The sequence below is a fragment of the Pseudomonas sp. LSJ-87 genome, assembly GCF_032971465.1.
GTDB lineage: Bacteria > Pseudomonadota > Gammaproteobacteria > Pseudomonadales > Pseudomonadaceae > Aquipseudomonas > Aquipseudomonas putida_Z.
On record NZ_JAWJYQ010000007.1, the window covers coordinates 1 to 56,486 of the forward strand.

The following is a 56,486-nucleotide window of genomic DNA, read 5'->3' on the forward strand; positions in this document are numbered from 1 at the left end:
TCGCGACACAAGGCCGCTCCCACAGAGGATCGCACCAGCCTGATCAGATCTGCCCGGGGCAGACGCAGGTCGAACGTGCCGCGTGCACAATTGTGGCCATGCCAAATCATCCGGCCGGTTCAAGACAGCCATCGCGCCCGATGTGATAGCGCTGCAGGTCCTGCGCCAGGGTCAGCTGCCCGCTGTAGTGGGCGAGGGCTTCGTCGCGCACGTTGTCGATGCTCGGGCTGCGCCGTGGGTCGTTCTGGTAGCGGGCGCTGAAATGCGTCAGCACCAGGTTGCGCACGCCCGCAGTTTCGGCAAAGCGCGCCACCGCAGCCGCGGTGCTGTGGCCGAAGGTTACCCCCGTGCGCTCTACCACCGCCTGGGTGAACGTGGCTTCGTGCACCAGCACGTCCGCGCCCTTGGCGACGTCGGCCAACAGCTCGGGGTTGTCGTTGTCGCCGCACACGATCACCCGCCGTGGCGGGCGCGAAGGGCGCAAGTAGTCATTGCCGTGCAGCAGCCGACCGCCATGCTGCACCGTCAAACCCTTGGCCAGCTCGCCCCACAGCGGGCCGCGGGGGATGCCGTCGGCTTCCAGGCGCGGGATGTCCAGGCGCGGTTCGGGGTTGAGCTCGGTGAACACGAAGCCGACGCTCGGCACCCGGTGCGAAAGCTGCACGCTGGTCACTTGCAGGGCGTCACTGCGCCATTCCACCAGATCTTCCACGGCCAGCAGGCGCAGTTCGAACGGCAGGAAAGTATCGCTGGCCACCAGCCCCTGGCGCACCCAGTCGTGCAGGGCGGCGGGCAGGACAAGATCCAGCGGCTGCGTGCGCCCGCTCATGCCGGCGCTGGCCAGCAGGCCCGGCAGGCCGAAGCAATGGTCGCCGTGCACGTGGGTGATGAAGATGGCGCGCAGGTCGCGGATCGACAGCGGCGTATGCAGCAGCCGGTGCTGGGTGCCTTCGCCGCAGTCGACCAGATACCAGTGGCTGCCACTGGCTTCGATCACTGCGGTGGCGCTGACGTTGCGTGCCTTGGTCGGCACGCCGGCGGAGGTGCCCAGGAACAGCAAATCCATGGTCTGGCTCCTTGTTTCAGTCCAGCAGTGACGTCAGCACCAGCGGGCGGATGGGGGTCGGACGGATACGGGGTGCAGGTAGCGGCGTGGTACTCAACGGGCTCGTTCCTTCGAGGTGGTAAGGGCGCACACCTTAGCCGGATTGCCGCATGTCGTCGATGGCCCGCCAGGTGTTGCCTACTCGGCCTGCCGCCAGATCAGCTTGCTGGTGTCATAGCCTTGCTCCCGGGCGATCGTCAGCAGTTGTTCGCGCAGCTGGTCGGTGACCGCGGGCGTGCGCGAGAGCAGCCACAGGTATTCGCGGTTCGGGTGGCCGACCAAGGCTACGCGGTAGTCCTGGTCGTGGTACAGCACCCAGTACTCGCCCTTGGTCAGGCCGGGCGCGAGGCGGCTGAACCAGTTGTCGAAGCGCACCCAGAGCTTGTCGGTGCTGCCCGGTTGCTGGGCTTCGGCGATGCCCTTGGCCTGGTTCCACTGGCCGTCCTTTTCCTGGCAGCGGTTGGTCACGTCGAGGCGGCCGTCCTCTCGCAGGCCATAGTGCGCTTCGGACTGCACGCAGTTGCGCTGGAAGAACATCGGCAGCCGCGCGAGTTCGTACCAGGTGCCCTGGTAACGTTGCAGGTCGACCTGCTGGGTGCGCGGCGGCGCCGGGTGATCGTTGCCGGCGCAGCCGAGCAGGGCCAGGGGCATGCAGCAAAACAGCAGCGTGGTGCGTAGCGCCATGGTGAACCTCCTTGATACGGACGGGGCTTACCTGTGTTTCGATGCGAGCGAGAGGCAAAAGTTGTACGCAATCGTGCTTTTCAGAACGAACCGGTCTGCACTTCGCCGGCACGCACGTAACGGGCGATGACCACGCCCTTGGGCGAAACCTGCGAGTGCTGCAGGGTGAAGGCCGCCGCTGCCGCATCGTCGCCGAACAGGCGCTTGCCGTGGCCGAGCAGCAACGGGTGGATCAGCAGTTGCAGTTCATCGACCAGGCCCGCCGCCAGCAGTTGCTGCACCAGATCGCTGCTGCCCTGGGTTAGCAGGTTGGCGCCGTCCTGTTGTTTCAGCGCGCGGACCGCTGCGGTGATGTCCACGCCAAGGGCATGGCTGTTGTGCCAGTCGAGGGTTGCGGGGGTGTGGGTGGCCACGTGCTTGGGCACGCTGTTGAACAGGTTGGCGATGGAGAAGTCTTCCGAGCTGCCTTCTACCTTTGGCCAGTAGCCGGCGAAGATGTCGTAGGTGCGCCGGCCCAGCAGCAACTCGAAGGGCTGGCTGAACAGGGCCTGCATGGCCTGGCCGAAGACTTCCTCGGCGTAGGGCACAATCCAGCCGCCGTAGGTGAAGCCGCCGCTGGTGTCTTCCTGCGGGCCGCCGGGGGCTTGCATGACACCGTCGAGGCTGATGAAGGCGGCTACGATGAGTTTGCGCATGGGGACTCTCCTGTTGGCAGCCGGGGTGGCTGGGGGCATGGTATAGTCGAATGGCAGGCAGCAGAATCGACAGGGCTGTTTGAGTGGTCTGCACTGGCCCTTTCGCGGGTAAACCCGCTCCCACATGATCACCACAGTTTCGAAGGCTGTGCAGTACCTGTGGGAGCGGGTTCACCCGCGAAGAGGCCGGCGCAGACTACCTCAAAGCCAGTAGGTCACCGCCCACCACCCCAGCCCACCCATCACTACGGTATAGGGCAAGGCCATCCAAACCATTCGCCCATACGACAGCCGGATCAGCGGCGCGATTGCCGAAGTCAACAGGAACAGGAACGCCGCCTGCCCATTCGGCGTCGCCACGCTCGGCAGGTTGGTGCCGGTGTTGATCGCCACCGCCAGCGTCTCGAAATGCTCGCGGCTCATGCTGCCATTGAGGAACGCCTGCTTCACCTCGGTGATGTAGATGGTGGCAACGAACACGTTGTCGCTGATCGCCGACAGCAGGCCGTTGGCCAGGTACAGCATGCCCGGTTGCTGCTCGGCCGGCAGCGCCAGCACCCAGGCAATCAACGGGCTGAACAGTTGCTGCTGATGGATCACCGCCACCACGGCGAAGAACACCACCAGCAAAGCGGTGAACGGCATGGCGTCCTGGAAGGCACGGCCCAGGCGGTGTTCGTCGGTAATGCCGGTGAATGCCGTGATCAGCACGATCACCATCAGGCCGATCAGGCCGACCTCGGCAACGTGCAGCCCCAGGCAGACGATCAGGATCAGTGCGGCGAACCCTTGCACCCACAGCGCGATGCGCTGGGCAGTGGTGCGTGCTGCATCGTCCTCGGCGGCGTAGGCGGCCAGCACCTGGCGCACCGGCTCGGGCATCAACGTGCCGTAGCCGAACAGGCGCAGCTTCTCCAGCAGCACGCAGGTCAGCAGGCCGGCGCCCAGCACCGGCAGCGACACCGGTGCCACCTTCAGGAAGAAATCGGCGAAGTGCCAGCCCATCTCATGGCCGATCAGCAGGTTCTGCGGCTCGCCCACCAGCGTGCACACGCCGCCCAGGGCGGTACCCACCGCGCCATGCATCAGCAGGCTGCGCAGGAAGGCGCGGAACTGGTCGAGGTCTTCACGATGCAACTGTGCGACCTGCTGGTCGCTGTCCAGCGCACTGTCTTCGCGCGGGTTGGCCCCGGAGGCGACGCGGTGGTACACCGCATAGAAACCGACCGCGGCGCTGATGATCACGGCGGTCACGGTCAGCGCATCGAGAAACGCCGAGAGGAATGCCGACAGCACGCAGAACAGCAACGCCAGGATCGCCTTCGAACGCACCCCCAGCAGGATGCGCGAAAACAGGAACAGCAGCAGTTCCTTCATGAAGTGGATGCCCGCGACCATGAACATCAGCAGCAGGATCACCGGGAAGTTGTGCTGCAGCTCTTCGTACAGGGCTTGCGGGGTGGTCATCTGCAACAGCAGGGCTTCGACCAGCAGCAGGCCGCCAGGCATCAGCGGGTAGCACTTCAGGGCCATGCCCAGGGTGAAGATGAATTCGAGCACCAGTGCCCAGCCGGCAGCGACCGGGCCGACGGTCACCAGCAGCAGCGGGTTGAGCACCAGGAACAGGCAGATGACTGCCTTGTACCAAAGCGGCGACTGGCCCAGAAAGCTGTGGGCGAGGGCGCCGGTCAGGGAGCGCGACATGAATTTGTATCCTTATGATTCGGCGATGGCGCACGGTGCCGGATCAGCGCGTCTTAGGCAAGGCGTAAAGTCCCGTTTTTGGCACAAGTGCGGTCATCGGGGTGGGTTACCATCCGTGCCATGAACCCTTCACCCGCAGGAGTGCCGCCCGTGACCGAGTACAGCGCATTCAAGGTCGAACTGACCAACAGCATCGCCCACGTTCAGATCAACCGCCCGGACAAGCGCAATGCGATGAACGCGGCCTTCTGGGAGGAGATCATCGACATCTTCCAGTGGGTCGATGACACCGACGCGGTGCGGGCGGTTGTGATCAGCGGTGCCGGCAAGCATTTTTCCGCCGGTATCGACCTGATGATGCTGGCTTCGCTGGCCGGGCAGATGGGCAAGGACGTGGGGCGTAACGCGCGCTTCCTGCGCAGCACCATCCTGCGCCTGCAGGCGTCGTTCAATGCCGTGGACAAATGCCGCAAGCCGGTGCTGGCCGCGGTGCAGGGTTACTGCATTGGCGGCGCCATCGATCTGATCTCGGCCTGCGACATGCGCTACTGCAGCAGCGACGCGCAGTTCTCGATCAAGGAAATCGACATGGGCATGGCCGCCGATGTCGGCACACTGCAACGTTTGCCTCGTATCATCGGTGACGGCATGATGCGTGAGCTGGCTTTCACCGGGCGCAATGTCGAGGCCGAAGAGGCGCTGCGCATCGGCTTGGTCAACCGGGTCTATGATGATCAGGCCGCGCTGATGGACGGGGTCTTTGCCATCGCCGGCGAGATTGCCGCAAAATCGCCGATCGCCGTGGCCGGCACCAAGGAAATGCTCAGCTACATGCGTGACCATCGCATCGACGATGGCCTGGAGTACATCGCCACCTGGAACGCCGCGATGCTGCAGTCCGAAGACCTGCGCGTGGCGGTGGCGGCGCACATGAGCAAACAGAAACCGACGTTCGCCGACTGATCAGGCCGGGGGACGCGCAGTAAGGGAACCCCCGACATGTCAGCACGCTGGACTACCGCAGTACTCGACCCGCAGATCACCGGGGGGCTGGCCGTGGCCCGCAGCCCGGAAGGGTTCCTGGTGGACGACAACGGCGCGCTGTTCCCTCGCGACTGGCTCAAGCGCCAGGACCTCGACGTGCTGTGCGAGCACGGCATCGGCCACTTCGACGGCCAGCCGGTGTTCCTGCTGGAGCTGCGCAGCGCCACCGACGTGCCCGGCTGCGCCTGGCGCGGCCTGCGCGCGTTCATGCTCGAGGGTGACTTCGACACCTACAAAGTGCTGGGCTATGCCGCGCAGATCGGCACCTGGGCCCGCGAGCACCGTTTCTGCGGCAGCTGCGGCCAGGCAATGACGCAGATCCGCTGGGAGCGGGCGATGTACTGCCAGCCTTGCGACCTGCGCAGCTACCCGCGCATTTCGCCGAGCATGATCGTGCTGGTGACCCGTGGTGATGAAATCCTGCTGGCGCGTTCGCCACGCTTCGTCACCGGGGTGTACAGCACCCTGGCAGGCTTCGCCGAGCCGGGCGAGTCGGCCGAAGACTGCCTGGTGCGCGAAGTGCGTGAAGAGGTAGCGGTGGAAGTAAGGAACATCCAGTACGTCGGCAGCCAGTGCTGGCCGTTCCCGCATTCGATGATGCTGGGCTTCCATGCCGAGTATGCCGGCGGCGATATCGTCATGCAGCCGGACGAGATCGAGGATGCCAAGTGGTTCAGCGTCCACGACCTGCCGCCGCTACCGGCCGGGCGGTCGATTGCCCGCTACCTGATCGATCTGTACGTTGCACGGCGGCTGGGCTGTGATATCCCTGCTTTCCCGTCCTAGCTGCAGTGAGAAATGTTCTCCGACTAGGCGCAGGGCGCAGGCAATGGTCATTCCATTGCCAAGTCCTGCAACGACGGCGGAGGACATTTCTCGCGCAGATAGGGCGGGAAAGCAGGGGTATCACAGCCCATCAGGCTTGGCCGAACCAGTGCTGCCACGCTAGGCGCACGGTCAATGCCAGCACCACGGTGATGAACACCGGGCGGATGAACTTGCTGCCGCCACTGATCGCCGTGCGTGCGCCGAAGAACGCGCCGACCATCACCGACAGGCCCATGCACAGGCCGACGATGTAGTCCACCTGCCCGGAAATGATGAACACCGTCAGCGCTGCGATGTTGCTGACGAAGTTCATGCTGCGCGCCACGCCGCTGGCACGGACCAGGTCGATGGGGTAGAGCAGCAGGGTGCTGACCGTCCAGAACGCCCCGGTACCCGGGCCGGCCACGCCGTCATAGAAGCCCAGGGTGAAGCCTTGCGGTACTTGCCACTTTTTCCTGATCGGCGCATCGGCATCCAGCGGCGCCTTGGGCGTGCCGCCGAACAGCAGGTAGACGCCACAGGCGAAGACGATCACGGGCAACATCTTGTTCAGCCATTCGGCCGGCATGTAGTGGGCGATCACTGCACCGAGCAAAGCACCGACCAAGGTGGCGAACAATGCCGGGCGCCATTGCGCCGGGTGGAACAGCTTGCGCCTGTAGTAGGTGAAGCCGGCGGTGGCCGAGCCGAAGGTAGAGCTGAGCTTGTTGGTGCCCAGTACCAGGTGTGGCGGCATGCCGGCGGTGAGTAGCGCCGGAGTGGTGAGCAGGCCGCCACCGCCGGCGATGGCATCGATGAAGCCGGCGACGAAGGCGACCAGGGCCAGGATCAGCAGGGTGAGGGGTTCTACGGTGAGTTCGAAGGGCATGGGGTTTTGGCAGGCAGGGAGGCAGGGGGCGGCAAAGGGCCGCACTAGAAGGGTGACATGGTAATCCTGGGGGAGGTGTGTTGCCAGTGCCGGCCCTTTCGCGGGCATGCGCGCTCCCACAGGTTACCTGCACATTTCAAGACCTGTGCAGTACCTGTGGGAGCGGGCGCGCCCGCGAAAGGGGCGGTACAGGTCATCACATCAGCTACGGATAAACGCCAGCAAATCCGCATTGATCACATCGGCATGGGTGGTCGGCATGCCATGCGGGTAGCCTTTGTAGGTCTTGAGTGTGCCGTTAGGCAGTAGCTTCGCCGACAGCACCCCGGAATTTTCATACGGTACGATCTGGTCATCGTCGCCGTGCATCACCAGCACTGGCTGGGTGATGCCCTTCAGGTCTTCGGTGAAGTCGGTCTGGGAAAACGCCACGATGCCATCGTAATGGGCCTTGGCACTGCCAATCATGCCTTGGCGCCACCAGTTGCCGATGATGCCTTCGCTGGCTTCTGCACCGGGGCGGTTGTAGCCGTAGAACGGCCCGGCCGGCACATCCCGGTAGAACTGCGCACGGTTGCTGGCGACCTGGGCCTGGAAACCGTCGAACACCGATTTGGGCAGGCCACCGGGATTAGCGGGCGTCTGCACCATCAGTGGCGGTACGGCGGCGATCAGCACGGCCTTGGCCACCTTGTCTTCAGGGTGCCGGGCCATGTAGCGCACCACTTCACCGCCACCGGTCGAGTGGCCGACATGCACGGCGCCCTGGATGCCCAGGTGAGCGACCACCGCCGCCACATCGTCGGCGTAGTGGTCCATGTCGTGGCCGTCCCATACCTGGCTGGAACGGCCATGGCCGCGACGGTCGTGGGCGACCACGCGGTAACCGTGGGCAAGGAAGAACAGCAACTGGGCATCCCAGTCGTCGGCGCTGAGCGGCCAGCCGTGGTGGAAGTGGATGACCGGCGCGTCACGCGGGCCCCAGTCCTTGTAGAAGATCTGTACGCCGTCCTTCGTGGTTACATAGCTCATGGTCGGGTCTCCTGTGTGCAGGAAGCGAAGGGAGCTATTGAGAATAGGAGGTATTTTGCCTCGTACTGGAATTTGTGATTTTGCACCGGAGCTTCAGACCTACGCAGCCTTTTGTGGGAGCGGCCTTGTGTCGCGAAAGGGCTGCAAAGCAGCCCCAGCAATTTGTGTGTCAGTACTGAATTTCTTGGGGCCGCTTTGCAGCCCTTTCGCGACACAAGGCCGCTCCTACAACGGGCCGTGTCAACCGATCAGACGCGGTCGCGCATCCGGTACCAGGCCTTGGCCGCAGCTTCCAGCGGTGCTGCCAGCAGGTCTCCGCCGGGGAAGCGGCCGTTGTCGATGCCTTGGTACAGCGTCAGCAGGTCGTCGTCGCCAAGAATGGCATCGCTGACCGCCCGCGCCGCTGCCAGCGTAGGTAGCACGCCATGGCCAGAGAAACCCTGCAGCCAGTAGCGCTGGCCCTCGCGACCGACATCCGGGGTGCGCTGGATGCTGCAGTCGATATGGCCGCCCCAGGCATAGTCGATGGCCACCCCGGCCAGCTGCGGGAATACTCGCTCCAGGTAGGGGCGGGTGGCGCTGGCGACATCTTTGGGAATACCGCCCAGGTAGGTGCAGCCGCCGCCGAACAGCAGGCGATGGTCCGGGGTGAGGCGGAAATAGTCGGGCACGAACTGGTTGTCGATCACGCAACTGTTGCGCGGCAGTAGCGATTGGGCGAAGTCGGCATTCAGCGGTGCGGTGGCTACCTGATAGGAGCCAACCGGCAACAGGCGGCGCGACAGGGTGCGGTCGAGGCGGTCGATGTAGGCGTTGCAGGCCAGCACCAGCACCTGGCAGCGTACTTCGCCGCGGTCGGTACGGGCCACATAGCCGTCGCCGACTTTCTGGTAGTCGAGCACCTGGCTCTGTTCGTAGATCCGCCCGCCAGCCGCCTCGATGGTGCTGGCCAGGCCCTGAGCCAGCTTCAGCGGGTTGAGGTGGGCGCCCTTGGCGTCGTATAGCGCGGCCTGGTAGCGCGGGCTGTCGATCCATTGCGGCAGCTCGTCGCGGCCGATCAGGCGCAGGGCGTCGTAGCCCCATTTGTGTTCGGCCTCGTGCAGGGCTTCTTCCAGCATCTTCACCCGGCGCGGCAGCACGGCGGTCCACAGGCTGCCCAGCCGGTAGTCGATGTCGAAGCCATGGCGCTCGGGCAGTTCGCGCATTTCATCGGCGGCCCAGCACATGCTGGCCCATAGGCGTCGGGTGCGTTGGACGCCCAGGGCCTTTTCCAGCGGCGGCATGTCGCACGACCAGCCGAGCAGTGCCTGGCCGCCGTTGCGGCCGGACGCGGCCCAGGCCACGCGGCTGGCTTCCAGCAGCGTTACACGCTTGCCGGCCTGGGTCAGGCGCAAGGCGGTGTGCAGGCCGCTGAAGCCGGCGCCAATGATCAGGACTTCGGTGTCGTGGCTGCCTTGCAGGGTAGGGTGCAGGGGAATGCTGGCGGGGTAGGTCTGGGCGTAGTAGCTGGCGACGTGCTGGGCGGATTGTTTGAACATGCAGGGGTCTCATGAAAATTATTGTGTTTATTTTCATGAAAATTTAGCAGGTAAATTTCATGTCGCCAATGCATTGGCCGGGTTTGTGGTTTACCTCGAGTTGTTGTGTTGCCTGTCCTGGCCCTTTCGCGGGTAAACCCGCTCCCACAGAGTCATCACCGGTCTCGAGGTCGGCGCTGTAAATGTGGGAGCGGGTTCACCCGCGAAGGGGCCTGACCTGAAAGTGCAAAATCTTCAGGTTGTCGCCTTTTTTCGAGGCTGTCTTGGCTTGCCTGCGGCCGCTTTGCCCTTCCCGCCACCCCGACGCTTCTTCTTCCACGGCGGCGCAGCCCCGGCTGCCGGCCCGCTGATGGTCATGCGCATGCCGCTGCACCGTTCGACCAGCTTGCCCATCCATGCCGACTGCCGGGCGACGAACTCCTCCAGCGTCATCTCGCCACTCTGCACCATGTCCAGCGCCTGCTCCCAGATAGCCGTGGTGCCTGGGTCGGCAATGGCGCGTGGCACGGCGTCGATCAGGCTGAAGGCCGCAGGGGTGGCGGACAGCGCCTTGCCGTTCTTCACCAGGTAGCCGCGGTCAAGCAGGCCCTGGATGATGCTGGCGCGGGTGGCTTCGGTGCCGATACCGGTGGTTTCCTTGAGCTTCTGCTTCAACCGCGGGTCGTCCACCAGCTTGGCCACGTTCTTCATTGCCTTGATCAGGTCGCCTTCGGTAAACGGCTTGGGCGGCTGGGTCCACAGGTCTTTCAGTTGCAAGCCCTGCACTGTGCAGTCTTGGCCTTCGCGCAGCGCCGGCAGCACCTGGGCCGGTGGTGCCTCGCGGCCCTTGGCCGGGGTCAGCGCCTCGGGCAGCGCACGGCGCCAGCCTGGTTCGACGATCTGCTTGCCTACGGCACGCAGGGCATGGCCGGCGCAGTCGAAGTCGGCCTGGGTGCGGTCGTATTCATGGTTGGGCAGGAACTGCGCCAGGTAGCGGGCGCGGATCAGGGTGTACACCGCCTTGTGCTTGGCCGGCAGGCGCGACGGGTCGCTGGCGGCGGCAGTGGGGATGATGCCGTGGTGGGCGCTGACCTTGGCGTCGTTCCACGCCCGTGAACAGCGTTGCGGCTCCAGGTAGGGCTGCAGCGGCGCCAGGCTGGCATCGGAACGTTGCAGGGCGGCGAGGATGGCTGGCGCTTCGGCGTGCTGGCTTTGCGGCAGGTAGCCGCAGTCGCTGCGCGGGTAGGTGATCAGCTTGTGGGTTTCGTACAGGGCCTGGGCGATGTCGAGGGTTTCCTGGGCGCCGAGGCCGAACTTTTTCGAGCACAGCTCCTGCAGGGTGCCAAGGTCGAAGGGCAGGGGTGCCGCTTCACGCACGCGCTCGGTGGTCACCTTCACAGCCCGGGCAGTACCCGCATTGCCGATATCGGCGGTAGCCTGCTGCGCCAGGGCCTGGTTCAGGCAGCGGCCCTGGTCGTCGCAGGCGTCCTCGGGGGCGCGCCACTGGGCGTTGAAGCCAAAGCCTGCGTGTTCGAGCTGCACGTCGATGGCCCAGAACGGTACCGGCACGAAGTCGGCGATGCTGCGGTCGCGGTCGACCACCAGGCGCAAGGTGGGCGTTTGCACCCGGCCCACCGGCAGCACGCCCTGATAGCCCGACTGGCGGCCCAGCAGGGTGAACAGCCGGCTCATGTTCATGCCGATCAGCCAGTCTGCGCGCGAACGGCCCAGCGCCGAGTGGTACAGGTTGAAGGTTTCGTGGCCCGGCAGCAGCCGCGCCAGGGCCTTGCGAATGGACGCGTCATCCAGTGCCGACAGCCACAGGCGCTGCACCGGGCCGCGGTAGCGGCAATGCTCGACCAGTTCGCGGGCGATCATTTCGCCTTCGCGGTCGGCGTCGGTGGCGATCACCAGTTCGCGCGCTTCGCCGAACAGGCGCTTGACCGCCTTGAACTGGCTGGCGGTCTTGGCCTTGACCAGCATCTTCCACTTTTCCGGGATGATCGGCAGATCGGCCAGGTTCCAGCGCTTGTAGCGTTCGTCGTAGCTGTCGGGCGGGGCGGTTTCCAGCAGGTGGCCGATGCACCAGGTCACGCAGACGTCGGTGCCTTGCCAGCAGCCATCGCCCTTGCGGTTGGCGCCGAGCACTTTGGCGATGTCTTTTGCCTGGGAGGGTTTTTCGCAGAGGAACAGGCGCATGGCCGGGGACGCTTCATCGGGGTGATGGGCGATAGGATGCGCAAGAGAGGGCGCGGAGGCAAGTTTTATCTGGATGGATGTACAGGTTTTGTCAGGGAAGATGTATTTTGCTGTGCCGGCCTCTTCGCGGGCTTGCCCGCTCCCACAGGTACTGCACAGCATTCAATATCTGTGGGGTCCTTGTGGGAGCGGGCAAGCCCGCGAAGAGGCCGGTACAGGGATCAGGCGCGCGAGTCGCGCACCATGTCCACGTGCGGGATGCCGGCTTCGAGGAACTCTTCGCTGACTACGCGAAAGCCCAGCCGCTCGTAGAACGGCGTGGCGTGCACCTGGGCGCTGAGCATCTGCTGCTTCAGGTCGCGGTTCTGTGCTTCGACAATCACCGCGTTCATCAGCGCGTCACCCACCTTCAGCCCGCGCCAGTCCTTCAGTACCGAGACCCGGCCGATGGTGCCGTCAGGCAGCAGGCGCGCGGTGCCGATCGGGTAGTCGCCTTCCAGGGCCAGGAAGTGCGCGGCGGTCGGGTCATCCGAGTCCCACTCCAGCTCCGGCGGCACGTGCTGTTCGGCAATGAACACCGCTTCGCGGATGCGGCGGATGTCGGCGTTGTCCTTGTGCCAGTCGGCGAGGCGCACACGAATCTTATTCATTGGCGAATCCCAGGCTTCCTTGTTTGACCAGCTGCTGTACCAGCATAAGGCCATCTTCATCCTGCAGCCATTCGCCCAGGTTGTCGATGTGCAGGGCGTCGGCCGCGCAAACCAGCTTCAGTAGCTCGCGCAGTTTGCCCGGCAGCGGGCAGCTGCGGCCGCTGGCGAACAGCAGCAGGTCTTCTTCGAACTCCGACCAGGCCAGGCGGGCGCTCGGGTTGCGGATCAGGATGGCGCCTTGTTCCAGGGCATCGATCAGCTCTTCCTCGGACAGCTCTTCACCGACGATCTGCTCGGGGTAGCGTGGCTCGGTCATGAACTGGCCGAACCAGGTCAGCAGCAGGTCTTTGTCGCCCATGTGCTTGTCGAGCAGCGCCTTGAGGCGGTCGAGGGCGTCGTGCTGGATCTGGTGCGGGTCGCTGACCGGCTGGGCATCGGCGTCGCTGTAGCGTTCTTCGTCGGGCAGGAACTGGCCGAGGAAATCGGTGAAGTGGGTCAGCACTTCAGCGGCGCTTGGCGCGCGGAAGCCTACCGAATAGGTCAGGCAGTCGTCCACGGCCACGCCGTAGTGGGCCAGGCGTGGTGGCAGGTAAAGCATGTCGCCCGGCTCCAGGGTCCACTCATCGCTCTGCTCGAAGTCGGCGAGGATGCGCAGGTCGGCGTGCTCCAGCAGCGAGCTGTCGCTGCTGCACATCTGGCCGATTTTCCAGTTGCGCTGGCCGTGGCCCTGCAGCAGGAACACGTCGTAGTTGTCGAAGTGCGGGCCGACGCTGCCACCGGGGGCGGCGAAGCTGATCATCACGTCATCGATGCGCCAGCTGGGCAGGAAGCGGAAGTTTTCCAGCAGTTCGGCTACTTCCGGGACGAACTGGTCCACGGCCTGCACCAGCAGGGTCCAGTCCTTTTCCGGCAGCTCGGCAAAGGTATCTTCGGTGAACGGGCCGCGGCGCAGCTCCCACGGGTGCGCGCCGTGCTCGAGTACGATACGCGACTCTACTTCCTCTTCCAGGGCCAGGCCGGCCAGCTCGTCGGGGTCGATCGGGCTGATGAAGTCCGGGAAGGCCTGGCGCACCAGCAGCGGCTTCTTCTGCCAGTAGTCGCGCATGAATTCGCGGGCCGAGATGCCGCCCAGCAGCTGCAGTGGAGTATCAGGATTCATGTTCAACCTATTGAAAAAATGTAATTTTCGTTCGGGAATAAAAACGCCCGGCCAGGCCGGGCGTTGAACGCGACGGTCAGCTTAGATGCGTTTGGCCTGTGCTGCCGCGTTGCCGATGTAAGTAGCAGGGGTCAGCTGCTTGAGCTCGGCCTTGGCTTCGGCTGGCATATCCAGGCCGTCGATGAAGGTCAGCAGCGCTTCCGGGGTGATGCCCTTGCCACGGGTCAGCTCTTTGAGCTTCTCGTAGGGGTTTTCGATGTTGAAGCGGCGCATCACGGTCTGGATCGGCTCGGCCAGCACTTCCCAGCAGGCGTCCAGGTCGGCGGCGATGCGGGCTTCGTTGACTTCCAGCTTGCCGATGCCTTTCAGGCTGGCTTCGTAGGCGATGACGCTGTGGGCAAAGCCCACGCCCAGGTTGCGCAGCACGGTGGAGTCGGTCAGGTCACGCTGCCAGCGCGAGATCGGCAGCTTGCTGGCCAGGTGCTGGAACAGCGCGTTGGCGATACCCAGGTTGCCTTCGGAGTTTTCGAAGTCGATCGGGTTGACCTTGTGCGGCATGGTCGACGAGCCGATTTCACCGGCAACGGTCTTCTGCTTGAAGTAGCCCAGCGAAATGTAGCCCCACACATCGCGATCGAAGTCGATCAGGATGGTGTTGAAGCGGGCGATGGCGTCGAACAGCTCGGCGATGTAGTCGTGCGGCTCGATCTGGGTGGTGTACGGGTTGAACTGCAGGCCCAGCTCGTCTTCGATGAAGGCGCGGGCGTTCTGCTCCCAGTCGATCTGCGAGTAGGCCGACAGGTGGGCGTTGTAGTTGCCCACGGCACCGTTGATCTTGCCCAGCAGCGGTACGGCAGCAACCTGGGCGATCTGGCGCTCCAGGCGGTACACGACGTTGGCCAGTTCCTTGCCCAGGGTGGTCGGCGAAGCCGGCTGGCCGTGGGTGCGCGACAGCATCGGCACATCGGCGTGGGCGTGGGCCAGGGCGCGGATGGCGTCGGCGATCTGGCGCATCAGCGGCAGCAGCACTTCGTCACGGCCGGCGCGCAGCATCAGGGCGTGGGACAGGTTGTTGATGTCCTCGCTGGTGCAGGCGAAGTGGATGAACTCGCTGACCTTGGCCAGCTCAGGCAGCTTGGCGGCCTGCTCCTTGAGGAGGTATTCGATCGCCTTGACGTCGTGGTTGGTGGTGCGCTCGATTTCCTTGACGCGTTCGGCGTGCTCGAGCTTGAAGTCGGTGGCCAGGCTGTCCAGCAGGGCGTTGGCTTCGGCGGAGAACGCCGGCACTTCGCCGATCTGCGGGTGGGCGGCCAGGCGCTGCAGCCAGCGCACTTCGACCAGGGCGCGGAAACGGATCAGGCCGAATTCGCTGAAAATGGGGCGCAAGGCCTGGGTTTTGCCGGCATAACGGCCGTCTACAGGGGAAACCGCAGTGAGCGAAGAAAGCTGCATGGGGTGTTCTCGGACAGTCAGGCTTTTGGAAGGGCGCATATCATACATGAAAAATGCGCTCAGGTCGGGTGGCTGACCAAAGGTCGGGCCATAAATCAGCTGTGCATTGTGCTTGCCTGTTCTGGCCCTATCGCCGGCAAGCCAGCTCCCACAGGTATTGCACCGGTCTTGAGCACAGTGCATATCCTGTGGGAGCTGGCTTGCCGGCGATGAGGCCGGAACTGTCAGCCCCTGTCAGGAGGGGCTGCGCATCATGTCGTACAGTTCGTTCAACAGCTTGCGCCGGCTGAATACCAGCTGCCAGCGGTGCCCGCCCAGCTGGCGCCACAGGCGTGCGGCGCGGATGCCGGCCAGCAGCAGGGCGCGGATCTTCGAGGCGTTGCTGGCCTGCTGCAGGAAGCGCATGTCGCCATGTACCTGGATGCGCTGGCGCAAGGTGCTCAGGGTGTCCTGGTACAAGGCTCCACTGGAAGCGATGACGTTTTCATGAACCAGGCCAAAATGCTCGGCCTGGGACTGGATTTGCGGCAGGCGGTTGCCGATGGTGTCGAGCAGGTCGCCGCGCTTGTTCAGCTGGCGCTCCAGGCCCAGCATCGACAGGGCGTAGCGCAGCGGCTCGCGCTGCAGGCTGCTGGGGTCGCGCTCCAGCGCGCCGACCAGCGCGCGATAGCCGTCGCGCAGGTTCAGGTCGTCACCGCCGAACACCTCCAGGGTGTCCTTGGGGTCGCGGACCAGCAGGCTGCCGAGCATGCAGCCGATGTTGGCCTCGCTGGCCTGGCCGGTGCGGGCAATGCGGTCGACCAGTACGGCGGCCTGGAACACACCGCCCAACGCAATCAGCTGCTCCTGCAGGTTGCTCATGCGCGCGGGCTCCACGGCTCGGCGGCTTCGATCACGCCGCCGCCCAGGCACACTTCGCCGTCGTAGAACACCACCGACTGGCCTGGGGTAACGGCGCGTTGCGGTTCGTCGAACACTGCGCGGTAACCGCTTTCGGTCAGTTCCAGGGTGCACTGCTGGTCGCTCTGGCGGTAGCGCACCTTGGCGGTAAGCTGGCGCGGGCTGCCGAGGTCGACCGGGTTGACCCAGAAGATTTCCGAAGCGAGCAGGGCGCGGGAGAACAACCACGGGTGTTCATTGCCCTGGCCGACCACCAGCACGTTGCGGGTCAGGTCCTTGTGCAGCACGTACCACGGCTCGTCACCGGCGTCCTTCAGGCCGCCAATGCCCAGGCCCTGGCGCTGGCCGATGGTGTGGTACATCAGGCCGTGGTGGCGGCCGATCACTTCACCGTCGGTGGTCTCGATGTTGCCCGGCTGGGCCGGCAGGTATTGCTTGAGGAAGTCGCTGAAGCGGCGCTCGCCGATGAAGCAGATGCCGGTGGAGTCCTTCTTCTTGGCGGTGGCCAGGCCGTGCTTTTCGGCAATGGCGCGTACTTCGGGCTTTTCCAGCTCGCCAACCGGGAACAGGGTGCGGGCGATTTCCTTGCCGCCGACGGCGTGCAGGAAGTAGCTCTGGTCCTTGTTCGGGTCCAGGCCCTTGAGCAGTTCGGTGAGCTCGCCGGTGTCGCGGCGGCGCACGTAGTGGCCGGTGGCGATCAGGTCGGCACCCAGCGACAGGGCGTAGTCAAGGAACGCCTTGAACTTGATTTCGCGGTTGCAGAGGATGTCCGGGTTGGGCGTGCGGCCGGCCTTGTACTCTTCGAGGAAGTGCTCGAACACGTTGTCCCAGTATTCGGCGGCGAAGTTGGCGGTGTGCAGCTTGATGCCGATGCGGTCGCACACGGCCTGGGCGTCGGCCAGGTCTTCACGGGCGGTGCAGTATTCGGTGCCGTCGTCTTCTTCCCAGTTCTTCATGAACAGCCCTTCCACCTGGTAGCCCTGCTCCATGAGCAGAAGGGCGGAGACGGAAGAGTCCACGCCGCCGGACATGCCGACGATAACGCGGGTCTTGGCGGGGTCTTTGAGTGCTGGGCTGGTCATGGTTACCGGTGTGTATCAAGGGGGAAAAACGCCGATTCTATCAAACCTGCGGCGGCGCGTCAGTCGCGCAGCAGGTCGAGGCTGTGCAAGGGGCCTTTCAGGTAGTCATCGAGGCAGCGTGGCACCAGCTCGCTGCGCCAGCGGGCGGAGTCGGCCAGCAGTTCGTCGCGGGTCAGCCACACGGCGCGGACGATGTCGCTGTCCAGTGCCAGGTCGGCGTGATGGCGCACGGGGCGGGCGGCGAAGCAGATGCGCTGGTAGGTCACGCCGTTGCTTGGGGCGGTGTACAGGTAGATGCCGACGACGCCGGTGAGCTCGACTTCCCAGGCGGTTTCTTCGAGGGTTTCGCGCAGGGCGGCCTGGGGCAGGGTCTCGTTGGGTTCGAGGTGGCCGGCGGGCTGGTTGAAGACGTGCTGGTTGGCTTTGAATTCTTCGACGAAGAGGAACTTGCCTTCGTGTTCGACGATGGTGGCGACGGTGATGTGGGGTTGCCAGGTCATTTGTATGTCCCTTCAGATTGGTGGGGCCGCTTTGCGGCCCATCGCCGGCAAGCCAGCTCCCACAGGTGCAGTGCAAGCTTGAGGCATTCACAATACTTGTGGGAGCTGGCTTGCCGGCGATGGGTTGCAGAGCAACCCCATTTCCCAGAAAGCACAAACCCCGGTGCGTGGCCGGGGTTTGTGCTGTTACTTCAAGCGAACCTTACAGGGCGGCAATGGCGCTGTTCAGGGTCTGGCTTGGGCGCATCACCTTGGCGGTCAGCTCGGCATCCGGGGCGTAGTAGCCACCGATGTCGGCCGGCTTGCCCTGGACGGCGTTGAGCTCGGCGACGATGGTCTCCTCGTTCTCGGTCAGGGTCTTGGCCAGTGGTGCGAAGCGTGCCTGCAGGGCAGCGTCGTCGTTCTGCGCAGCCAGGGCCTGGGCCCAGTACAGGGTCAGGTAGAAGTGGCTGCCGCGGTTGTCGATACCACCGACTTTGCGCGAAGGCGACTTGTTGGTGTCGAGGAACTTGCCGGTGGCCTGGTCCAGGGTGTTGGCCAGCACTTTGGCGCGCGGGTTGTCGTAGGTGTTGCCCAGGTGCTCCAGGGAAGCGGCCAGGGCCAGGAATTCACCCAGCGAGTCCCAACGCAGGAAGTTCTCTTCCACCAGCTGCTGCACGTGCTTCGGTGCCGAACCGCCGGCGCCGGTTTCGAACAGGCCGCCACCGCTCATCAGCGGCACGATCGACAGCATCTTGGCGCTGGTGCCCAGTTCCATGATCGGGAACAGGTCGGTCAGGTAGTCACGCAGCACGTTGCCGGTCACCGAGATGGTGTCCTTGCCTTCGCGGATGCGGGCCAGGGAGAACTTGATGGCGTCGACCGGTGCCAGGATACGGATGTCCAGGCCGGAGGTGTCGTGATCCTTCAGGTACTTCTGCACCTTCTCGATCATCACGCCGTCGTGGGCGCGGGCCGGGTCCAGCCAGAACACTGCAGGGGTGTTGCTCAGGCGGGCACGGTTGACGGCCAGCTTGACCCAGTCCTGGATCGGCGCGTCCTTGACCTGGCACATGCGGAAGATGTCGCCGGCTTCGACGTTCTGCTCGAGAACAACCTGGCCTTTGCTGTCGACCACGCGCACGACGCCGTCGGCCTTGATCTGGAAGGTCTTGTCGTGGGAGCCGTATTCTTCGGCCTTCTGTGCCATCAGGCCGACGTTCGGTACGCTGCCCATGGTGGTCGGGTCGAAGGCGCCGTTGGCCTTGCAATCTTCGATGGTGGCCTGGTAGATGCCGGCGTAGCAGCGGTCCGGGATGATCGCCTTGGCATCCTGCAGTTCGCCGGCGGCGTTCCACATCTTGCCCGAGTCACGGATCATGGCCGGCATCGAGGCGTCGACGATGACGTCGCTCGGCACGTGCAGGTTGGTGATGCCTTTGTCGGAGTTGACCATGGCCAGGGCCGGACGCTGGGCGTACAGGGCCTGGATGTCGGCTTCGATCTCGGCCTGCTTCTCGGCTGGCAGGTCCTTGATGCGGGCGTACAGGTCGCCGATGCCGTTGTTGGCGTTGAAGCCTACTTCAGCCAGGGCGGCGGCGTGCTTGGCCAGCACGTCGTTGTAGAACTCTTCGACGATGACGCCGAACATGATCGGGTCGGAGACCTTCATCATGGTGGCTTTCAGGTGTACCGACAGCAGCACGCCAGAAGCCTTGGCATCGGCGATCTGCTCGGCGATGAAGGCTTTCAGGGCCTTGCGGCTCATGGTGGCGCAGTCGATGACTTCGGCAGCTTTTACCGCAGTCTTTTCTTTCAGTACGGTGGTGTTGCCGTCTTTGCCGACCAGCTCGATTCGCAGGCTGTCGTCAGCTTCGATCAGTGCGGCTTTCTCGCTGCCGTAGAAGTCGCCCTGGGTCATGTGGGCAACGTGCGACTTGGAGTCGGCAGCCCAGGCGCCCATCTTGTGCGGGTGCTTGCGGGCGTAGTTCTTGACCGACAGCGGCGCGCGGCGGTCGGAGTTGCCTTCGCGCAGGACCGGGTTCACGGCGGAACCTTTGATGCGGTCGTAGCGGGCGCGGGATTCTTTCTCTTCCGCGGTGGCTGGCTCGTCGGCGTAGTCAGGGATGTTGAAGCCCTTGCCCTGCAGTTCCTTGATCGCGGCTTTCAGCTGCGGTACCGAGGCGCTGATGTTCGGCAGCTTGATGATGTTGGCTTCAGGGGTGGTAGCCAGCTGGCCCAGTTCCGCCAGGTGATCGCCTACTTGCTTCTCTGCGCCCAGTTGCTCCGGGAAGGCGGCGAGGATGCGGCCAGCCAGGGAGATGTCGCGGGTTTCGACGGCGATGTCAGCCGAAGCGGTGAAGGCTTCGATGATCGGCAGCAGCGAGTAAGTGGCGAGGGCGGGGGCTTCGTCGGTGAAGGTATAGATGATCTTGGAACGGGTGGGCATGCGGGTTAACTCTCTGTGTGCTGAGCGTGCTCGAGTCTCGTGGTGCGCAGGGTAGGCGCATCGCCCTGGCAACGCCATGAGCGGAAAGTCGAGAGGCTGCGAGCGGTGATGGTGGATGCATCAGTCGAGCGTCAAGTGCTGGGCTGCGGTAACAGTCCAGGCTTCGTGGCCAGGCTTTGTGTCCATTCATGGCCAAGGGCGGTCCGCATTTTTCCAAGGGATCGCCCCGATGACCCTTCGGTCGCGGCGGAGTATACCAAACCATTCGGGCTAATCAGCAAGGCCAAGTGATATCGGCCCATTTATAAGACCAAAGACTAAGCGGCAATGTGGCGAAATGCCGCAGCATCGGCGGTGCATCCTTCGCGGGCGCGTCGGGTCGCCGCACCGCCGCTCCCACAGCTTGCAGGTCGGCAGATGTGGTTTAGGCTCAGTGGATCGCATGATGTCCAATCACACCCGACAGCGGAGTAGTGCAAGCATGGGATACCAGAAAATCAAGGTTCCGACCGACGGCGCGAAGATCACCGTCAATGCAGACCATTCGCTCAACGTTCCTGACAACCCGATCATTCCTTATATCGAGGGCGACGGGATTGGCGTCGATGTCTCGCCGGTAATGATCAAGGTGGTCGATGCCGCCGTGCAGAAGGCCTACGGCGGCAAGCGCAAGATCGCCTGGATGGAGGTGTACGCCGGCGAAAAAGCCACCCAGGTGTACGACCAGGACACCTGGCTGCCCCAGGAAACCCTCGATGCCGTGCGTGATTACGTGGTGTCGATCAAGGGGCCGCTGACCACCCCGGTGGGCGGCGGTATCCGTTCGCTCAACGTGGCCTTGCGCCAGCAACTGGACCTGTACGTGTGCCTGCGCCCGGTGCTGTGGTTCCAGGGCGTGCCCAGCCCGGTGAAAAAACCCGGCGATGTGGACATGGTGATCTTCCGCGAGAACTCCGAAGACATCTATGCCGGCATCGAGTGGAAGGCCGGCTCGCCCGAGGCGAACAAGGTGATCAAGTTCCTCAAGGAGGAAATGGGCGTTACCAAGATCCGCTTCGACCAGGACTGTGGCATTGGCGTCAAGCCGGTGTCGAAGGAAGGCACCAAGCGCCTGGTGCGCAAGGCGCTGCAGTACGTGGTGGACAACGACCGCGAGTCGCTGACCCTGGTGCACAAGGGCAACATCATGAAGTTCACCGAGGGTGCCTTCAAGGACTGGGGCTATGAAGTGGCGCGCGACGAGTTCGGGGCCGAGCTGCTCGATGGTGGCCCATGGATGAAGTTCAAGAACCCCAAGAGCGGCCGCGAGGTCATCGTCAAGGACGCCATCGCCGACGCCATGCTGCAGCAGATCCTGCTGCGCCCGGCCGAGTACGACGTGATCGCCACCCTCAACCTCAACGGTGACTACCTGTCCGATGCCCTGGCGGCGGAAGTGGGCGGTATCGGCATTGCGCCGGGTGCCAACCTGTCCGACACCGTGGCCATGTTCGAGGCCACCCACGGCACCGCGCCCAAGTATGCCGGGCAGGACAAGGTAAACCCGGGTTCGGTGATCCTGTCGGCGGAGATGATGCTGCGGCACATGGGCTGGACCGAGGCGGCGGACCTGATCATCAAGGGTACCAATGGCGCGATTGCTGCCAAGACCGTGACCTATGACTTCGAACGCCTGATGGACGGCGCCAGGCTGGTGAGCAGTTCAGGCTTTGGCGATGAAATGATCAAGCATATGTAAGGCAACGGAAAACCGGCCGCTTCCAGTCAGGAGGCGGCCGGTTTTTTCGTGTACCGGCAGGCGGCGCGGCAGTTCAGGCGTCGGCAGTGCTGCTGGTTTGCGGAGCCCTGGCGGCCGCGGCGGCAGTGGCGCTGCTGATATTCACCGCGTGCAGGCCTTTGGGGCCCTGGACGATGTCGAAGCTCACGGCCTGGCCGGCCTTGAGCGTCTTGTACCCGTCCATCTGGATGGCTGAATAATGAGCGAACAAGTCGTCAGTCTTGCCCTCTTCATTGATGAATCCGTAGCCCTTGGCATTGTTGAACCACTTGACTTTACCGCTTGCCATCCCTATGTCCCTCTGCAAAGGACTCCATCACTGGAGTATCATCCACTTCATCCGCATACGAACCATGCGAAAAATCTGGTTGACTGCGCGGATCTTTATCGACCACGGTGGGTTCTTATTGGTTGTAACACCGTTTTGCCGATAGTCAAGGTCGCCCGGCGCCTGCGCTGGCCGTGCCCTTCGCAGTCAACCCACAACCTTAACCTGTCGCTCATGATGAAATTCTTTCCATGCATGCACCTAGTGAGATTCGACTAACATTCAATCAGGATCGCCCGCAATCGAATGAGGACGACGGCTCGGGTCTTGCAGTTCAGGAAGCCAAGCCGATCCTGCAGGCGCCACCGATGTACAAGGTGGTTTTGTTCAACGATGACTACACGCCGATGGATTTCGTCGTCGAAGTGCTCGAGACGTTCTTCAATCTGAACCGCGAGCTGGCGACCAAGATCATGCTGACCGTCCATACCGAAGGGCGGGCAGTGTGCGGATTGTTTACCCGTGACATCGCCGAAACAAAGGCTATGCAGGTCAACCAATACGCCAGGGAAAGCCAGCATCCGCTACTCTGTGAAATCGAGAAGGACGGTTAATCGCCGACCACTTGGGTATGAGGTGAAGCTATGTTAAACCGCGAGCTCGAAGTCACCCTCAATCTTGCCTTCAAGGAGGCTCGTTCGAAGCGTCATGAGTTCATGACCGTCGAACATCTGCTGCTGGCACTCCTTGACAATGAGGCTGCCGCGACCGTTCTGCGCGCCTGTGGCGCCAATCTCGACAAACTCAAGCACGACCTGCAAGAGTTCATCGATTCCACTACACCCCTGATCCCGGTCAACGATGAAGATCGCGAAACCCAGCCGACCCTGGGCTTCCAGCGTGTACTGCAGCGTGCCGTGTTCCACGTGCAAAGCTCCGGCAAGCGTGAAGTCACTGGCGCCAACGTGCTGGTGGCGATCTTCAGCGAACAGGAAAGCCAGGCCGTGTTCCTGCTCAAGCAGCAGAGCGTGGCCCGCATCGACGTGGTCAACTACATCGCCCATGGCATCTCCAAGGTGCCGGGCCATGGTCCGCATTCCGAAAACGACCAGGAAATGCAGGATGAAGAGGGCGGCGATACCGCCTCTTCGAGCAACCCGCTGGATGCCTATGCCAGCAACCTGAACGAACTGGCCCGTGCCGGACGTATCGACCCGCTGGTAGGCCGCGAGCAGGAAGTGGAGCGCGTGGCGCAAATCCTTGCCCGTCGGCGCAAGAACAACCCGCTGCTGGTGGGTGAGGCAGGCGTGGGCAAGACCGCCATCGCCGAAGGCCTGGCCAAGCGTATCGTCGATGGCCAGGTGCCCGATTTGCTGGCGCAGAGCGTGGTGTATTCCCTCGATCTCGGCGCACTGCTGGCGGGTACCAAATACCGTGGCGATTTCGAGAAGCGCTTCAAGGCGCTGCTCGGCGAGCTGCGCAAGCGCCCGCAGGCGATCCTGTTCATCGACGAAATCCACACCATCATTGGTGCCGGTGCGGCGTCGGGCGGGGTGATGGATGCGTCCAACCTGCTCAAGCCACTGCTGTCGTCCGGTGAGATCCGTTGCATCGGTTCGACCACCTTCCAGGAATTCCGCGGCATTTTCGAGAAGGACCGTGCCCTGGCGCGGCGCTTCCAGAAGGTCGATGTCAGCGAGCCGTCGGTCGAAGACACCGTGGGCATCCTGCGCGGCCTGAAAGGGCGCTTCGAAAGCCACCACAACATCGAGTACAGCGACGAAGCCTTGCGCGCCGCCGCTGAGCTGGCCTCGCGCTATATCAATGACCGGCACATGCCGGACAAGGCCATCGACGTGATCGACGAAGCCGGTGCCTACCAGCGCCTGCAGCCGGAGGCCAACCGCGTCAAGCGCATCGACGTGCCGCAGGTCGAAGACATCGTCGCCAAGATCGCGCGGATCCCGCCGAAGCACGTCACCAGTTCCGACAAGGAACTGCTGCGCAACCTCGAGCGTGACCTGAAGTTGACCGTATTTGGTCAGGACCAGGCGATCGATTCGCTGGCCACCGCCATCAAGCTGTCCCGCGCCGGCCTCAAGTCGCCGGACAAGCCTGTCGGTTCGTTCCTGTTCGCCGGCCCGACCGGCGTCGGCAAGACCGAAGCAGCGCGGCAGCTGGCCAAGGCGCTGGGCGTGGAGTTGGTGCGCTTCGACATGTCCGAGTACATGGAACGCCACACCGTGTCGCGCCTGATCGGTGCGCCTCCTGGCTATGTTGGCTTCGACCAGGGTGGTTTGCTGACCGAGGCGATCACCAAGCAACCGCACTGCGTATTGCTGCTCGACGAAATCGAGAAGGCCCACCCGGAAGTCTTCAACCTGCTGCTGCAGGTGATGGATCACGGTACCCTGACCGACAACAACGGGCGCAAGGCCGACTTCCGCAACGTGATCCTGATCATGACCACCAACGCTGGCGCAGAAACCGCCGCGCGGGCCTCGATCGGCTTTACTCATCAGGACCATGCGTCCGATGCCATGGAAGTCATCCGCAAGAGCTTCACGCCGGAGTTCCGCAACCGCCTGGACACCATCATCCAGTTTGGTCGCCTGAGCCACGAGACGATCAAGAGCATCGTCGACAAGTTCCTTATCGAACTGCAGGCGCAGCTGGAAGACAAGCGAGTGCTGCTGGAAGTCAGCGATGATGCACGCGGCTGGCTGGCGGCCTCGGGCTACGACGTGCAGATGGGGGCGCGGCCGATGGCGCGGCTGATCCAGGACAAGATCAAGCGGCCGCTGGCCGAGGAGATCCTGTTTGGCGAACTGGCCGAGCATGGTGGCGTGGTGCACGTCGACCTGCGCGATGGCGAGCTGGTGTTCGACTTCGAGACCACGGCTGAGGTTGCTTGATAGATGGGGCCGCTTTGCGGCCCTTCGCGGGTACGCCCGCTCCCACAGGGGGATAGTTATTACCTGTGGGAGCGGGCGTGCCCGCGAAGGGCTGCAAAGCAGCCCCTGCAATCCTGAAGGCACAAAAAAGCCCGGCACATGGCCGGGCTTTTTCATGGCTTGAGCTTAGCGCGCACGGTAGGTGATGCGGCCCTTGCTCAGGTCGTAGGGCGTCAGTTCGACGCGGACCTTGTCGCCAGTGAGAATACGGATGTAGTTCTTGCGCATCTTTCCGGAGATGTGCGCGGTTACGACGTGCCCGTTTTCCAACTCCACGCGGAACATGGTGTTGGGCAGGGTGTCGACGACAGTACCTTCCATTTCGAAGCTGTCTTCTTTCGACATGCAGTAGAGCCCTCGGATCCAGTGTTGGCCCGACGCATAACCGCACCGGGCAAAAAAGTGGCGTGGATTATGCCCGAAAACTGTGTGTCAAGCCAATGCCTTTCAGTTGAGGGTGACCCAGCGCTGATTTATCAACAGTTCGATAGGCCGATACTGCGTCTTGTAGTTCATTTTCTTGCAGTTCTTGATCCAGTAACCCAGGTAAACCGCCTCCAGGTCCTGGCGCAGGGCTTCGGTGATCTGCCAGAGGATGGCGAAGCGGCCCAGGCTGCGGCGTTCTTCGTCCGGCTCGTAGAAGGTGTACACCGCTGACAGGCCGTTGGGCAGTAGGTCGCACACCGCTACCGCCATCAAGCGGCCTTCCAGGCGGAACTCGTAGAACCAGCAGAATGGCAGGTCGCGCACCAGGAAGGTGGAGAACTGGTCGCGGCTGGGCGGGTACATGTCACCGTCGGCGTGGCGCGTTTCGATATAGCGCCGGTACAGCTCGAAGTACTCTTCCTTGAACGCCGGGCGTGCGGCGGTAACGGTCAGGTCGGCGTTGCGCTTGAGGATGCGCCGTTGCTGGCGGTTGGGGATGAAGCGTGCCGCCGGGATGCGTGCCGGCACGCAGGCATTGCAGTTCTGGCAATGCGGGCGGTACAGGTGGTCGCCACTGCGGCGGAAGCCCATTTCCGACAAATCGGCGTACACATGCACGTCCATCGGCTGGCTGGGATCGAGGAACAGTGTGGTTGCCTGTTCGTCGGGCAGGTAGCTGCAGGAGTGGGGCTGAGTGGCATAGAACTTCAACCGCGCCAACTCTGTCATGATCAACCCCCTCGGTGAGACTTTGCTTTAAGTGTAAGCCAGCTATGAGAACTCGCCTAGGGAAGCCAGGTGGCGCTGTTGGGCTGGTCGAGGTGGCGTGCCAGGTAGCCGGCGAACTCGGCGCGGCTGATGGCGTGGGCGCCCAGGCTGTGCAGGTGGTTGGTCGGCATCTGGCAGTCGATGAGGACGAAGCCGGCCTGACGCAGGTGGTTGACCAGGGTCACGAAGCCGACCTTGGAGGCGTTGTCGGCGCGGCTGAACATCGATTCGCCGAAGAACAGCTGGCCCATGGCCAGGCCGTACAGGCCGCCGACCAGCTCGCCATCCTGGCGCACCTCCACCGAATGGGCGATGCCGCGCCGGTGCAGCTCGCAGTAGGCGGCGCGCATGGTGTCGGTGATCCAGGTACCGTCGGCGTAGTCGCGTGGCGCGGCGCAGGCGGCGATCACCGCCGGGAAGTCGGTGTCGAAGCTGACCTGGTAACGACCCTGGCGCATCAGCTTGGCCAGCGAGCGCGACACGTGCAGCTGGTCCGGGAGCAGCACCGTGCGCGGGTCGGGCGACCACCAGAGGATCGGCTGGCCGTCCTGGTACCACGGGAAGCAGCCATGGCGATAGGCCTGCACCAGGCGCTCGGGGCTCAGGTCGCCGCCGGCAGCGAGCAGGCCGTTGGGGTCGTGCAGGGCCTTTTCCAGGGGCGGGAAGGTCAGCGAGTCGCGGGTCAGCCAGGTGAGCATGGTCTATCGTGCGGTGGGGGAGGGGAGAGGGCAGCATGGCGCGGGTGAAAAGCAGGGTCAATCTCTTTGGCTTCTTCGCGGGCGCGCCCGCTCCCGCAGGCCATGTGCAGGCTCTGAAGCCTGCGGGGGTACCTGGGGGAGCGGGCAAGCCCGCGAAGAGGCCGGCACAGGCGATGAAAATAGGCAATTTCCTACACATTCATGAGACAGCAGGCACCATCCGCTACATTTGCTGTCACACCTGTGCAAAAACACAGCATAAGCCTTTGTCACAAAAGAAAATGCATGCTCAAATTGCAGCTATATGAAAGTCGCCCCCGGCCATACCCCCATCTGGCGTGCCGCCATGGCGGCTGGCGGGCAGTAATGTTAAAAGTAGTGGTTCATTGGCCGCACCGTCGGCTGATCACTATTGGACGCGCAGCACGCGCAGGAATAGACGCGTTTTGAAGAAATCCACCGCAACTCCAGCTCCCTTGCCCGTCCCCCTGTGGCGGCAGCAGCTGCATTATCGCCTCAAGGAAGGTGCGTTGATCGCTGTCGGCGCCCTGTGCCTGTACCTGTGGATGGCGCTGCTGACCTACGATACGTCGGACCCGGGCTTCAGCCACACCAGCAACGTCGACCAGGTGCAGAACGCCGCCGGGCGTGCCGGTGCCTACTTCGCCGACATCCTGTTCATGGTGCTGGGGTACTTCGCCTACATCTTCCCGCTGCTGCTGGCGATAAAGACCTGGCAGATCTTCCGCGAACGCCACCAGCCCTGGGACTGGAGCGGCTGGCTGTTCTCCTGGCGGCTGATCGGCCTGGTGTTCCTGGTGCTGTCTGGTGCGGCGCTGGCGCATATCCATTTTCACCCGCCTGCGAGCATGCCGTTCTCCGCCGGTGGTGCACTGGGCGAGAGCCTGGGCGACCTGGCGCGCAACCTGCTGAACGTGCAGGGCAGCACGCTGATGTTCATTGCCCTGTTCCTGTTCGGCCTGACCGTGTTCACCGACCTGTCGTGGTTCAAGGTGATGGACCTGACCGGCAAGATCACCCTCGACCTGTTCGAGCTGGTGCAGGGCGCCGCCAACCGTTGGTGGGAAGCACGCAACGAACGCAAGCGCCTGGAGGCGCAGCTGCGCGAGGATGAACCGGTGGTCAAGGCCGCGCCAATGGCCGCCGACAAGCGCGAACCGGCCAAGCCGGCGCTGCGCGAGCGCATTTTCAAGCGTGAAGAAGCACCTGCCCAGCCGGTCGAGCCACGTGAGCCAACCCTGTCGCGCGAGCCTGTGGTGCCACGCGAGTCGCCGGCACCACGTGAGCCGGTAATCTCCCGCGAACAACCTGCCGCGGCCCCTATGATCGTGCCGCCGACACCCGCCAGGGCGCCGGAGCCGAGCAAGCGGGTGATGAAGGAGAAGCAGGCGCCGCTGTTCGTCGACAGCGCGGTGGAAGGTACCTTGCCGTCGATCTCCATCCTCGACCCGGCCGAACAGAAGAAGATCGAGTACTCGCCGGAATCTCTGGCCGGTGTCGGCCAGTTGCTGGAAATCAAACTCAAGGAATTCGGCGTGGAAGTGGCGGTGGACTCGATCCACCCGGGCCCGGTGATTACCCGTTACGAAATCCAGCCGGCCGCCGGCGTGAAGGTCAGCCGTATCGCCAACCTGGCCAAGGACCTGGCGCGTTCGCTGGCAGTGACCAGTGTGCGTGTGGTCGAGGTCATCCCCGGCAAGACAACCGTGGGTATCGAGATCCCCAACGAGAACCGGCAGATGGTGCGTTTCTCCGAAGTGCTGGCTACGCCGCAGTACGACGAGCAGAAATCGCCGGTCACCCTGGCCCTGGGCCACGACATCGGCGGCAAGCCGGTAATCACCGACCTGGCCAAGATGCCGCACCTGCTGGTGGCCGGTACTACCGGTTCCGGTAAGTCGGTGGGTGTGAACGCGATGATCCTGTCGATCCTGTTCAAATCCAGCCCGGAAGACGCGCGGCTGATCATGATCGACCCGAAAATGCTCGAACTGTCGATCTACGAGGGCATCCCGCACCTGCTGTGCCCGGTGGTCACCGACATGAAGGACGCCGCCAACGCCCTGCGCTGGAGCGTGGCCGAGATGGAGCGGCGCTACAAGCTGATGGCGGCCATGGGCGTGCGTAACCTGGCCGGCTTCAACCGCAAGATCAAGGACGCCCAGGAAGCCGGCGAGATCATCCATGACCCGCTGTACCGCCGCGAGAGCATGGACGATGAGCCGCCTGCGCTGAAAACCCTGCCGACCATCGTGGTGGTGGTCGACGAATTCGCCGACATGATGATGATCGTCGGCAAGAAGGTCGAAGAGCTGATCGCCCGTATCGCCCAGAAGGCACGTGCGGCCGGTATCCACCTGATCCTCGCTACCCAGCGCCCGTCGGTGGACGTGATTACCGGCCTGATCAAGGCCAACATCCCGACCCGCATGGCGTTCCAGGTGTCGAGCAAGATCGACTCGCGGACCATCATCGACCAGGGTGGTGCCGAACAGCTGCTGGGCCACGGTGACATGCTGTACATGCCGCCGGGCACCAGCCTGCCGATTCGTGTGCACGGCGCGTTCGTCTCCGACGACGAGGTGCACCGCGTGGTGGAAGCGTGGAAGCTGCGCGGCGCCCCGGACTACAACGACGACATCCTCAACGGCGTCGAAGAGGCCGGCAGCGGCTTCGAAGGCGGCGGCGGTGGTGGCGATGGCGAAGATTCGGAAAGCGACGCCCTGTATGATGAGGCCGTGCAGTTCGTGCTGGAAAGCCGCCGCGCGTCCATCTCGGCCGTGCAGCGCAAACTGAAGATCGGCTACAACCGCGCTGCCCGCATGATCGAAGCCATGGAAATGGCCGGCGTGGTCACCCCCATGAACAGCAACGGCTCGCGGGAAGTGATAGCCCCGGGCGGCCCGCGCGACTGACGAACACCTTGCCGGGCGCCAACGGTGGCGCCCGGCCTTTTCAATGCTCGATGAGGACTCCCATGCGCGCGATTCGCATGCTGTTGGTTTCTGCCCTGGCCGCGGCTTCTGTGTCGGCCACCGTATCGGCTTTTGCCGGTGAGCAAGACGTACAACGCCTGACCCAATTGCTGGAAAAGTCGCAGACCATCGAGGCCAACTTTTCCCAGCTGACCCTGGACGCCGGCGGCACCAGCCTGCAGGAAACATCCGGCAAGATGACCGTCAAGCGCCCGGGCCTGTTCTACTGGCACACCGATGCGCCGCAGGAGCAGGTGGTGGTATCCGACGGCAAGAACGTCACCCTGTGGGACCCGGACCTGGAGCAGGCGACCATCAAGAAGCTTGACCAGCGCCTGAACCAGACCCCGGCGCTGCTGCTGTCCGGTGACGTGTCGAAGATCAGCCAGAGCTTCGACATCAGCTCCAAGGAGCAGGGCGAAGTGATGGACTTCACTCTCAAGCCGAAGACCAAGGACACCCTGTTCGACTCGCTGCGTGTGTCGTTCCGCAAGGGCCTGATCAACGACATGCAGCTGATCGACAGCGTCGGCCAGCGCACCAACATCCTGTTCAATGGCGTGAAAGCCAACCAGGCGGTGCCGGACAGCAAGTTCAAGTTCGACATCCCCAAAGGCGCGGACGTCATCAAGGAGTAACCAGAGCTCGCCATGGACCTGTTTCGAAGCGAACCCGTCGCCCAGCCCCTGGCCGCTCGCCTGCGCCCGTCCAACCTGGACGAGTACGTCGGCCAGGAGCACCTGCTGGCGCGCGGCAAACCGCTGCGCGAGGCGCTGGAGCAGGGTGCGCTGCACTCGATGATCTTCTGGGGGCCGCCAGGGGTGGGCAAGACCACCCTCGCGCGGCTGCTGGCGCAGTTCTGCGACGCGCACTTCGAAACGGTGTCGGCGGTACTGGCCGGGGTGAAGGAGATTCGCCAGGCAGTCGAAGTGGCCAAGCAGCAGGCTGGCCAGTACGGCCGCCGTACCATCCTGTTCGTCGACGAAGTGCACCGCTTCAACAAGTCGCAGCAGGATGCCTTCCTGCCCTATGTGGAAGACGGCACCCTGCTGTTCATTGGCGCCACCACCGAAAACCCGTCGTTCGAGCTGAACAACGCATTGCTGTCGCGGGCGCGGGTGTATGTGCTCAAGAGCCTGGACGAGGCGGCGCTGCGCAAGCTGGTCAACCGCGCGCTGACTGAAGAGCGCGGCCTGGGCAAGCGCAACCTGCGGGTTGGTGACGACGCCTTCAAGATGCTGATGGCCGCCGCCGACGGCGATGGCCGGCGCATGCTCAACTTCCTGGAAAACGCCTCGGACCTGGCTGAAGACGGCAGCGAGATCGACGTCGAGATGCTGCAGAGCCTGCTCGGCGACAGCCGCCGCCGCTTCGACAAGGGTGGCGAGGCGTTCTACGACCAGATTTCCGCGCTGCACAAGTCGGTGCGCGGCTCCAACCCCGATGGCGCCCTGTACTGGTTCGCGCGCATGCTCGACGGCGGCTGCGACCCGCTGTACATCGCCCGCCGCGTGGTGCGCATGGCCAGCGAGGACATCGGCAACGCCGACCCGCGCGCGCTCAGCCTGTGCCTGGCGGCCTGGGATGTGCAAGAGCGCCTGGGCAGCCCCGAGGGCGAACTGGCAGTGGCCCAGGCCATCACCTACCTCGCCTGCGCACCGAAGAGCAACGCGGTGTACATGGGCTTCAAGACCGCCCTGCGCGAGGCCGCCGAGCACGGTTCGCTGGAAGTGCCGCTGCACCTGCGCAACGCCCCGACCAAGCTGATGAAGCAACTGGGCTATGGCGACGAGTACCGCTATGCCCACGATGAACCCGACGCCTATGCCGCCGGCGAAGACTACTTCCCCGAGGAGCTCGAGCCGCGCCAGTACTACCAGCCGGTGCCTCGTGGCCTGGAACTGAAGATTGGCGAGAAGCTGCGCCACCTGGCCGACCTTGACCGCAACAGCCCCCGCCAGCGGAGAAAACCGTGATTGCACTGATTGCCGCCGTCAGCGCTGGCGGTATTGCCGGTACCTTGTTGCGCTTTGCTACCACCAACTGGGTGGCTGCCCACTGGCCACGGCACTTCTATCTCGGTACGCTGGCGGTCAACCTGATTGGCTGCCTGCTGATCGGCCTGCTCTATGGCCTGTTCCTGCACAAGCCGATCGTGCCGGTCGAGCTGCGCGCCGGGCTGATCGTCGGCTTCCTCGGTGGCCTGACGACTTTTTCCTCCTTTTCGCTGGATACCGTACGCCTGCTGGAAAGCGGGCAAGTGCCGCTGGCTCTGGGCTATACCGGTATCAGCGTGGTGGGCGGGCTGCTCGCGACCTGGGCCGGCCTGTCCCTGACCCGATTCTGAACCAACACCTACACATAACGAGAGAACGATATGCTCGATTCCAAACTGTTACGCGGCCAACTTCAGGAAGTGGCGGATCGCCTGGCCTCCCGTGGCTTCAGCCTGGATGTCGCGCGCATCGAATCACTGGAAGAGCGCCGCAAGGCTGTGCAGACCCGCACCGAGCAGCTGCAGGCCGAGCGTAACGCCCGTTCCAAGTCCATCGGCCAGGCCAAGGCCAAGGGCGAAGACATTGCGCCGCTGATGGCCGACGTCGAGCGCATGGCCAACGAACTGGCTGCCGGCAAGACCGAGCTGGACGGCATCCAGGCTGAACTGGATGGCATCCTGCTGACCATCCCCAACCTGCCGGACGCCAGCGTACCGGTCGGTGCCAGCGAAGACGACAACGTCGAAGTGCGCCGTTGGGGCACGCCGAAGGCTTTCGACTTCGAAATCAAGGACCACGTCGCCCTTGGCGAAGTCAGCGGTGGCCTGGACTTCGAAGCCGCCGCCAAGCTGTCTGGCGCACGTTTTGCCGTGCTGCGCGGCCCGATCGCCCGCCTGCACCGCGCCCTGGCGCAGTTCATGATCAACCTGCACACCGGCGAGCACGGCTACGAGGAGCACTACACCCCGTACCTGGTCCAGGCCCCGGCCCTGCAGGGCACCGGTCAGCTGCCGAAGTTCGAGGAAGACCTGTTCAAGATCAGCCGCGAAGGCGAGGCCGACTTCTACCTGATCCCGACCGCCGAAGTGTCGCTGACCAACCTGGTGGCCGGTGAAATCCTCGACGCCAAGCAGCTGCCACTGAAACTGGTTGCCCACACCCCGTGCTTCCGCAGCGAAGCCGGTGCTTCCGGCCGTGACACCCGCGGCATGATCCGCCAGCACCAGTTCGACAAGGTCGAGATGGTGCAGGTGGTCGAGCCGTCCAAGTCGATGGAAGCCCTGGAAGGCCTGACTGCCAACGCCGAGCGCGTGCTGCAGCTGCTGGAGCTGCCGTACCGCGTGCTGGCCCTGTGCACCGGCGACATGGGCTTTGGTGCGGTGAAGACCTACGACCTGGAAGTGTGGGTACCAAGCCAGGACAAGTACCGCGAAATCAGCTCGTGCTCCAACTGCGGTGACTTCCAGGCGCGCCGTATGCAGGCCCGCTGGCGCAACCCGGAAACCGGCAAGCCAGAGCTGGTGCACACCCTCAACGGTTCCGGCCTGGCCGTAGGCCGTACCCTGGTTGCCGTGCTGGAAAACTACCAGCAGGCCGACGGTTCGATCCGTGTGCCGGAAGTGCTGAAGCCATACATGGGCGGCGTCGAGGTTATCCGCTAAATGGATTACCTGCCGCTGTTCCACAAGCTGCAGGGCGGCCGCGTGCTGGTCGTTGGCGGCGGTGAGATCGCCTTGCGCAAGGCGCGCCTGCTGGCCGATGCCGGCGCCGCGCTGCGCGTGGTGGCACCGGATGTCGACGGCCAGCTGGCCGCGCTGGCCCGGGAAGGTGGCGGCGAGGTGCTGGTGCGCGGCTATCAGGCAGCCGACCTGGTCGGCTGCCGGCTGGTGATCGCGGCCACCGACGACCCCGGGCTCAATGCCCAGGTGTCGGCGGATGCGCAGGCCCTCAGCCTGCCGGTCAACGTGGTGGATGCGCCGGCCCTGTGCACGGTGATTTTCCCGGCGATCGTCGACCGTTCGCCGTTGGTGGTCGCGGTGTCCAGTGGCGGTGATGCTCCGGTGCTGGCGCGTTTGATTCGCGCCAAGCTGGAGGCCTGGATCCCGTCCGCCTATGGCGAGCTGGCCGGCTTGGCCGCGCGCTTCCGCGACAAGGTCAAGGCCTTGTACCCGGACGTCAACCAGCGCCGTGGCTTCTGGGAAACCGTGTTTCAGGGGCAGATTGCCGAGCGCCAGCTGGCCGGGCAGGGCGCCGAGGCCGAGCGCCTGTTGCAGGCGATGGTCGACGGTGCACCGGTGCAGCAGGGCGGTGAGGTGTACCTGGTGGGGGCGGGCCCGGGCGATCCGGACTTGTTGACCTTCCGTGCCTTGCGCCTGATGCAGCAGGCCGACGTGGTGCTGTACGACCGCCTGGTGGCACCGGCGATCATCGAGATGTGCCGCCGCGATGCCGAGCGTATCTACGTGGGCAAGCGTCGCGCCGACCATGCCGTGCCTCAGGACCAGATCAACCGCCTGCTGGTCGACCTGGCCCGGCAGGGCAAGCGTGTGCTGCGCCTGAAGGGCGGCGACCCGTTCATCTTCGGCCGGGGCGGCGAAGAGATCGAAGAACTGGCCGAGCATGGCATCCCGTTCCAGGTGGTGCCGGGCATTACCGCGGCCAGTGGGTGTTCCGCCTATGGTGGGATTCCGCTGACTCACCGCGACTATGCCCAGTCAGTACGTTTCGTGACCGGGCACCTGAAGGATGGCACCAGCAACCTGCCTTGGCATGACCTGGTGGCGCCGGCACAGACTCTGGTGTTCTACATGGGCTTGGTGGGCTTGCCGACCATCTGCGCCGAGCTGATTCGCCATGGCCGCGCGGCCAGTACCCCGGCGGCGCTGGTGCAGCAGGGGACTACGCGTAATCAGCGGGTGTTCACCGGCACCTTGGCGGACTTGCCGGACCTGGTGGCCCAGCATGAAGTGCATGCGCCAACCCTGGTGATTGTCGGGGAAGTGGTGCAGTTGCGTGACAAGCTGGCCTGGTTCGAAGGTTCGCAGAACAGCTGAAATCGTTGGGGCCGCTTTGCGGCCCATCGCGACACAAGGCCGCTCCTACAGGAGATAGCGATCCCTTGTAGGAGCGGCCTTGTGTCGCGATGGGCTGCAGAGCAGCCCCTGCAATCTCAAGCCTGCCAAATCCCCTTGCCTGCCAACCGCTCCCGGTCATGTGGCAGGTTGAAGTCTTGCAGCGGCCCCTTGGGCACGATCCCGTTCGGGTTGATGGTCTTGTGGCTCATGTAGTAGTGCTTCTGGATATGCTCCATGTCCACTGTGCCCGCCACCCCCGGCCACTGGTACAGCTCACGCAGCCAGTTCGACAGGTTGTGATAATCGCTCAGGCGGCGCAGGTTGCACTTGAAATGCCCGTGGTACACCGCATCGAAGCGCACAAGGGTGGTGAACAGGCGCACATCGGCCTCGGTCAGGTATTCCCCGGCCAGGTAGCGGTTGCGGCTCAGCAAGTCTTCCAGGTAGTCCAGTTCGTTGAACACTTCGTCAAACGCAGCCTCGTAGGCTTCCTGCGTAGTGGCAAAGCCTGCGCGATACACGCCGTTGTTCACCGCCGGGTAGATGCGCTCGTTCAGCGCCTCGATGGTCGGGCGCAGCGGCTCTGGGTACAGGTCCAGCGTATTGCCGGTGAGTTCGTTGAACGCGCTGTTGAAGATGCGGATGATCTCCGACGACTCGTTGTTGACGATGCGTTTCTCTTTCTTGTCCCACAGCACCGGTACAGTCACGCGGCCAGTGTAGTGCGGGTCATCCTGGGTGTAGCGCTGGTGCAGATACTGCAGCGCGTCGAGGTGGTCACCGCTGGAGCCTTGCTGCTGGTCGAAAGTCCAGCCATGGTCCTGCATCAGCCAGCTGACCACCGACACGTCGATCAGTGGCTCCAGGCCCTTGAGGGCACGGAAGATCAGGGTGCGGTGCGCCCATGGGCAGGCCAGCGAGACGTACAGGTGGTAGCGGCCAGCTTCGGGAGCGGGCAGCTGATTGCGGCGTTGGGCGTTTTCGCGTTTGAACGTCCCGTCCTTGCCGTTTTCATACCACTGGTCATGCCAGCGGCCGTCGATCAAAAGGCCCATGGTGAGCTCCTCGGAACAAAGTTGTTTGTCGTTGGAGCCCAGTCTAGGGGAAAACGTTCGAATAACTAGCGCAAAGACTGCACTCTTACTATCTAGTTATTCGATTGGTTGCGTGCGCCCCAGTAACCGCGTGCCGTGGCGAAAGCCTGCTCACGGTCCTGGCCCAGGCCGCGCAGGGCCAGGGCGATGGTCGCGACCACGGCCATTTCACCGTAGCTGTCCTCGGCCTCGCCACGCCAGACCGCCAGCAATTGCTCGGGTTGCAGGCTTGGCGGCTTCACGTGGCGGCGTTCGCTCAGCGCTGGCCATTCCTCGTCCCAGGCCTCGCCGGCGGTGGTGCCGTACAGATGGCTGATGACATCGGGGTTGACCTCGATCTCGCCGCCATCACCCTTGATTACCACGGCATGGACGCCCAGCAGGCGGCTGGCCTCGCGGTGCACCGCCTGGTAACCGGGGTGGAAGATGCTCTGCAGGCCACAACGCGCAGCCAGCGGGTTGAGCACCCGGGCCAGCGAGTGGATGGGCGAACGCAGGCCCAGGGTGTTGCGCAGGTCGATCATGCGCTGCAACTGCGGGGCCCAGTCCTGCAGCGGGAAGAAGGCCAGGCGCTGCTGGTCCAGGGCCCGGCTGACCGCAGCCCAGTCACGGCACAGTGGAATTTCCAGCAGGGACAGCAGTTGCTCGGTGTACATGCGCCCGGCGGTATGCGCACCGCCACCGTGCATCAGGATGCGCACACCATTGTTGGCCAGGCATTTGGCAGCCAGCAGGTACCAGGGCAGGTGGCGCTTCTTGCCGGCGTAGGTGGGCCAGTCAAGGTCAACGGCGATGCGCGGCGCCTGCAGGTGGGCGCGCAGGGCCTCGGTGAAGCCGGCCAGTTCTTCGGCGCTTTCTTCCTTGTGCCGCAGCAGCATGAGAAAGGCACCGAGCTGGGCATCTTCGACCTTGCCTTCCAGCAGCAGGGTCATGGCCGTGCGGGCCTCTTCACGGGTCAGGCCACGCGCGCCGCGCTTGCCTTTGCCAAGAATGCGCACGAACTCGGCGAACGGGTGTTCGGCAGGGGTTTCCAGGGTAAGCGGGCGAGGTTCTGTCATATGCAGTTGGTCGGCTTGGGCAGGCCCGCCAGCTTGGCGGCCAGTTTGGCGGGAGTGCCGTTGAACAGGCGGTTGAGGTGCGGGCTGTTGCCCTTGTCCGGGCCCAGTTTGAGGGCCGTGTACTTGATCAGCGGGCGCGTGGCCGGGGACAGTTGGTATTCCTGATAGAACTGGCGCAGCAGTTCGAGGATTTCCCAGTGGTCCGCCGTCAACGGGATGCCCTCGCGCGCGGCCAAAGCCTCGGCGGCGGCATGCGACCAGTCTTGCAGGTCGACCAGGAAGCCGTCCTTGTCCAGGGCGATCGCCTGATCGCCAACGTTGAGGATATTCATAGCCAGCTGTTGACCTTGTCGTAATGCAGCGACAGTTCGACGAACCCAGCGTAGTCCACGGCCTTGGCCAGCTTGTTGCCGACCGCGCGGGCCTGCACGTCTTCTTCCAGGGCGAACAGGCGCTGGGCCAGGCCGGCGGCTTGCAGCTGTTGGTGCGGTTCGCTGCCGCTGCGCAGGGCATATACAGCATCGCCGCACAGCAGCAGGGCGTCGTCGGTGCCGAGCAGGCGCAGGCAGCTGGCCAGGCGCTCGTCGCCAAACGGGGAGTGGGCAATTACATGCAGGGTCGTCATCAGAGCGTTACCACCTGGTCGAAACGGGCGATCAGCGCGGTCAGGGCCGCGTCGTCCAGCACTTGCACCGGCAGCGTCAGAGTGTCGGCTGCCAGGCCGCGGCGAGTGAGGCTGTGGCCGCAGGCGAACAGTTCCTCGACGCCGAACATTGGCAGCGCCTGCAAGTTGGCGGCCAGATTCTTCTGTTGCACAGCGGTGGGCTGCTGGTCCGCAGTGAGCTGGAACACGCCGTCATCGAGGAACAGCATGCCCAGCGGCAGATCGAACGCGCCGCCAGCCAGGGCGATGTCCAGTGCTTCACGGGCCGATGGACCGTTCCACGGCGCCTGGCGGCTGATGATCAACAAGGATTTGGCCATTTCAGTCGCCTCCGAAGCATACAAGGCGGTCGGCAACTTGCGCCGCCTCATGCAGCTGGCCAAGCCCCGACAGCTCCCAAGGCTTGGGCAGGTTCACGGCCGGGCGCTGGTAGCGGTTGGCCTCGGCCTCGTCGAGCACGCCACGGCGCAGGGCGGCGGCGATGCACACCACTGCGTCCAGCTGGTTGGCTGCAATAAAGGCGCGCCATTGGCCGGCAACATCCAGCTCGTCCTGGGGGGCGACCACGTTGGCCGAGGCACTGTGGACCCCGTCCTGGTAGAAGAACAGCCGGGCAATCTCATGCCCGCCGGCCAGCACCGCCTCGGCGTAGCGCAGGGCGCGCCGCGAGGAGGGCACATGGGCCGGGGAGAACACCGCGATAGCGAATTTCATGGATAACTCATGCAAAAGGAATGGTGCCATGATAAAGCAAAAAAGCCCGCGCCCGCTTGTGCATGGCGGGGCGGGCTTTCTGTCTTGCACCAGGCCGGCGCTATCCATGTAGGGGCAACTGCCTTGTGTTGTCTGTACTGGCCTCATCGCTGGCAAGCCAGGCTCCTACAGGGACTGCGCATGGCTTCAGATCAATGCGGTCGAGGTGGGGCTGGCTTGCCTGCGATGGGCTGCGCAGCAGCCCCATGGCCCTGACAGTCGGACACCAGGCTCAAGCCTGTTCCTTGCTCTCCGGCAAGAACCAGTTCAACACCAGGGCACAGATACCCCCGGTAGCCACGCCCGACTCCAGCACATTGCGAATCGCCGCCGGCATGTGCGCCAGGAACTCCGGCACCTGCGCCACACCCAGGCCCAGGGCCAGGGATACAGCGATGATCAGCAGGGCGCGACGGTCCAGGCGAGTGCTGGCCAGGATATTGATCCCGGAAGCCGCAACCGCCCCGAACATGACCATGGCCGCACCACCCAGCACCGGCTCCGGCACCGCCTGGATCACCCCGGCAACGCTCGGGAACAGCCCCAGCAGCACCAGCATCACGGCGATCCACATACCGATATGGCGGCTGGCGATCCCTGTCAGCTGAATCACGCCATTGTTCTGGGCAAAGATCGAGCTCGGGAAGGTGTTGAACAAACCGGCCAGCAGCGAGTTGGCCCCGTTCACCAGCACACCGCCCTTGATCCGCTGCATCCACACCGGCCCTTCGACCGGCTGGCGCGACACCTTGCTGGTGGCGGTGACGTCACCGATGGCTTCCAGCGAAGTTACCAGGTAGATCACCAGCATCGGGATGAACAGTGCCCAGGAGAAGCCCAGGCCGAAGTGCAGCGGCGTCGGCACTTGGAACAGCGCGGCTTCGTGCATGCCGGTGAAATCCAGGCGGCCCAGGTAACCGGCCAGCGCATAGCCGACCGCCAGGGCGATAACGATGGCGCAGCTGCGCATCCACACCACCGGGATGCGGTTGAGGATGACGATGATCGCCAGCACCACGCCCGACAGCAGCAGGTTCTCGCCATTGGCGAAGGTGCCATTGGCCATGGCGCCGAAGCCACCACCCATGCTGATCAGGCCGACCTTGATCAGGGTCAGGCCGATCATCAGCACCACGATGCCGGTTACCAGCGGGGTAATCAGGCGTTTGACGAAGGGCAGGATGCGCGACACGCCCATCTCGACGAACGAGCCGGCGATTACCACACCAAAGATGGCCGCCATCACGCCTTCTACCGGCGTACCTTGCTTGACCATCAGCGCCCCGCCGGCAATCAGCGGGCCGACGAAGTTGAAGCTGGTGCCCTGGACGATCAGCAGCCCGGCACCGAACGGCCCGAAGCGCTTGCACTGGACGAAGGTGGCGATACCCGAGATGACCAGCGACATGGAGACGATCAGGTTGGTATCACGTGCGGAAACCCCCAGCGCCTGGCAAATCAGCAGGCCAGGGGTGACGATCGGCACGATGATCGCCAGCAGGTGCTGCAGTGCTGCCAGCAGGCCGATCAACAGCCGTGGCTTGTCCTCAAGACCAAGCACCAGTTCATTGGCAGGCGCCGCCGCGCCTGGGCTGTGTTCGTGTGAGCTCATTGCGAAAAGCTGCCCCGGAAGAAAAAAGGAGCGCATTCTACGGGGTGATGGCGAATTGGGGTAGAGAAAAGCACGATGGCGGCATGATCGACGACCATTTGCCTGGTTATCTGACTTTATGGTCAATTATTGGTGCTGTTTGTTCAAGCCTGAAACCTGCGCGGACCCTGTGGGAGCGGGTTCACCCGCGAAGAAACCAACGCGGTGCCTGGCACCGGCTGCGCCGGTTTCGCGGGTGAACCCGCTCCCACAAAAAAGCCCGCCGAAGCGGGCTTTCTCTTGCAGCAAACAATCAGTCATCACGACCCATGATGCCAAACAGCTGCAGCAGGCTGACAAACAGGTTGTAGATCGACACATACAGGCTGATGGTCGCCATGATGTAGTTACGCTCGCCACCGTGAATGATCGCGCTGGTCTGGAACAGGATGCAGACCGACGAGAACAGCACGAAGCCAGCGCTGATCGCCAGTTGCAGGCCGCTGATCTGGAAGAAGAAACTGGCCACTACAGCACCCAGCAGGACAAAGAAGCCTGCAGTGATGAAGCCGCTGAGGAAGCTCATGTCCTTGCGGGTAATCAGCACATAAGCCGACAGACCACCGAACACCAAGGCAGTCATGGCAAATGCCGAGCTGACCACCTCGGCGCCACCGGCCATGCCCAGGTAGCGGTTGAGGATAGGGCCCAGTATAAAGCCCATGAAGCCGGTGAGGGCGAAGGTGGACACCAGGCCCCAGGCCGAATCACGCAGTTTGTTGGTAAGGAAGAACAGCCCGTAGAAGCCGATCAGCACCACGAACACGTTCGGGTAGCCGACGCGCATCTGCTGGGCCACGAAGGCCATGACACCGCTGAAGGCGAGGGTGAGCGCCAGCAGGCTGTACGTGTTGCGCAGGACCTTGCTGATCTCCTGCTGCTCGACCTGCTGGCCGTGGTGTACGGCGTAATCCTGTTCGCGCATGGCGACACTCCTTGGTAAACCTGTGGTTTTCAGACGTTCAGATGCTAGGAGTCTATCAGAGCTCCCGCAACCCGCGACACAGAGAGTTTGACAGCTTGTTTCATTACGGTATTATGGCGGCCGCAAAACGAGCTGGAAGCGTGGCCGAGTGGTTTAAGGCAACGGTCTTGAAAACCGTCGATGGGCAACTATCCTAGAGTTCTTATCTAAGGCCAATCCTAGCTGCATGCTTCAGTCAGTATTCCAGATGCATCCGGGGAATTGGCAGAGTGGTTGAATGCACCGGTCTTGAAAACCGGCGAACGTGAGAGCGTTCCCAGGGTTCGAATCCCTGGTTCCCCGCCAAATCGCAGTAAATAAAGGGCTTAGAGAAATCAGAGCCCTTTTTTTGTGCCCGAGATTCCACCTTTGGTAGGTGCGGTTACGATAGGGCTAGGTAGTGTGCAGTTGAACAGCTGCCTGCTACTGCGTGTTGCTGCATGCTGTGAGCTCCATGATCACCAACTGCATGCTTCAGGAGCGACTTTCTGCCGGTGAATGGCCATCCTGATCTCAGAGTTGTCTATGCAATCTCACATAGCAGAGCGAACTCGCGCCTACTCAGGCGTAGCCAATGACGAAGAGTGAAGGGGAGTGGAGAGTGCTTGGCGCTGGCGATGCGAGCCCCCCTCGACTAGGTCGAAGATCAAGATCGGCATGTCGGGGCACTATCGTGGCAATCTGGGGTTTACGGCGTAGCAATCATGCAGGTGGCGGCACGGATCGTAGCCTCATTTTCCCAATTCCACCTCAAGCCCCGGTGAACACGACCTCCCAACTCTGGTGAGACTGCGGAGCTACTGCCGCATGGGTAGCGCCCGGTCAGGTCGCTCATGACGGTATGCCCATGCGCTTACATGATGCACTCATAGCACCCCATCCCCCCTGGCTGTGTGATGCCTTGGCGTTCGAGTATGCTTGTGCTCGACCCAGGAAGCCTCGGCACATGTCACAACATTCAGAGCCAACGTGCCACCGATCAGGACGCCCAAGATGGACAATGTAGACCTTATGAGCCCGATCACCTACGATGACAGGCTCGTCATTTTCTTTGATGTCATGGGCTGGAAATCGCACATTGCGTGGGCCGGTGATGACCCATTCAAAGTCGGGATGTTGTCCTTGATGCCCAAGCTGCTCAAGCGGTCAAGTGTTTTGCAGGGTGCAGGATCGAGCGATGCGCGTATTACCGCGTTTTCCGACTGCTGCGTAGTCAGTATCCCGTTTTCTGAAGAGTCGCTTCCTCAAGTGCTTTATGGTCTTAGCAACGTGTTTGTAGGGGCAGCCATGGCTGGCTTTCTGCTGAGAGCAGGGGCCACGATAGGAAAGCTTCATCATGAAAATGATATTGTTTTTGGCCCTGGTCTCAATGTCGCTCACGGCCTCGAATCGAACGGTTTTTACCCACGCATAATCCTCGATAAGGACGTCCCAAGTCTAAAAGCTCTTCAATTGCTAGAGGGCATGAAGGGCGAAGACGAGTATGGTCTCTTCGTTGACCCCTTCACGCTACCGTTCGTTAAGTCAGGATATCTAGCGAAGGATTCGTACCCAGACGGTACGTTCATGGGGATACCTGCGAACAAGGCGACAGAGATTTATACAGTTTTGTTAATGCGACTTGAAGAAATGCTGGGAAAGGCAGGAACTGATAAGTCTAAGAAACAAGTGAACTGGCTGTACGCTCGTGTAAGGCAGCAACATAAGCAAATTCTGGGCGGCTAATTGCCTGTCTGTCCCACTGGTAGACTAAGCGCTCTGGCTAGGCCCAATTACAGCACTATGGGCGCCGATTGCCGCCCCAGACCATGTACTCCCGCGAACGAGCAAAACAGGTTCGAGCGCCAGGGCCATTCCCGTAACTGGTTTTTGATGTGGTTTGCTGTTCTAAAGCCCCATCATCCAGGTGGAGAGTTTACGCTTGCTGAGCATTTAAAGAGGGAATACGGTACTTTGGTCGTGTCTAAACCGCTGGGTCAAATCTCGTACCGGGTTGGCGTTACAGCCATTTCTTGGCCCCTGCGTATGCAGTCTTAATCGATTATGTCTCGCATTGGTGCAAGCCAACTCCCGTTTTGGAGAGCGGATGCTAAGCCTCAAAGGCTATAGAGCCAATTCGTCATTTTCTAATCGCAGGTGCTAAAGGCAGTGTTCCTATATCTTACGTGAGGAGTAGGGAAGTAAAGCGACGCACGATTATAGCCCACTGCATGTTCTGAAAGACCTTAATGCTAGGCCGTTTGTGAAGGCAGCGCTTGACCGCACAGCCTCCCTCCAACGAATTGCTATGTATTTTTTACGTCTTTCCCTCTTCATGCATGGCGAGGGTGCGTGAACGCTTAGCCACAAATTTCCGTCCTTCTTCAATCAACTGTAAGGTTTCCGTATCAGCAATAAGGCCATAAGAACTATAGAGTCCGCCAATTGGGTGCTGTGGGGTTGGTTCTTCATGGACTTTTAGAAGTTTCGAGAAAACACTGCGCATCTCTGTGTAGACTTTCAGTGTCTCAATTAGATATTCTGTCAGTTTCACGATGTTTGCATGAGCTTCAGCATCTGCAAGAGCGTTAGAGCCACCATCGGTCTTTGTTCCACTTAACCTGTCTTTCAGCAAGTTAATTTGGCCTTGAAGGCTAGCGATCTTAATCGAAGCATCCTCGGAGATCGTCTGAGGCTGCTCCAGAACTTGCCTGCTGTGATCGTACATTCCCTGTACGATTTGACGGTACTTTTTATTGCGCAGCAATGTCACATAGCTAAACGGCTTTACTGTCTTGTTGAAAAACGGGGTCGTCGGATCACCCGCTTTTGCCGCGCGAATTTCAGAGACTACTGCTGCCAATGACTTGCAGTAGTCCGTGAGGTTGCTAAAGCTTTTTGCGCTCACAAGGCGTAACGATTGTTCGATGATCAATTCGATATGGGCGGATCTCTCCGCCACATATTTATCAAACGTAGACCGTTTCGCTGAGGAAATTTTTTTTGTTTCGCTTTTCATTAATCCTCCTTCACATAACCATTTGTGTCAGCCTCGGTGCAGTTGCCGCTTGCACTGCAAGTTGTTTAAGGGTGTCTTCTCCGCCAGCGCTGATCCCGAATAATTCGAACTCGTCAATAGCGCCAGACTTGATCATAGTGCTGATCTGGCGTGCTACCTTAGTGTGGAGGGGGATGGATTTATTTTCGCCAACACCCAAGAAGGCTGCGATATCTCCGTCTCTCATCAGCAAAGCATGGCGCAGGTGCGCAAGTCGCATTGTAAGATCCTCGCTGCTTGCATCGGGGAAATTCTGAACGTCAATGAGTCGCTTGAGTAACCCTGATTCTTCAGTAAGATTTAGTCTGTCGTAATGAATTAAGATTTCCTCTCTGTTCTTTACAGCCAGATCTTGGTCTTGGCCTCGATCGTGCATAGATATCAGTTCTTGCTCGATGGTTTCTAGCAAGCAGGCCTCGCGAGCGAAGCGATCGTTTTCTAACTCCATTTGTTCCAACTCTTCGCGAATCCTTGCAGACGGTTTACGAGTCAAGTATTCCTCAATAAGCTTGAGGCTGGTGGAAAGCAGCTCTTTGTATTTATCCTTTCTGGCAGATATGGCTGGGAGATGTGCTACTCCACGAATTGCGTAAGGGCAAGCCGAGCAGCAACTCTTCTCTCCGAACAGCGCAACGACCTCGCTGGGGCAGATGTTATTGAATGGGCAGATGTGAGTTGGGTTGAATGCTAATTCACTCACCTCCTTGGCTATCAGGCGATCAAGTCCGTTCTCATTTTTGCCGTTTGAGAGGCTCATAAGTTTGTGCTTGGAAATCGCGACCTCGGGGTTTCGAATAATATCCCCGAGTATCTTCTGGTTGATGCTTGAAATTGCTGCAGCCAGGTCTGGTAAATCGCCTGTCGAAATTTTGTCTTGGTTGCTCATCAGCGCATTGCACAACATTTGCTGATGAGACATGCCGATATCATCAGGATCAAATATCGAGTAATAGTTGACTAACGGCTCCGATTGACCGGTCAGCCACTGACCAACAAGGCTTGGAGGCAGAAATTTAATTGCCTCCGAGACGAAGCCGGCTCTTAGCCCATGTGGTGTACAGTCACTTGTTACGATGTTTGATGTCAATCTGCTGAGGCCTTCGATAGAGTAGTCTTCGATATCGCCAGGTTCATCTGTGCGGTTTGCTGGCTTGAGCCAAACAAGACTTGGCTGCTTAGTGTCGCCTACTTCGGTCTTTATGAAGTAATCTAGGCAAAGTAGGATGAGATGATAGCTTTCATAGTTTGCCCAGCTATTCTGATTTAGATGCAGTCTGAATAGGGGTCTGAGCTTCCCAAATGATGAGTTTTTTTGGAAGCTGTACCAAATTCTCTCCTTATACTCGGGCGAAGTGCAGCGCTCGTACCAACTGGATTGCCGTTCTAATAGATCCATAACCCTCTTGGATACGATAGCCGTCCACTCGCCATGAGATTTGTCAGTACTTACTAGAAGCGCGTCAAGGGGGCGCCCTAGATTATGCGCATGAGTTTTATAGCGATCTAGGTCGAGCCAAAGGAGATGCTTCTGTCGTATGCCGGTCTCGCACATGAGTTGTGTAATGCGAATGTCATTCATGACTACGCGTTGCTGAACAAGGCCGTCAATATGTGTGTCTGAAATCCGATAAAACTTCGGGATGTACTCAAATCGGCGTGGTTTTCCGTCATAATAAAATATGGGGGTAAAGTTTAATGCTGAAAAATCAATGCACTGGCAACTTTGTCCTTTGATGCCCCAAAGTCCAGCCCATTCAGAGCTATACATCAGTTCGTTAATGTTCGGAATTTTGAGTTCGCCTTGGACTAGTCCGTTCATTTTCCCGTCGGCCATCTCATTCAAATGCATCGTGAGATATTCCAGTGAGTTAAGCATGCTTAGGAAGGTAGCAAAATAAGCTCGGGGAACGGTCTTTTTTACCGTTCCGCTACGCTTTCGCAGCAATGGATAGCAATCAGTGGAAAAACTATTTCGAACCTGATCCGAATGAGGGATAATCCCTGCCTGTGAAATAATGTAATCTATGAAGTCATCGAGCGGGTAGACACGATGATAGTGAGTATCTGCTGAAAGTTCATTCAGTTCGATCAACTCTGCTATAAACTTCAATAGCGTTTCAGGAGGGGATTTTTTAAGTACATTGAGCTCAGTAAGAAGGTCGTGATCAGCAGTAATGTATAGCGCGCAGGTAAAGTCATTGAATGTTGTTGGGTAATCGTTAAGATTGCCGTCGCGATTCATGAAGTACTTGAATAAGTATGGGCCGCAATATGCTATAAGGAAAGACAGCGCCATATTATAGTTGTCGGGCCGCTGGATGCGTCGCGATCGGATGAAAGCATTAAAAGTTGATGTGATCATCTTGCAGAAATCAACTACTTTTTGGGGTAGTAAGGTAAGCCCTCCGGGGAGTTCTTCATCTTTTAAGATTCCAAATGCTTTCCTTACATGCCTGACTTCACCGAAAGTTTGGGCCAGTTTGGCTACGGAATGATCACTTCCCTCAAGGAACTCGAGGGTTTTCTCTACCATTGCTCTATGGGCTTTAGCAGATTTTGTTTCTTTGAAGTGGGTTTTTTTTAGTGCTCTAGATTTCATAAGTTCTTCGCGGTTTTCGGAAAGAACTTTGTCAATTGCAGGGCGTAACCACTCATTTGAAGCAGCATCAGCAACAAATAAGGAGAAGTCGTCCGTATAGAATCTTCCTAGTTCGGAGCGCGCACCAAAACTCCGAAGTATCAGGTCGCGGGCATTTTCGGCGGTGAAATTGTCTGCTTCGTAGAGATTAGAGCCGAGAACTAAGCGGAGCCAAAAAGTCGACCTGAGTTCGCGGTTCTTTAACGACATTGGGCCGGTATAGCCGATGCTCGAATACGGGTTGATGCCTCGGATTTTGGCCAGCAGCGGGCAGTTTCCCAGAGGTATTTGCTCTTTGATCATGTCGTCTAGGATTCGATCGCAGTGTATAGGGCACTGCCATTTGATCGGCAGAATAACCTTTCGCTCGATCCAAAGACGGATAAACGCGATTTTCATGACCGAACTGAGTTGCTGGATTCGCTCAGGGGCAACTGAGGGAAGCAATTCGGCTATAATTGACTCGCGGCCTGGGTGGTGTTTGAAGCAGCAGTATACTAGCTCGTCTACTTGAGGTCTCGTTAGTTTTGAGAATGGTCGAATTCCGGATTTATTCAAGCTTTCAAGGAGTTCTTTCTGTCGACCCCCATTTGGTACTCCATAAATCTTCCAGAAGCGGTGGCGGGCATCTGACATCGCAAGATCAAAAGCAGGCCCAACTTCATTATCATCAATCAGCCACATGGCATTAGTGCTGGATGGATTAATCATTTTGCCTCCAAAGCAAGCTGTTTCAAGCGAGTAATTTCTTCATTGTGAAAAGCGATTCGTGCTTCGATCACTGTTTTTGGCCCGCCAGTGAGGCGTGCCATGTTTGCAGCGGCTAAAGTTGCTTGAAGTAGATGCGCGTCCTGGCGAGCGTAGCGTCTAGTCGTTTTTAGGCGTGCATGCCCCATAAGTTTTTGAACGGTTTCGAGGGGGAGTCCGTACTTTCTATTGCTTCCCGGAAGCGGATTCGGGCAGTGGTTTACCAGATAGTATCCGTACATATGGCGCAAGCTATGGAAACCATACTGCCTACCCGTAACTTTCTTTGCTGCATCTCTAAAACGCTCATATAGAGTTTGGTAGCTATTCGTCATAGGGGCGCCAGACTGTAGGTTTCTCAGAAGGAAATCATGCGTAATGGGTGCCATGTAGTTTTGCTTTCGAAGATCTGCTTTGTATTCTTCAAGTGCTATCCAGAACATAGAAGCGAACGGCTCAATCAAAAATGTTTGTGGGTGAGCGCGCCCCTTGTGAGGAAGACCATTAATTTCTTCTTCTGAGAGATATTTGATCAAAACATTTCGCCGCGTATCTGGGTCGATAATTCGAACTCGATTTAGGTGTTCTTCTAAGCTTGGGTCAATATCAATATTGAGCATTGTCTGCGCTTCCGAAACCCGCGCGCCGCATGCAGCGAGTAAGCTCCACAACATTCGGTCACGACTACATGTGGCGCTGCGGATCAGCTCTGCACATTTATCGATCGGGAATGCAAACTCATCTCCTCCATACATATCTGTATGAGCCAGGTCTGATGGTTTCGAAATTGCAGATAGACCTTTGCGCTTGATTCGACGAGCGCCGCCTGCCAAGCACCCCGCAAGCCAGCTATTCTCTTTGATAGCTGTGCGTACCTTTTGCGGCGACTCGATCCTTACGGTCTGAGCTAGGGAAAACCCTGAAAGGGATTTCGAAGCGATATAACCCCGCTGTTCAAGCTCAATCATACCGAGACGAAAGCGTTCACTTGCATCGACAAAACTATTCAGCGCCGCAAGTGCTACCCCGACAGAGCTGCCGCTTAAATTGCGATTACCCAGTGCACGCGCAGCTCTGCGAACCATTGGAACGTCGCTTTCTGTGCCGAAAACAAGAAAGCTTTCATAGTGCTCAATAGCTTCTGATAGTAGTGGAGCTGTTAATTCTCCATGCTGGAATGCGATATGGTGAACATAGCCTAGAAATACACCGTTGTATTCAGTGTATGCTTTATTAGTGTTCTTTGATTTTTTCTTTCTAAGCTGATATGACCATGCGTTAAAGAAGTCGTCGGTCATTTTGTCATAAGAGACAATTGTGTAATAAGAGCGACCGTTTTTCTGGGCTGGTATGATTATCGGTGGCGAAGGGGGAGTGTTAGGTTTTGCATTTTCTACGACAAGCATTTCTTAATTCCGAAGTTTAGGGCTGAGAAAATGCTGACATGAGGTGTTTAAGCGTGCAACTGCACCTTGCTGCATGTTTATGAACAAGGTTTTCAGTATGTGTCGATGCTGCTTAACGGCGTTATATAACACTATATAACATCGTTACTGTTGGGGTGTAGTTTGACCGTGGGTCGCCCCTAACCGTTATGGGAAAGTTCGCGCGGCCGATGTGCTGATCATCAAGTCATAGGCGTGAGACGAATGCTATTTCTACGTCTCCTTTCGCTTGCAGATCTATTGTTAACTCGTTCTGTCAATGGTCACTGGGAAAATTTTCGCGGAGTGAAAAATGTGACGTGGATCACGTTTGTGTTCGGCCTCAGCTGCACGCTTTGGCCGGTCATAGCTATCGCGTATTCCGCGAATCAGGCTGGAGCGCTGTCTGACAACGGCTCTGTGAAGGGAGGGGCGGGCATTCAGATGGCGTAACGGGTTAGCTGAAACGGAGCTGTTGTTCTGCTAGGTGGACGGGGCGTCAGGCTCCGAGCTGTGCGCCCGCCAAAGGTGGAGCCGATGGTCGTCTCAATTCAAGAGGAGGCGAGACGCGTCAGCAGCTCCTTAAACAGGAGCTTCTCCCCTAAAGTAAAATTCTTCACTTCATATATGCTGGTCGCTAGGGCTGCGGCTAGCGCTGACGCCTTCATGCTTTCTTGAGATTCGATGGGATGATTCTTGTCCCGCACAATGAGTGGTTGAACTGCCTTCATTACTAGCCAGCTCACATCACTTGGCTGGCTGAGTGCATTCATGCACGTGATCGTTGTCCCAATGCAGAATGGCAGCAAAAAATCTACTGCTTGACTTACGCTTCCACGTAAACGTCGCGCTTTGGCGATTCGGTTAAGATGGAATCTCAAGAAGTCTGATTGATGGCTCCATAACCTCGATCCTGCGCCTTGTCGAGGACGACTTACGTATAGATATAATTCCGAGTGAATTAATCCAAAGTAGATAAATTTGTCGATTGCATGGTGGAAGTCTGTAACTGGATCGTCACCTAAAATAGTGGCGCTGTGATGCTCAGTCCAGAGATAGATGGCAACTGTTTCTAATAATTTGTCTCGATCACCGATGTGGCTGTATATCTGGGGCGGTTGTACCTCTGCGCTTGATGCGATATTTCGCATGGTCGCTTTGCTAAGTCCGTCGTCTTGGATAATCTTAGCGGCAGCTTTAATGATGTGAAGTGCAGTACCCGACCAAATCACTTCGGAGGCCGGATTTTTTGTTTTTGATGAGTCAGTCATGAATATGGGCGTTATAAAAAAGACGCCATGGTACATTTTGTTGGCACGCGTGGCCAATTGAGATCAGGTTCTCCTCCAGATCCTACTCACTGTTGCGGTTGAAACTCCGACAAACTCAGCGGCTTCTTTCTGTGACATTCCTTCATCTTTGCATTGCAGGACTGCTTTCAATTTTTCTGGGGGGATGCTTCTGCCGCTTCTCTCGACTGTGAGCTCGCCATTCTGAATGTGCTTAGCCAGACCCTTGACCAGGCCAAGGTCAGACAGTCGATCGATCTCGCTGCTGATGGAGGTCAGGCGAGCCTGAGGGGTGATTGATAAATCATGGCTGGAGGCAATGACGAGAAGGGCAAGTGGATCTGTCCCTAGGGCTTCACACAGCTCGGCAAGCTTCTCGAGCGTGGCGCCGCTCTTGGCGTACTCAAGGTTATGCAGATGGTTAGGGTGAATTTTGCTGACCAGCTGATCCCTGGACGTCCCTGCAATGGCGCGAGCTTCACGAATGACAGCTGCTAGCGTCTTCCGTGTGACCATGATGGCCCCCAAAAAGCAAGGATAAAGCCACATTGATCGATTTCACGCCATTGGGTATATTGTGTTGCATGAAACTACATGGCATTTTGTGCTCAGCGCAGGGGTAATGGGCCTGTAGAGCGACTGTCGCGACTGAACGATTTACATCAATTGACTGAATGAGATTAGCTCGTTGAGCCTTGCCACAAGGCCGACGACAGCTGTGGTATGACCCCAGGAAATCAGGACTACACGTGTTTTTGACTAATCGAAGTGAGCTTCAGGGGACGTTTCCAAGTGGGGACGATGCTCTGCTTTTCTGGAACCGTATCCGCCTCGATCGCTCGCGGTACAGCTTCTTGATCGAGGGTGTAGGTCTTGACGAAGATGGAATTGGCCCGATCGCTCGATTCTTCAGCGACATAGCGTTGGTACAGCGTGTCTGCAACGGCGAGAGCTCGGATTTCTTACAGGTGAACAAAATTCACTTGCTAGCACCACCTGTGCTGACTGAGAAGCCGTCATTCGTCCTTGAACCTCTGTCCGAGATTCGTTTGATATCGGATTGTGAGCAAAGACCGAAATTTGAGTTTGTCACTGACTCAGGAGAGGTCTACTTGAGCGAGGTTCCCGCAGTGAAGAGCTCAGTAGGCGATGAGGTTGCTTAAGTCTCGAGTTATCAAATCTCTTTTGGTCAGTGGCTTCGTTGGCGGATGCCTTGGGCCGTCTATGCATATCGTCTCGAGCGCCGAAGCAGCGACCCTTTGTGTAAAGGCGTATCGGTCGTCTTTCTGTGCGTCAACAGAGTGCAGCTGCTCGCTCCGCCAGAGATGACGAAGCAATCCGAATTCTGGATGGGGCCACCTACAGAGATCCGTTTCCACGACGGTACTGAGGCGAACCCGACCTACGGACTTATCACTCAAGACGGACAAATTTTTTCGAGTACGAGGAGCTGAGGTATGTCCGTCTCTTTGGAGGGCGCGATGTCATTCCTATACGGCGCCGGCGAGGTCGCCAAAGGGTGGGCTGGTGAGAGGGCTGACCTAATTGAAGCCGCCCAGGAGCGCTTTCCTGGAAAAGCATTCTGCCTCGTGAAGCGATGGATCATTGTCGAAATCCCCCCGAATGAGGTTGAGCCATTGCCGGGTGGAATTGCACCGATGCTCGTGCTCGCTCATGAAGTCATCTACGACAGCCGAGGGCGTTTTGTGCCGGGCAGCTGGGTGAGATCAACCTATGCGGTTTCGTTCCAGCATCCATGCATGTTTGAGACTCGGAACACGATCTATTTGCTTGTCGGCGATGGATACAGAAAGCAAGCATCGCTCGAATTGGTGCTGTCGTTTCGTCCTTGAGCATTTCAGATTTTATAGCCCGGTCGTCCTTCGGACAGGCCCGGAAGTAGCGACGCAGCCCTATGGAGCGCGGTATGAAGATTGCGGTCTACTCGGATTTGCATAATGAGTTTTCGGAGTTCGAGCCGCCTCAGCTGGACGTCGAGCTGGTCGTGCTTGCTGGTGACATCTCTGTGCGCGGTCAAGGGGTCGAGTGGGCGAACGCGGCGTTTGACTGTCCAGTGATCTACGTCCCTGGGAATCACGAGTTCTACCGGGGCCATATAGACCGCACGCTGACGAAGATGCAACAGGCGGCAGCTGGGCATGTTCATGTTCTGGATAACCAAGCACTGATCGTTGGTGATGTCAGATTTTTAGCGACGACGGCGTGGACAGATTTTACGTCGACAGGGGATTACCGCGTAGCGATGTCGTTGTGCTGGGAGTGGATGAGCGACTTCACCCAGATCCGAATCGGCGAGGGCTTTAGAAAGCTTCGCCCTGTCGATCTCATCGCTCGCAACATTTGTGCGCGGGACTTTCTGGCTACGGAGTTGGCTAAGGATTTCGGAGGCAAGACCGTGGTCGTCACGCATCATTGCCCGATTGAAGAGGTCGCTGGTGATGGTCATGAAGGCCACCTCGGTGCGGCGTACTTCAACCAATGGCGTGACCTAATTTCGGAGGCTGACGCCTGGATCTTCGGTCATACCCATTACTCGGTCGACACGGTCGTTTCGGGATGTCGGCTCATTTCGAACCCCAGAGGGTATCCAGGTGAAAAGACCGGCTTTGTACCGGACTTCATCATTGAAATCTAAGCGCCTCTAGGAGCGAAAGCTCTCAGAGGGGTGTTGAATTGGACGCAGGAGCGCAAGAACAAATGACAGATGAGATCATGAGGTACCCAGGTGAAGAGCCATCGATTTTTCAGCTCACGCGCATCATTCAAGCGATGGGTCAGCAGTATCCGGTGCCGATCACTGCCTATCTGAGTGACGTAGAAATTTCGAACGATTGCGCAGTCGGGGTCGTGGTTGGTCAAATTGTTCCAGGGCTTATTGAAAAGCGCACAGGGGCATATTTGCTTACGACCACGCCGATCTTCTCGTTGAATAGAGTAGGGCGCTTCTGGGTGGTAGATACAAAGGCGGGGAATTTCGTACTGACTTCATTCAAGCGCGGAGCGGGCCGGAAGAGTCTTCGAGCACTGATCGCAACCGCTGACCAACCTCACGCATCTTCGGATCGCGAGCCAGGCGCCTTTACGGGCGCCTGAAAGGTCGAATATACGGATCAGGTGAGCGTCGTGAGAAGTGTACGCAAAAAATCCTGACGACGATGAATCGAGCTAAGGATCACGTAGTCGCGTTCGCCATCTGGTGGTAGATGACCACATTCCATTAGGCCGATGATGTAACCCTCCGCCTTCCCTCGGGCCTCGCGCAGGTCTTGCTCTGTTGTGGATCTGTGGATGTCATCCACCAGGCGTTTCCAACGCTCGGCTTGGCGTTTGCCGGTAGGGTCGCTGGAGAAGGTAGGAGCGTGAAGGAGTGTCTCGTAATAACCGGGCGCAGCTAGCGTGCTCAAGCGGGATGCTCCAGAGATTTAACTTGAGGCAAGGTTATCATGCGTACACTCAATCGCCTGTTACTGGCCCGTCAGGGGCAGGCTCCTCGCATCTAGGCGCTGGAAGCTGAGCATAGAGTTATGGGGTCTGGCTCGACACATGCTGGCAGTTTGCGGAGGTGTGGTATGAAGGTCGCGCAAGCAGGTGAACATGAAATGGCCATCGACGTGGTATGTGATGTCTGCTGTATGTCTACGCGAAATGGCGAAGGTGAGCCCCAGTACGGAACGATGCATGCGTCATGGGGCAAAGGCTCAGCGCATTGCGGCGAGGAGCATGAGCTTCACCTGTGTGAGCGCTGCTTTTTCTCGCAAGTAGCTGAGATGAAGCGGGCGCGGTGGCTTGCTGTGATGTTCGATGAGGAAGGCGATGCGATTTTGGTTGATGACGCCTACGGACGGGCTACTAAATCTGCCAAGGAGGGTGGCGGGGAGCATTGCTGACCGTAAGCCCACGGTTTAGGTCGAATTATGGAAAAGCGATAATTATTGCTGATGAATAATTTTCGCCAGCCTGCATCGACCCCAACTGGCGCGCTTCAACGATAGAAGGGCGCCACTGGGTAGTAGACTAGCTTGGCTTCCCCCAAGTGCTTTGGAAGCTAGGGCCATCAGATTTTGGTGGCTGAGTTGGTTTGGCTATCTGAATCGTAACCGGGATCGGGAAATCCACACCCACCATCGCTACCTCGCCCTGTTTCAGGTTTGGCAGGAATGCAGCAGCAGAGCGATCGATCTCACCGCAGGCTCGTTCAACGACTTCGCGGTCACGGTCGTTGGTGAGCCGGTGGACGAGCAGGGTACCCATCTGACTGAGCACGCCTTCGGTTATGTCGCGCGGTCGCTGGGTCGCCAGGCAAATGTTCAGACCGTATTTTCGACCCTCCTTCGCGATCAGTTCAAAGGCATCCAGATTCTGTAGGTCATCCTCGTTACCGACGGTTTTGCCGAGGAAATTATGAGCCTCGTCGAGGATAGTGATTAGCGGCCTTGTCCTGAAAACCTCAGCCCGGGCTCGCTGCAGTAAAAGTCTGCCGATAACGTTGGCCACGACCTCACGAGCGTTGAACTCGTATCCAATTGAGCTCAAGCAGACCCTGAACAGCTTCTGGTCGCTGCGAATGAAGCTGTCCAGTTGATCTACGAAACTGGGAAGGTCGGCAGCGGGACTGAAGACGCAGCCCAGCGACGGCGACTCCATCACGCCGAGGATGCGGGTCATCAGGGATGAGCAATGTGAGATCTCGTTACTCGCACCCCCAAAACGCTCAGAATCGTTGAAAGCGGTCGGGTAACAGCACTCTTGCACTAACTGAGATACCAGCTTGCGAGGGTTAAATGGCGTGGTTGGATTTCCTACTAGGCTTGCGTTGTTTCCTCTATTCATGGCCTCGCGATAGACCTCTTTTGATTGGTCTACCTTAAAGACGATGTGCCTCGGGAACAGGTCGGGTGCGAGATGTACGAGTCGTAGGCTTTTGATCGCCTCCCTCAGCTTAGGGCCTTGGGTTTTACCCGATGGCTGGAAGAGGGCTATGAAGTCGGACTCGGTGAAGCTCGTCGGCGGAATCGCGACTTCTACAGAGCCTCCAGCTAGGTGGAGAGGGCTACCAAGGTGGCAATGAACTGTGTCATCGCCAACGAGCGAACGGTACTCACCCGTGGCATCGATCAGCACTACTTTGGCTGAGAAGTGGCGACATTCCTCGATCAGCTTGGATGTCGTCCAGCTCTTGCCGCCACCTGTGGAGCCCAGGATTGCGCAGTGCCTTCCGAAAATTTTCTCGGGAGTGACAGCAATTGGAAATCCGCCATCCCCGGCAACGTGACCAAGGTTCAACGCCACCTCAGGTGGCGCACCATCGACCCCCGTTGAAGTCAGCAATGGAATCTGGGAGATAAACTCTCCTGGGGCGGAATAGACCCGGTCGCCAAGCCGTGGGTATGAGCTCACTCCCGCCGTGACTCGCAAGGATTGCGGGTTTACGGAGCCGAGCAGCCGTATGAAGCCGATTGCATCGATTTGGCGGCTGCCCGCAAAGTCCTGGGAAATCTCCGCGCGATCCCTATCAGGCAGTGTGACCTCGGTTATGCGTCCGAGCAGCACCGCTTGTTGGCCTTCAATGAGCACAAGCTCGCCAACTTCGCCCTTGCCGTATCGATTGTGGCCCAAATACTGGCCGCTCACGTTGCCGGCATGTGCCAGGTTGGTCTTTACCAGGTGGGCGCACACACTCGAAACCACGCCAATTTTGAGATTGCTAGCAAGAATCCCGTCAAGAGCACTCATGCGTTGTGGCCCCCCAGGCGTTTTACGGCATTCGCCAACTGCTCTGCGGGAGAAGCTGTTCTCAGGTGCGGAATGTGGCTGACCAGATCGCTGAACGAGCCACTGATGAAGTGGATGTCCAGGCCACGCTTGGCAAGGTCATGGAATCTGCCCCAATAGTCGCTTGAGCCATGATGCCCCCGGTTATGCAAATGCGTGATGCACTGGAAATCGCAGAGTATGAGTTTCAGGCTCGGGTTGGATTGGATTGCTGAAAAGATTGGCTCGGAGAGGTGATCATCGTTGAAGCCGAAGCCCGCCACGATGAGGCAACTGTTGGGCTGACGCAGAAACTCCAGGTAGCGCGACAGAAGCTCCAGGTGAGGCTGCAGGAATGCCTGCTGGTATTTGCCTTTGGCAGGGTAGATGAGGCACGCGTTCGCAGGGGTAGGCGCAGTGTCCTCGTAAATGTCCTTTTCCTCTCTGCTCCAGCTGACGGATCCATGCAACTTCAGTAGCTGGAACACACCTTCGGCGAACTCATGACCTTCCGCCTCTCGCCTGACGATGTCGTAGCTAAAATGCTTGCCATCGAACCGCCGCCTACGGGTGTAGGAGAAACCATCGAT

52 protein-coding genes and 2 tRNA genes (1 of these 54 running past the window's edge) are annotated in these 56,486 nt (G+C 60.3%); 19 read left to right on the plus strand and 35 right to left on the minus strand.

The window, feature by feature from the left end; translation table 11 throughout:
- Window positions 1–106 precede the first annotated feature (106 nt).
- The 4 genes from RYH74_RS07615 to nhaB all read right to left on the minus strand — a co-directional run bounded on the left by RYH74_RS07615 (window position 107) and on the right by nhaB (window position 4,188).
- Window positions 107–1,066, minus strand: a complete 960-nt coding sequence (locus RYH74_RS07615) for a ribonuclease Z (RefSeq protein WP_317409192.1) — start codon at window positions 1,064–1,066, stop codon at window positions 107–109.
- Between the two features lie 177 nt (window positions 1,067–1,243).
- Window positions 1,244–1,789, minus strand: a complete 546-nt coding sequence (locus RYH74_RS07620) for a lipocalin family protein (RefSeq protein ID WP_317409193.1) — start codon at window positions 1,787–1,789, stop codon at window positions 1,244–1,246.
- 80 nt (window positions 1,790–1,869) lie between these two features.
- Window positions 1,870–2,484, minus strand: coding sequence for a dihydrofolate reductase family protein (locus tag RYH74_RS07625; protein ID WP_286100174.1), 615 nt, complete (start codon window positions 2,482–2,484; stop codon window positions 1,870–1,872).
- Between the two features lie 201 nt (window positions 2,485–2,685).
- Window positions 2,686–4,188 (minus strand): sodium/proton antiporter NhaB, encoded by a 1,503-nt coding sequence (gene nhaB, locus RYH74_RS07630; RefSeq protein ID WP_003258843.1) that lies wholly within the window; start codon window positions 4,186–4,188, stop codon window positions 2,686–2,688.
- Window positions 4,189–4,338: 150 nt separating this feature from the next.
- On the opposite strand from nhaB, the gene RYH74_RS07635 reads away from it, so the two are divergent.
- Both RYH74_RS07635 and nudC read left to right on the plus strand, forming a co-directional pair.
- On the plus strand, window positions 4,339–5,151 hold the full coding sequence (locus RYH74_RS07635; RefSeq protein ID WP_013973305.1) for a crotonase/enoyl-CoA hydratase family protein: 813 nt from the start codon (window positions 4,339–4,341) through the stop codon (window positions 5,149–5,151).
- A gap of 36 nt (window positions 5,152–5,187) precedes the next feature.
- A complete protein-coding gene (nudC, locus tag RYH74_RS07640) occupies window positions 5,188–6,018 on the plus strand; it encodes an NAD(+) diphosphatase (RefSeq protein ID WP_317409194.1) in 831 nt (276 codons plus the stop codon).
- A 130-nt stretch (window positions 6,019–6,148) separates the two neighbouring features.
- On the opposite strand, the gene RYH74_RS07645 is transcribed toward nudC, so the two are convergent.
- The 11 genes from RYH74_RS07645 to RYH74_RS07695 form a co-directional block, all read right to left on the minus strand.
- Window positions 6,149–6,928: a TSUP family transporter gene (locus RYH74_RS07645; protein ID WP_013973303.1), complete on the minus strand. Its 780-nt coding sequence runs from the start codon at window positions 6,926–6,928 to the stop codon at window positions 6,149–6,151.
- Window positions 6,929–7,129: 201 nt separating this feature from the next.
- Entirely contained in the window at window positions 7,130–7,960 is an 831-nt protein-coding gene (locus tag RYH74_RS07650; RefSeq protein ID WP_075045649.1) for an alpha/beta fold hydrolase, read from the minus strand.
- A 248-nt stretch (window positions 7,961–8,208) separates the two neighbouring features.
- Window positions 8,209–9,498, minus strand: a complete 1,290-nt coding sequence (locus RYH74_RS07655; RefSeq protein ID WP_317409195.1) for an FAD-binding oxidoreductase — start codon at window positions 9,496–9,498, stop codon at window positions 8,209–8,211.
- Between the two features lie 234 nt (window positions 9,499–9,732).
- A complete protein-coding gene (locus RYH74_RS07660; protein WP_317409196.1) occupies window positions 9,733–11,676 on the minus strand; it encodes a DNA topoisomerase III in 1,944 nt (647 codons plus the stop codon).
- A gap of 221 nt (window positions 11,677–11,897) precedes the next feature.
- The gene (locus RYH74_RS07665; RefSeq protein WP_003258855.1) at window positions 11,898–12,326 is read right to left on the minus strand and encodes a GNAT family N-acetyltransferase; all 429 of its coding nucleotides are present in this window, start codon (window positions 12,324–12,326) and stop codon (window positions 11,898–11,900) included.
- On the minus strand, window positions 12,319–13,485 hold the full coding sequence (locus RYH74_RS07670; RefSeq protein ID WP_013973298.1) for a cupin domain-containing protein: 1,167 nt from the start codon (window positions 13,483–13,485) through the stop codon (window positions 12,319–12,321). Before RYH74_RS07670 ends, RYH74_RS07665 begins: the two co-directional genes overlap by 8 nt.
- Window positions 13,486–13,566: 81 nt before the next feature.
- On the minus strand, window positions 13,567–14,937 hold the full coding sequence (gene purB, locus RYH74_RS07675) for an adenylosuccinate lyase (protein WP_013973297.1): 1,371 nt from the start codon (window positions 14,935–14,937) through the stop codon (window positions 13,567–13,569).
- 234 nt (window positions 14,938–15,171) lie between these two features.
- Window positions 15,172–15,798 carry a high frequency lysogenization protein HflD gene (gene hflD, locus RYH74_RS07680; protein ID WP_015270973.1) on the minus strand — a complete coding sequence of 209 codons (627 nt, stop codon included), beginning with the start codon at window positions 15,796–15,798 and terminating at the stop codon, window positions 15,172–15,174.
- Window positions 15,795–16,919 (minus strand): tRNA 2-thiouridine(34) synthase MnmA, encoded by a 1,125-nt coding sequence (gene mnmA / locus RYH74_RS07685; protein ID WP_075045646.1) that lies wholly within the window; start codon window positions 16,917–16,919, stop codon window positions 15,795–15,797. Before mnmA ends, hflD begins: the two co-directional genes overlap by 4 nt.
- Before the next feature lie 59 nt (window positions 16,920–16,978).
- A complete protein-coding gene (locus tag RYH74_RS07690; RefSeq protein WP_317409197.1) occupies window positions 16,979–17,419 on the minus strand; it encodes an NUDIX hydrolase in 441 nt (146 codons plus the stop codon).
- Window positions 17,420–17,621: 202 nt separating this feature from the next.
- On the minus strand, window positions 17,622–19,847 hold the full coding sequence (locus RYH74_RS07695) for an NADP-dependent isocitrate dehydrogenase (RefSeq protein WP_085664675.1): 2,226 nt from the start codon (window positions 19,845–19,847) through the stop codon (window positions 17,622–17,624).
- Between the two features lie 481 nt (window positions 19,848–20,328).
- Between RYH74_RS07695 and icd the strand changes: the two genes are divergently transcribed.
- A complete protein-coding gene (gene icd, locus RYH74_RS07700) occupies window positions 20,329–21,585 on the plus strand; it encodes an NADP-dependent isocitrate dehydrogenase (protein WP_025339776.1) in 1,257 nt (418 codons plus the stop codon).
- A gap of 73 nt (window positions 21,586–21,658) precedes the next feature.
- Here icd and cspD read toward each other — a convergent pair whose 3' ends face one another.
- Window positions 21,659–21,913, minus strand: a complete 255-nt coding sequence (gene cspD, locus RYH74_RS07705) for a cold shock domain-containing protein CspD (protein ID WP_085614900.1) — start codon at window positions 21,911–21,913, stop codon at window positions 21,659–21,661.
- A gap of 230 nt (window positions 21,914–22,143) precedes the next feature.
- Here cspD and clpS point away from each other — a divergent pair, with 230 nt between their 5' ends.
- Window positions 22,144–22,506, plus strand: coding sequence for an ATP-dependent Clp protease adapter ClpS (gene clpS, locus RYH74_RS07710; RefSeq protein WP_013973290.1), 363 nt, complete (start codon window positions 22,144–22,146; stop codon window positions 22,504–22,506).
- Window positions 22,507–22,536: 30 nt separating this feature from the next.
- Window positions 22,537–24,807 (plus strand): ATP-dependent Clp protease ATP-binding subunit ClpA, encoded by a 2,271-nt coding sequence (clpA, locus tag RYH74_RS07715; protein ID WP_025339774.1) that lies wholly within the window; start codon window positions 22,537–22,539, stop codon window positions 24,805–24,807.
- A 165-nt stretch (window positions 24,808–24,972) separates the two neighbouring features.
- Here the strand turns inward: clpA and infA are convergent, their stop codons facing one another.
- The 3 genes from infA to aat all read right to left on the minus strand — a co-directional run bounded on the left by infA (window position 24,973) and on the right by aat (window position 26,738).
- On the minus strand, window positions 24,973–25,191 hold the full coding sequence (gene infA / locus RYH74_RS07720; protein WP_002553999.1) for a translation initiation factor IF-1: 219 nt from the start codon (window positions 25,189–25,191) through the stop codon (window positions 24,973–24,975).
- A gap of 102 nt (window positions 25,192–25,293) precedes the next feature.
- Window positions 25,294–26,001, minus strand: a complete 708-nt coding sequence (locus tag RYH74_RS07725; RefSeq protein WP_013973288.1) for an arginyltransferase — start codon at window positions 25,999–26,001, stop codon at window positions 25,294–25,296.
- Between the two features lie 56 nt (window positions 26,002–26,057).
- The gene (aat, locus tag RYH74_RS07730) at window positions 26,058–26,738 is read right to left on the minus strand and encodes a leucyl/phenylalanyl-tRNA--protein transferase (protein WP_075045644.1); all 681 of its coding nucleotides are present in this window, start codon (window positions 26,736–26,738) and stop codon (window positions 26,058–26,060) included.
- 35 nt (window positions 26,739–26,773) lie between these two features.
- Between aat and RYH74_RS07735 the strand changes: the two genes are divergently transcribed.
- From RYH74_RS07735 to cysG, 7 genes are all read left to right on the plus strand, one after another.
- The gene (locus RYH74_RS07735) at window positions 26,774–27,046 is read left to right on the plus strand and encodes a hypothetical protein (protein ID WP_128637283.1); all 273 of its coding nucleotides are present in this window, start codon (window positions 26,774–26,776) and stop codon (window positions 27,044–27,046) included.
- Between the two features lie 78 nt (window positions 27,047–27,124).
- Window positions 27,125–29,674, plus strand: coding sequence for a DNA translocase FtsK (locus RYH74_RS07740; RefSeq protein ID WP_371257947.1), 2,550 nt, complete (start codon window positions 27,125–27,127; stop codon window positions 29,672–29,674).
- 62 nt (window positions 29,675–29,736) lie between these two features.
- Window positions 29,737–30,372, plus strand: coding sequence for an outer membrane lipoprotein chaperone LolA (gene lolA / locus RYH74_RS07745; protein WP_003258873.1), 636 nt, complete (start codon window positions 29,737–29,739; stop codon window positions 30,370–30,372).
- Window positions 30,373–30,384: 12 nt separating this feature from the next.
- Entirely contained in the window at window positions 30,385–31,710 is a 1,326-nt protein-coding gene (locus tag RYH74_RS07750) for a replication-associated recombination protein A (RefSeq protein ID WP_013973284.1), read from the plus strand.
- Complete coding sequence (gene crcB / locus RYH74_RS07755; protein ID WP_075045642.1) at window positions 31,707–32,081, plus strand: fluoride efflux transporter CrcB; 375 nt, start codon at window positions 31,707–31,709, stop codon at window positions 32,079–32,081. Before RYH74_RS07750 ends, crcB begins: the two co-directional genes overlap by 4 nt.
- 30 nt (window positions 32,082–32,111) lie before the next feature.
- Entirely contained in the window at window positions 32,112–33,392 is a 1,281-nt protein-coding gene (gene serS / locus RYH74_RS07760) for a serine--tRNA ligase (protein WP_025339770.1), read from the plus strand.
- Window positions 33,393–34,784, plus strand: a complete 1,392-nt coding sequence (gene cysG / locus RYH74_RS07765; protein ID WP_025339769.1) for a siroheme synthase CysG — start codon at window positions 33,393–33,395, stop codon at window positions 34,782–34,784.
- Between the two features lie 116 nt (window positions 34,785–34,900).
- Here cysG and RYH74_RS07770 read toward each other — a convergent pair whose 3' ends face one another.
- The 8 genes from RYH74_RS07770 to RYH74_RS07805 form a co-directional block, all read right to left on the minus strand.
- Entirely contained in the window at window positions 34,901–35,860 is a 960-nt protein-coding gene (locus tag RYH74_RS07770) for a glutathione S-transferase family protein (protein ID WP_013973281.1), read from the minus strand.
- A 92-nt stretch (window positions 35,861–35,952) separates the two neighbouring features.
- Complete coding sequence (locus RYH74_RS07775; RefSeq protein ID WP_317409198.1) at window positions 35,953–36,957, minus strand: glycosyl transferase family protein; 1,005 nt, start codon at window positions 36,955–36,957, stop codon at window positions 35,953–35,955.
- Window positions 36,954–37,289 (minus strand): TusE/DsrC/DsvC family sulfur relay protein, encoded by a 336-nt coding sequence (locus RYH74_RS07780; RefSeq protein ID WP_317409199.1) that lies wholly within the window; start codon window positions 37,287–37,289, stop codon window positions 36,954–36,956. The genes RYH74_RS07775 and RYH74_RS07780 overlap by 4 nt, the downstream gene beginning before the upstream one ends.
- Window positions 37,286–37,582, minus strand: a complete 297-nt coding sequence (tusB, locus tag RYH74_RS07785) for a sulfurtransferase complex subunit TusB (RefSeq protein WP_317409200.1) — start codon at window positions 37,580–37,582, stop codon at window positions 37,286–37,288. The genes RYH74_RS07780 and tusB overlap by 4 nt, the downstream gene beginning before the upstream one ends.
- Window positions 37,582–37,941, minus strand: coding sequence for a sulfurtransferase complex subunit TusC (gene tusC, locus RYH74_RS07790; RefSeq protein WP_075045638.1), 360 nt, complete (start codon window positions 37,939–37,941; stop codon window positions 37,582–37,584). The genes tusB and tusC overlap by 1 nt, the downstream gene beginning before the upstream one ends.
- Window position 37,942: 1 nt before the next feature.
- Window positions 37,943–38,335 carry a sulfurtransferase complex subunit TusD gene (tusD, locus tag RYH74_RS07795; RefSeq protein ID WP_317409201.1) on the minus strand — a complete coding sequence of 131 codons (393 nt, stop codon included), beginning with the start codon at window positions 38,333–38,335 and terminating at the stop codon, window positions 37,943–37,945.
- A gap of 271 nt (window positions 38,336–38,606) precedes the next feature.
- A complete protein-coding gene (locus tag RYH74_RS07800) occupies window positions 38,607–39,986 on the minus strand; it encodes a nucleobase:cation symporter-2 family protein (RefSeq protein ID WP_013973275.1) in 1,380 nt (459 codons plus the stop codon).
- 292 nt (window positions 39,987–40,278) lie between these two features.
- Window positions 40,279–40,950: a Bax inhibitor-1/YccA family protein gene (locus tag RYH74_RS07805; RefSeq protein ID WP_003251184.1), complete on the minus strand. Its 672-nt coding sequence runs from the start codon at window positions 40,948–40,950 to the stop codon at window positions 40,279–40,281.
- Window positions 40,951–41,085: 135 nt separating this feature from the next.
- Here RYH74_RS07805 and RYH74_RS07810 point away from each other — a divergent pair.
- The 3 genes from RYH74_RS07810 to RYH74_RS07820 all read left to right on the plus strand — a co-directional run bounded on the left by RYH74_RS07810 (window position 41,086) and on the right by RYH74_RS07820 (window position 42,714).
- Window positions 41,086–41,184, plus strand: a tRNA-Ser gene (locus RYH74_RS07810).
- A gap of 21 nt (window positions 41,185–41,205) precedes the next feature.
- Window positions 41,206–41,295: transfer RNA gene (locus tag RYH74_RS07815), tRNA-Ser, on the plus strand.
- Window positions 41,296–41,982: 687 nt separating this feature from the next.
- Window positions 41,983–42,714: a hypothetical protein gene (locus RYH74_RS07820; protein ID WP_317409202.1), complete on the plus strand. Its 732-nt coding sequence runs from the start codon at window positions 41,983–41,985 to the stop codon at window positions 42,712–42,714.
- Window positions 42,715–43,285: 571 nt separating this feature from the next.
- Here RYH74_RS07820 and RYH74_RS07825 read toward each other — a convergent pair.
- The 5 genes from RYH74_RS07825 to RYH74_RS07845 form a co-directional block, all read right to left on the minus strand.
- On the minus strand, window positions 43,286–43,987 hold the full coding sequence (locus RYH74_RS07825) for a hypothetical protein (RefSeq protein ID WP_317409203.1): 702 nt from the start codon (window positions 43,985–43,987) through the stop codon (window positions 43,286–43,288).
- 10 nt (window positions 43,988–43,997) lie between these two features.
- Window positions 43,998–47,375 carry a hypothetical protein gene (locus RYH74_RS07830; RefSeq protein ID WP_317409204.1) on the minus strand — a complete coding sequence of 1,126 codons (3,378 nt, stop codon included), beginning with the start codon at window positions 47,373–47,375 and terminating at the stop codon, window positions 43,998–44,000.
- Window positions 47,372–48,817 (minus strand): site-specific integrase, encoded by a 1,446-nt coding sequence (locus RYH74_RS07835; RefSeq protein ID WP_317409205.1) that lies wholly within the window; start codon window positions 48,815–48,817, stop codon window positions 47,372–47,374. Before RYH74_RS07835 ends, RYH74_RS07830 begins: the two co-directional genes overlap by 4 nt.
- A 569-nt stretch (window positions 48,818–49,386) precedes the next feature.
- Window positions 49,387–50,106 (minus strand): TetR/AcrR family transcriptional regulator, encoded by a 720-nt coding sequence (locus tag RYH74_RS07840; protein WP_317409206.1) that lies wholly within the window; start codon window positions 50,104–50,106, stop codon window positions 49,387–49,389.
- 63 nt (window positions 50,107–50,169) lie between these two features.
- Entirely contained in the window at window positions 50,170–50,640 is a 471-nt protein-coding gene (locus RYH74_RS07845; protein ID WP_317409207.1) for a helix-turn-helix domain-containing protein, read from the minus strand.
- A 941-nt stretch (window positions 50,641–51,581) separates the two neighbouring features.
- On the opposite strand from RYH74_RS07845, the gene RYH74_RS07850 reads away from it, so the two are divergent.
- The 3 genes from RYH74_RS07850 (at window position 51,582) to RYH74_RS07860 (ending at window position 53,238) form a co-directional block, all read left to right on the plus strand.
- The gene (locus RYH74_RS07850) at window positions 51,582–51,977 is read left to right on the plus strand and encodes a DUF6957 family protein (RefSeq protein WP_317409208.1); all 396 of its coding nucleotides are present in this window, start codon (window positions 51,582–51,584) and stop codon (window positions 51,975–51,977) included.
- Window positions 51,978–52,051: 74 nt separating this feature from the next.
- A complete protein-coding gene (locus RYH74_RS07855) occupies window positions 52,052–52,780 on the plus strand; it encodes a metallophosphoesterase (RefSeq protein WP_317409209.1) in 729 nt (242 codons plus the stop codon).
- A 62-nt stretch (window positions 52,781–52,842) separates the two neighbouring features.
- Window positions 52,843–53,238: a hypothetical protein gene (locus tag RYH74_RS07860; protein ID WP_317409210.1), complete on the plus strand. Its 396-nt coding sequence runs from the start codon at window positions 52,843–52,845 to the stop codon at window positions 53,236–53,238.
- A 17-nt stretch (window positions 53,239–53,255) separates the two neighbouring features.
- Here the strand turns inward: RYH74_RS07860 and RYH74_RS07865 are convergent, their stop codons facing one another.
- Window positions 53,256–53,549, minus strand: a complete 294-nt coding sequence (locus tag RYH74_RS07865) for a hypothetical protein (protein WP_317409211.1) — start codon at window positions 53,547–53,549, stop codon at window positions 53,256–53,258.
- Between the two features lie 165 nt (window positions 53,550–53,714).
- Between RYH74_RS07865 and RYH74_RS07870 the strand changes: the two genes are divergently transcribed.
- Window positions 53,715–54,032 carry a hypothetical protein gene (locus RYH74_RS07870; RefSeq protein WP_317409212.1) on the plus strand — a complete coding sequence of 106 codons (318 nt, stop codon included), beginning with the start codon at window positions 53,715–53,717 and terminating at the stop codon, window positions 54,030–54,032.
- Window positions 54,033–54,159: 127 nt separating this feature from the next.
- Here RYH74_RS07870 and RYH74_RS07875 read toward each other — a convergent pair whose 3' ends face one another.
- Both RYH74_RS07875 and RYH74_RS07880 read right to left on the minus strand, forming a co-directional pair.
- On the minus strand, window positions 54,160–55,878 hold the full coding sequence (locus RYH74_RS07875; protein ID WP_317409213.1) for an ATP-binding protein: 1,719 nt from the start codon (window positions 55,876–55,878) through the stop codon (window positions 54,160–54,162).
- On the minus strand, window positions 55,875–56,486 hold the final stretch of the coding sequence (locus tag RYH74_RS07880; protein ID WP_317409214.1) for an SIR2 family protein. The gene runs 693 nt beyond the window's last position; the window shows 612 of its 1,305 coding nt (coding positions 694–1,305); its start codon lies off the right edge, out of view; its stop codon occupies window positions 55,875–55,877. The genes RYH74_RS07875 and RYH74_RS07880 overlap by 4 nt, the downstream gene beginning before the upstream one ends.

Excerpts from the sequence above, each read along its gene's own strand:
- RYH74_RS07770 (WP_013973281.1), bottom strand. The coding sequence starts at position 35,860 with ATGGGCCTTTTGATCGACGGCCGCTGGCATGACCAGTGGTATGAAAAC.
- cspD (WP_085614900.1), bottom strand. The coding sequence starts at position 21,913 with ATGGCAAGCGGTAAAGTCAAGTGGTTCAACAATGCCAAGGGCTACGGA.
- serS (WP_025339770.1), top strand. The coding sequence starts at position 32,112 with ATGCTCGATTCCAAACTGTTACGCGGCCAACTTCAGGAAGTGGCGGAT.
- hflD (WP_015270973.1), bottom strand. The coding sequence starts at position 15,798 with ATGAGCAACCTGCAGGAGCAGCTGATTGCGTTGGGCGGTGTGTTCCAG.
- RYH74_RS07800 (WP_013973275.1), bottom strand. The coding sequence starts at position 39,986 with ATGAGCTCACACGAACACAGCCCAGGCGCGGCGGCGCCTGCCAATGAA.
- clpA (WP_025339774.1), top strand. The coding sequence starts at position 22,537 with ATGTTAAACCGCGAGCTCGAAGTCACCCTCAATCTTGCCTTCAAGGAG.
- nhaB (WP_003258843.1), bottom strand. The coding sequence starts at position 4,188 with ATGTCGCGCTCCCTGACCGGCGCCCTCGCCCACAGCTTTCTGGGCCAG.
- RYH74_RS07670 (WP_013973298.1), bottom strand. The coding sequence starts at position 13,485 with ATGAATCCTGATACTCCACTGCAGCTGCTGGGCGGCATCTCGGCCCGC.
- infA (WP_002553999.1), bottom strand. The coding sequence starts at position 25,191 with ATGTCGAAAGAAGACAGCTTCGAAATGGAAGGTACTGTCGTCGACACC.
- mnmA (WP_075045646.1), bottom strand. The coding sequence starts at position 16,919 with ATGACCAGCCCAGCACTCAAAGACCCCGCCAAGACCCGCGTTATCGTC.
- RYH74_RS07780 (WP_317409199.1), bottom strand. The coding sequence starts at position 37,289 with ATGAATATCCTCAACGTTGGCGATCAGGCGATCGCCCTGGACAAGGAC.
- RYH74_RS07840 (WP_317409206.1), bottom strand. The coding sequence starts at position 50,106 with ATGACTGACTCATCAAAAACAAAAAATCCGGCCTCCGAAGTGATTTGG.
- tusC (WP_075045638.1), bottom strand. The coding sequence starts at position 37,941 with ATGGCCAAATCCTTGTTGATCATCAGCCGCCAGGCGCCGTGGAACGGT.
- RYH74_RS07855 (WP_317409209.1), top strand. The coding sequence starts at position 52,052 with ATGAAGATTGCGGTCTACTCGGATTTGCATAATGAGTTTTCGGAGTTC.
- lolA (WP_003258873.1), top strand. The coding sequence starts at position 29,737 with ATGCGCGCGATTCGCATGCTGTTGGTTTCTGCCCTGGCCGCGGCTTCT.
- RYH74_RS07625 (WP_286100174.1), bottom strand. The coding sequence starts at position 2,484 with ATGCGCAAACTCATCGTAGCCGCCTTCATCAGCCTCGACGGTGTCATG.
- RYH74_RS07835 (WP_317409205.1), bottom strand. The coding sequence starts at position 48,817 with ATGCTTGTCGTAGAAAATGCAAAACCTAACACTCCCCCTTCGCCACCG.
- RYH74_RS07830 (WP_317409204.1), bottom strand. The coding sequence starts at position 47,375 with ATGATTAATCCATCCAGCACTAATGCCATGTGGCTGATTGATGATAAT.
- nudC (WP_317409194.1), top strand. The coding sequence starts at position 5,188 with ATGTCAGCACGCTGGACTACCGCAGTACTCGACCCGCAGATCACCGGG.
- aat (WP_075045644.1), bottom strand. The coding sequence starts at position 26,738 with ATGCTCACCTGGCTGACCCGCGACTCGCTGACCTTCCCGCCCCTGGAA.
- RYH74_RS07665 (WP_003258855.1), bottom strand. The coding sequence starts at position 12,326 with ATGAATAAGATTCGTGTGCGCCTCGCCGACTGGCACAAGGACAACGCC.
- RYH74_RS07860 (WP_317409210.1), top strand. The coding sequence starts at position 52,843 with ATGACAGATGAGATCATGAGGTACCCAGGTGAAGAGCCATCGATTTTT.
- RYH74_RS07845 (WP_317409207.1), bottom strand. The coding sequence starts at position 50,640 with ATGGTCACACGGAAGACGCTAGCAGCTGTCATTCGTGAAGCTCGCGCC.
- RYH74_RS07725 (WP_013973288.1), bottom strand. The coding sequence starts at position 26,001 with ATGACAGAGTTGGCGCGGTTGAAGTTCTATGCCACTCAGCCCCACTCC.
- RYH74_RS07825 (WP_317409203.1), bottom strand. The coding sequence starts at position 43,987 with ATGAAAAGCGAAACAAAAAAAATTTCCTCAGCGAAACGGTCTACGTTT.
- RYH74_RS07660 (WP_317409196.1), bottom strand. The coding sequence starts at position 11,676 with ATGCGCCTGTTCCTCTGCGAAAAACCCTCCCAGGCAAAAGACATCGCC.
- RYH74_RS07735 (WP_128637283.1), top strand. The coding sequence starts at position 26,774 with ATGGCGCGGGTGAAAAGCAGGGTCAATCTCTTTGGCTTCTTCGCGGGC.
- RYH74_RS07875 (WP_317409213.1), bottom strand. The coding sequence starts at position 55,878 with ATGAGTGCTCTTGACGGGATTCTTGCTAGCAATCTCAAAATTGGCGTG.
- icd (WP_025339776.1), top strand. The coding sequence starts at position 20,329 with ATGGGATACCAGAAAATCAAGGTTCCGACCGACGGCGCGAAGATCACC.
- RYH74_RS07820 (WP_317409202.1), top strand. The coding sequence starts at position 41,983 with ATGGACAATGTAGACCTTATGAGCCCGATCACCTACGATGACAGGCTC.
- RYH74_RS07655 (WP_317409195.1), bottom strand. The coding sequence starts at position 9,498 with ATGTTCAAACAATCCGCCCAGCACGTCGCCAGCTACTACGCCCAGACC.
- clpS (WP_013973290.1), top strand. The coding sequence starts at position 22,144 with ATGCATGCACCTAGTGAGATTCGACTAACATTCAATCAGGATCGCCCG.
- purB (WP_013973297.1), bottom strand. The coding sequence starts at position 14,937 with ATGCAGCTTTCTTCGCTCACTGCGGTTTCCCCTGTAGACGGCCGTTAT.
- RYH74_RS07695 (WP_085664675.1), bottom strand. The coding sequence starts at position 19,847 with ATGCCCACCCGTTCCAAGATCATCTATACCTTCACCGACGAAGCCCCC.
- RYH74_RS07850 (WP_317409208.1), top strand. The coding sequence starts at position 51,582 with ATGTCCGTCTCTTTGGAGGGCGCGATGTCATTCCTATACGGCGCCGGC.
- RYH74_RS07805 (WP_003251184.1), bottom strand. The coding sequence starts at position 40,950 with ATGCGCGAACAGGATTACGCCGTACACCACGGCCAGCAGGTCGAGCAG.
- RYH74_RS07650 (WP_075045649.1), bottom strand. The coding sequence starts at position 7,960 with ATGAGCTATGTAACCACGAAGGACGGCGTACAGATCTTCTACAAGGAC.
- RYH74_RS07870 (WP_317409212.1), top strand. The coding sequence starts at position 53,715 with ATGAAGGTCGCGCAAGCAGGTGAACATGAAATGGCCATCGACGTGGTA.
- RYH74_RS07690 (WP_317409197.1), bottom strand. The coding sequence starts at position 17,419 with ATGACCTGGCAACCCCACATCACCGTCGCCACCATCGTCGAACACGAA.
- RYH74_RS07620 (WP_317409193.1), bottom strand. The coding sequence starts at position 1,789 with ATGGCGCTACGCACCACGCTGCTGTTTTGCTGCATGCCCCTGGCCCTG.
- RYH74_RS07750 (WP_013973284.1), top strand. The coding sequence starts at position 30,385 with ATGGACCTGTTTCGAAGCGAACCCGTCGCCCAGCCCCTGGCCGCTCGC.
- RYH74_RS07775 (WP_317409198.1), bottom strand. The coding sequence starts at position 36,957 with ATGACAGAACCTCGCCCGCTTACCCTGGAAACCCCTGCCGAACACCCG.
- RYH74_RS07615 (WP_317409192.1), bottom strand. The coding sequence starts at position 1,066 with ATGGATTTGCTGTTCCTGGGCACCTCCGCCGGCGTGCCGACCAAGGCA.
- cysG (WP_025339769.1), top strand. The coding sequence starts at position 33,393 with ATGGATTACCTGCCGCTGTTCCACAAGCTGCAGGGCGGCCGCGTGCTG.
- tusD (WP_317409201.1), bottom strand. The coding sequence starts at position 38,335 with ATGAAATTCGCTATCGCGGTGTTCTCCCCGGCCCATGTGCCCTCCTCG.
- RYH74_RS07645 (WP_013973303.1), bottom strand. The coding sequence starts at position 6,928 with ATGCCCTTCGAACTCACCGTAGAACCCCTCACCCTGCTGATCCTGGCC.
- tusB (WP_317409200.1), bottom strand. The coding sequence starts at position 37,582 with ATGACGACCCTGCATGTAATTGCCCACTCCCCGTTTGGCGACGAGCGC.